The organism is Dyella kyungheensis, from assembly GCF_016905005.1.
In the GTDB taxonomy this organism is placed as follows: Bacteria; Pseudomonadota; Gammaproteobacteria; order Xanthomonadales; family Rhodanobacteraceae; genus Dyella; species Dyella kyungheensis.
Genome location: NZ_JADIKC010000011.1, coordinates 1 through 57,671, shown reverse-complemented (window position 1 = coordinate 57,671; position 57,671 = coordinate 1). Strand labels below are relative to the sequence as shown.

47 protein-coding genes (1 of these 47 running past the window's edge) are annotated in these 57,671 nt (G+C 63.7%); 23 read left to right on the top strand and 24 right to left on the bottom strand.

The window, feature by feature from the left end; genetic code table 11:
• The 6 genes from ISP20_RS19740 to ISP20_RS19715 form a co-directional block, all read right to left on the bottom strand.
• Nucleotides 1-1,918: the 5' portion of a glycoside hydrolase family 3 C-terminal domain-containing protein gene (locus ISP20_RS19740; protein ID WP_239536203.1), read on the bottom strand. Its footprint begins 530 nt before the window's first position; 1,918 of the gene's 2,448 nt are visible here — the first part of the coding sequence; it begins with the start codon at nucleotides 1,916-1,918; the stop codon falls past the left edge of the window.
• 131 nt (nucleotides 1,919-2,049) lie between these two features.
• A complete protein-coding gene (locus ISP20_RS19735; RefSeq protein WP_204637854.1) occupies nucleotides 2,050-4,359 on the bottom strand; it encodes a family 20 glycosylhydrolase in 2,310 nt (769 codons plus the stop codon).
• The gene (locus ISP20_RS19730; protein ID WP_204637853.1) at nucleotides 4,346-5,404 is read right to left on the bottom strand and encodes a glycosyl hydrolase family 18 protein; all 1,059 of its coding nucleotides are present in this window, start codon (nucleotides 5,402-5,404) and stop codon (nucleotides 4,346-4,348) included. The genes ISP20_RS19735 and ISP20_RS19730 overlap by 14 nt, the downstream gene beginning before the upstream one ends.
• Nucleotides 5,401-7,026, bottom strand: a complete 1,626-nt coding sequence (locus ISP20_RS19725; protein ID WP_239536201.1) for an alpha-L-fucosidase — start codon at nucleotides 7,024-7,026, stop codon at nucleotides 5,401-5,403. The genes ISP20_RS19730 and ISP20_RS19725 overlap by 4 nt, the downstream gene beginning before the upstream one ends.
• Nucleotides 7,026-9,167 (bottom strand): glycoside hydrolase family 2 protein, encoded by a 2,142-nt coding sequence (locus ISP20_RS19720; RefSeq protein ID WP_204637851.1) that lies wholly within the window; start codon nucleotides 9,165-9,167, stop codon nucleotides 7,026-7,028. The genes ISP20_RS19725 and ISP20_RS19720 overlap by 1 nt, the downstream gene beginning before the upstream one ends.
• Before the next feature lie 47 nt (nucleotides 9,168-9,214).
• Nucleotides 9,215-10,219, bottom strand: coding sequence for a glucokinase (locus ISP20_RS19715; protein ID WP_204637850.1), 1,005 nt, complete (start codon nucleotides 10,217-10,219; stop codon nucleotides 9,215-9,217).
• A 316-nt stretch (nucleotides 10,220-10,535) separates the two neighbouring features.
• Here ISP20_RS19715 and ISP20_RS19710 point away from each other — a divergent pair, with 316 nt between their 5' ends.
• From ISP20_RS19710 to ISP20_RS19685, 6 genes are read left to right on the top strand one after another with little or no spacing between them, the layout of a single operon-like run.
• Complete coding sequence (locus tag ISP20_RS19710; protein WP_204637849.1) at nucleotides 10,536-11,561, top strand: aldo/keto reductase; 1,026 nt, start codon at nucleotides 10,536-10,538, stop codon at nucleotides 11,559-11,561.
• Nucleotides 11,558-12,412, top strand: a complete 855-nt coding sequence (locus ISP20_RS19705) for an amidohydrolase family protein (protein WP_204637848.1) — start codon at nucleotides 11,558-11,560, stop codon at nucleotides 12,410-12,412. Before ISP20_RS19710 ends, ISP20_RS19705 begins: the two co-directional genes overlap by 4 nt.
• 46 nt (nucleotides 12,413-12,458) lie before the next feature.
• Nucleotides 12,459-13,205: an SDR family oxidoreductase gene (locus ISP20_RS19700; RefSeq protein WP_204637847.1), complete on the top strand. Its 747-nt coding sequence runs from the start codon at nucleotides 12,459-12,461 to the stop codon at nucleotides 13,203-13,205.
• Between the two features lie 13 nt (nucleotides 13,206-13,218).
• Entirely contained in the window at nucleotides 13,219-14,076 is an 858-nt protein-coding gene (locus tag ISP20_RS19695) for a fumarylacetoacetate hydrolase family protein (protein WP_204637846.1), read from the top strand.
• 50 nt (nucleotides 14,077-14,126) lie between these two features.
• Nucleotides 14,127-15,446 carry an enolase C-terminal domain-like protein gene (locus ISP20_RS19690; protein ID WP_204637845.1) on the top strand — a complete coding sequence of 440 codons (1,320 nt, stop codon included), beginning with the start codon at nucleotides 14,127-14,129 and terminating at the stop codon, nucleotides 15,444-15,446.
• A 3-nt stretch (nucleotides 15,447-15,449) separates the two neighbouring features.
• Nucleotides 15,450-16,595 carry an alpha-hydroxy acid oxidase gene (locus ISP20_RS19685; protein WP_204637844.1) on the top strand — a complete coding sequence of 382 codons (1,146 nt, stop codon included), beginning with the start codon at nucleotides 15,450-15,452 and terminating at the stop codon, nucleotides 16,593-16,595.
• On the opposite strand, the gene ISP20_RS19680 is transcribed toward ISP20_RS19685, so the two are convergent.
• Both ISP20_RS19680 and fucP read right to left on the bottom strand, forming a co-directional pair.
• Entirely contained in the window at nucleotides 16,596-16,946 is a 351-nt protein-coding gene (locus ISP20_RS19680; protein WP_204637843.1) for an L-rhamnose mutarotase, read from the bottom strand.
• Nucleotides 16,943-18,244 carry an L-fucose:H+ symporter permease gene (gene fucP / locus ISP20_RS19675; RefSeq protein WP_204637842.1) on the bottom strand — a complete coding sequence of 434 codons (1,302 nt, stop codon included), beginning with the start codon at nucleotides 18,242-18,244 and terminating at the stop codon, nucleotides 16,943-16,945. Before fucP ends, ISP20_RS19680 begins: the two co-directional genes overlap by 4 nt.
• 188 nt (nucleotides 18,245-18,432) lie before the next feature.
• On the opposite strand from fucP, the gene ISP20_RS19670 reads away from it, so the two are divergent.
• From ISP20_RS19670 to ISP20_RS19660, 3 genes are all read left to right on the top strand, one after another.
• Nucleotides 18,433-19,212 (top strand): IclR family transcriptional regulator, encoded by a 780-nt coding sequence (locus tag ISP20_RS19670; RefSeq protein ID WP_204637841.1) that lies wholly within the window; start codon nucleotides 18,433-18,435, stop codon nucleotides 19,210-19,212.
• 78 nt (nucleotides 19,213-19,290) lie between these two features.
• A complete protein-coding gene (locus tag ISP20_RS19665) occupies nucleotides 19,291-19,716 on the top strand; it encodes a YeeE/YedE family protein (RefSeq protein WP_204637840.1) in 426 nt (141 codons plus the stop codon).
• Nucleotides 19,713-20,129, top strand: coding sequence for a DUF6691 family protein (locus tag ISP20_RS19660; protein ID WP_204637839.1), 417 nt, complete (start codon nucleotides 19,713-19,715; stop codon nucleotides 20,127-20,129). Before ISP20_RS19665 ends, ISP20_RS19660 begins: the two co-directional genes overlap by 4 nt.
• 55 nt (nucleotides 20,130-20,184) lie before the next feature.
• Here the strand turns inward: ISP20_RS19660 and ISP20_RS19655 are convergent, their stop codons facing one another.
• Both ISP20_RS19655 and ISP20_RS19650 read right to left on the bottom strand, forming a co-directional pair.
• Nucleotides 20,185-22,425 (bottom strand): pentapeptide repeat-containing protein, encoded by a 2,241-nt coding sequence (locus ISP20_RS19655; protein WP_204637838.1) that lies wholly within the window; start codon nucleotides 22,423-22,425, stop codon nucleotides 20,185-20,187.
• Nucleotides 22,377-25,976 (bottom strand): NHL repeat-containing protein, encoded by a 3,600-nt coding sequence (locus tag ISP20_RS19650; protein ID WP_204637837.1) that lies wholly within the window; start codon nucleotides 25,974-25,976, stop codon nucleotides 22,377-22,379. Before ISP20_RS19650 ends, ISP20_RS19655 begins: the two co-directional genes overlap by 49 nt.
• Before the next feature lie 552 nt (nucleotides 25,977-26,528).
• On the opposite strand from ISP20_RS19650, the gene ISP20_RS19645 reads away from it, so the two are divergent.
• Nucleotides 26,529-27,116 (top strand): hypothetical protein, encoded by a 588-nt coding sequence (locus ISP20_RS19645; protein ID WP_338031036.1) that lies wholly within the window; start codon nucleotides 26,529-26,531, stop codon nucleotides 27,114-27,116.
• 81 nt (nucleotides 27,117-27,197) lie between these two features.
• Nucleotides 27,198-27,479, top strand: coding sequence for a R body protein (locus ISP20_RS21670; protein WP_239536191.1), 282 nt, complete (start codon nucleotides 27,198-27,200; stop codon nucleotides 27,477-27,479).
• A 75-nt stretch (nucleotides 27,480-27,554) separates the two neighbouring features.
• Here the strand turns inward: ISP20_RS21670 and ISP20_RS19635 are convergent, their stop codons facing one another.
• The 6 genes from ISP20_RS19635 to ISP20_RS19610 all read right to left on the bottom strand — a co-directional run bounded on the left by ISP20_RS19635 (nucleotide 27,555) and on the right by ISP20_RS19610 (nucleotide 38,292).
• On the bottom strand, nucleotides 27,555-29,420 hold the full coding sequence (locus tag ISP20_RS19635; protein ID WP_204637836.1) for a glycoside hydrolase family 2 protein: 1,866 nt from the start codon (nucleotides 29,418-29,420) through the stop codon (nucleotides 27,555-27,557).
• Between the two features lie 44 nt (nucleotides 29,421-29,464).
• The gene (locus tag ISP20_RS19630; protein ID WP_204637835.1) at nucleotides 29,465-31,849 is read right to left on the bottom strand and encodes a GH92 family glycosyl hydrolase; all 2,385 of its coding nucleotides are present in this window, start codon (nucleotides 31,847-31,849) and stop codon (nucleotides 29,465-29,467) included.
• Between the two features lie 142 nt (nucleotides 31,850-31,991).
• Nucleotides 31,992-35,165 carry a TonB-dependent receptor gene (locus ISP20_RS19625; protein ID WP_204637834.1) on the bottom strand — a complete coding sequence of 1,058 codons (3,174 nt, stop codon included), beginning with the start codon at nucleotides 35,163-35,165 and terminating at the stop codon, nucleotides 31,992-31,994.
• A gap of 765 nt (nucleotides 35,166-35,930) precedes the next feature.
• Nucleotides 35,931-36,629, bottom strand: a complete 699-nt coding sequence (locus tag ISP20_RS19620) for an antibiotic biosynthesis monooxygenase family protein (protein WP_204637833.1) — start codon at nucleotides 36,627-36,629, stop codon at nucleotides 35,931-35,933.
• A gap of 51 nt (nucleotides 36,630-36,680) precedes the next feature.
• A complete protein-coding gene (locus ISP20_RS19615; protein ID WP_204637832.1) occupies nucleotides 36,681-37,682 on the bottom strand; it encodes an alpha/beta fold hydrolase in 1,002 nt (333 codons plus the stop codon).
• 148 nt (nucleotides 37,683-37,830) lie between these two features.
• Nucleotides 37,831-38,292: a DUF1579 family protein gene (locus tag ISP20_RS19610; protein ID WP_204637831.1), complete on the bottom strand. Its 462-nt coding sequence runs from the start codon at nucleotides 38,290-38,292 to the stop codon at nucleotides 37,831-37,833.
• Between the two features lie 98 nt (nucleotides 38,293-38,390).
• Between ISP20_RS19610 and ISP20_RS19605 the strand changes: the two genes are divergently transcribed.
• The 4 genes from ISP20_RS19605 (at nucleotide 38,391) to ISP20_RS19590 (ending at nucleotide 41,614) form a co-directional block, all read left to right on the top strand.
• Nucleotides 38,391-39,056, top strand: coding sequence for a glutathione S-transferase family protein (locus ISP20_RS19605; protein ID WP_204637830.1), 666 nt, complete (start codon nucleotides 38,391-38,393; stop codon nucleotides 39,054-39,056).
• A gap of 246 nt (nucleotides 39,057-39,302) precedes the next feature.
• Complete coding sequence (locus ISP20_RS19600) at nucleotides 39,303-39,722, top strand: hypothetical protein (RefSeq protein WP_204637829.1); 420 nt, start codon at nucleotides 39,303-39,305, stop codon at nucleotides 39,720-39,722.
• Between the two features lie 79 nt (nucleotides 39,723-39,801).
• A complete protein-coding gene (locus ISP20_RS19595) occupies nucleotides 39,802-41,247 on the top strand; it encodes a DUF1254 domain-containing protein (RefSeq protein ID WP_338031035.1) in 1,446 nt (481 codons plus the stop codon).
• Between the two features lie 97 nt (nucleotides 41,248-41,344).
• On the top strand, nucleotides 41,345-41,614 hold the full coding sequence (locus ISP20_RS19590) for a hypothetical protein (RefSeq protein ID WP_204637828.1): 270 nt from the start codon (nucleotides 41,345-41,347) through the stop codon (nucleotides 41,612-41,614).
• 33 nt (nucleotides 41,615-41,647) lie between these two features.
• Here the strand turns inward: ISP20_RS19590 and ISP20_RS19585 are convergent, their stop codons facing one another.
• The 4 genes from ISP20_RS19585 to ISP20_RS19570 form a co-directional block, all read right to left on the bottom strand.
• Nucleotides 41,648-41,848: a hypothetical protein gene (locus tag ISP20_RS19585; protein ID WP_204637827.1), complete on the bottom strand. Its 201-nt coding sequence runs from the start codon at nucleotides 41,846-41,848 to the stop codon at nucleotides 41,648-41,650.
• A 66-nt stretch (nucleotides 41,849-41,914) separates the two neighbouring features.
• A complete protein-coding gene (locus ISP20_RS19580) occupies nucleotides 41,915-44,152 on the bottom strand; it encodes a xanthine dehydrogenase family protein molybdopterin-binding subunit (RefSeq protein WP_204637826.1) in 2,238 nt (745 codons plus the stop codon).
• A gap of 14 nt (nucleotides 44,153-44,166) precedes the next feature.
• On the bottom strand, nucleotides 44,167-45,171 hold the full coding sequence (locus ISP20_RS19575; RefSeq protein WP_204637880.1) for an FAD binding domain-containing protein: 1,005 nt from the start codon (nucleotides 45,169-45,171) through the stop codon (nucleotides 44,167-44,169).
• Between the two features lie 8 nt (nucleotides 45,172-45,179).
• Nucleotides 45,180-45,803 carry a 2Fe-2S iron-sulfur cluster-binding protein gene (locus ISP20_RS19570; protein WP_204637825.1) on the bottom strand — a complete coding sequence of 208 codons (624 nt, stop codon included), beginning with the start codon at nucleotides 45,801-45,803 and terminating at the stop codon, nucleotides 45,180-45,182.
• A gap of 223 nt (nucleotides 45,804-46,026) precedes the next feature.
• Between ISP20_RS19570 and ISP20_RS19565 the strand changes: the two genes are divergently transcribed.
• A complete protein-coding gene (locus ISP20_RS19565; protein WP_204637824.1) occupies nucleotides 46,027-46,215 on the top strand; it encodes a hypothetical protein in 189 nt (62 codons plus the stop codon).
• Between the two features lie 48 nt (nucleotides 46,216-46,263).
• On the opposite strand, the gene ISP20_RS19560 is transcribed toward ISP20_RS19565, so the two are convergent.
• Together ISP20_RS19560 and ISP20_RS19555 are read right to left on the bottom strand one after the other, a co-directional pair.
• Nucleotides 46,264-46,782 (bottom strand): hypothetical protein, encoded by a 519-nt coding sequence (locus ISP20_RS19560; RefSeq protein ID WP_204637823.1) that lies wholly within the window; start codon nucleotides 46,780-46,782, stop codon nucleotides 46,264-46,266.
• An 18-nt stretch (nucleotides 46,783-46,800) separates the two neighbouring features.
• Nucleotides 46,801-47,178, bottom strand: a complete 378-nt coding sequence (locus ISP20_RS19555) for a BON domain-containing protein (protein ID WP_204637822.1) — start codon at nucleotides 47,176-47,178, stop codon at nucleotides 46,801-46,803.
• Nucleotides 47,179-47,584: 406 nt separating this feature from the next.
• Between ISP20_RS19555 and ISP20_RS19550 the strand changes: the two genes are divergently transcribed.
• Nucleotides 47,585-48,316 carry a response regulator transcription factor gene (locus tag ISP20_RS19550; RefSeq protein WP_204637821.1) on the top strand — a complete coding sequence of 244 codons (732 nt, stop codon included), beginning with the start codon at nucleotides 47,585-47,587 and terminating at the stop codon, nucleotides 48,314-48,316.
• Between the two features lie 39 nt (nucleotides 48,317-48,355).
• Nucleotides 48,356-48,508, top strand: a complete 153-nt coding sequence (locus tag ISP20_RS19545) for a hypothetical protein (protein WP_204637820.1) — start codon at nucleotides 48,356-48,358, stop codon at nucleotides 48,506-48,508.
• 16 nt (nucleotides 48,509-48,524) lie between these two features.
• On the opposite strand, the gene ISP20_RS19540 is transcribed toward ISP20_RS19545, so the two are convergent.
• Nucleotides 48,525-49,310, bottom strand: coding sequence for a GAF domain-containing protein (locus ISP20_RS19540; protein ID WP_204637819.1), 786 nt, complete (start codon nucleotides 49,308-49,310; stop codon nucleotides 48,525-48,527).
• On the opposite strand from ISP20_RS19540, the gene ISP20_RS19535 reads away from it, so the two are divergent.
• The 5 genes from ISP20_RS19535 to ISP20_RS19515 all read left to right on the top strand — a co-directional run bounded on the left by ISP20_RS19535 (nucleotide 49,309) and on the right by ISP20_RS19515 (nucleotide 56,880).
• Nucleotides 49,309-49,788: a hypothetical protein gene (locus tag ISP20_RS19535; RefSeq protein ID WP_204637818.1), complete on the top strand. Its 480-nt coding sequence runs from the start codon at nucleotides 49,309-49,311 to the stop codon at nucleotides 49,786-49,788. The genes ISP20_RS19540 and ISP20_RS19535 overlap by 2 nt on opposite strands.
• Before the next feature lie 8 nt (nucleotides 49,789-49,796).
• Nucleotides 49,797-50,216, top strand: coding sequence for a hypothetical protein (locus tag ISP20_RS19530; protein ID WP_204637817.1), 420 nt, complete (start codon nucleotides 49,797-49,799; stop codon nucleotides 50,214-50,216).
• 104 nt (nucleotides 50,217-50,320) lie between these two features.
• Entirely contained in the window at nucleotides 50,321-52,966 is a 2,646-nt protein-coding gene (locus ISP20_RS19525) for a beta-mannosidase (RefSeq protein WP_239536189.1), read from the top strand.
• Between the two features lie 29 nt (nucleotides 52,967-52,995).
• On the top strand, nucleotides 52,996-54,399 hold the full coding sequence (locus tag ISP20_RS19520; protein WP_239536195.1) for a glycoside hydrolase family 125 protein: 1,404 nt from the start codon (nucleotides 52,996-52,998) through the stop codon (nucleotides 54,397-54,399).
• A gap of 63 nt (nucleotides 54,400-54,462) precedes the next feature.
• A complete protein-coding gene (locus ISP20_RS19515) occupies nucleotides 54,463-56,880 on the top strand; it encodes a GH92 family glycosyl hydrolase (protein ID WP_204637816.1) in 2,418 nt (805 codons plus the stop codon).
• Between the two features lie 329 nt (nucleotides 56,881-57,209).
• On the opposite strand, the gene ISP20_RS19510 is transcribed toward ISP20_RS19515, so the two are convergent.
• Nucleotides 57,210-57,671 (bottom strand): formylglycine-generating enzyme family protein (locus tag ISP20_RS19510; protein ID WP_204637815.1); only part of this gene is annotated, 462 nt, incomplete at its 5' end.

Below are 57,671 nucleotides of genomic sequence, written 5' to 3'. Positions count from 1 at the left end.
CAAGCGTCTGCGCCACTGCCAAGCCGCCCTGTTCGCCCGGATACCACGCCACCAGGATGGCGTCCGCATGCTCGCGGGCCCAATTCAGGGCCACGGCGCTGCCGCTCATCAGGACGACCACCAGCGGCTTCTTGCTGGCGGCCACCGTTTCCAACAGTTTCCGTTGCGAAGACGGCAATCCGATATCGGTCCGGTCGCCTCCCATGAAGCCCGGCACGTCGACTTTCAGTTCCTCGCCCTCGACGCCCGGTGACAAGCCCACGAAGGCGACCACGGCGTCGGCATCCGCGGTCGCTTTTGCTGCCTCCGCGAGTTGCGCATCCGCAGGGGCCATCCATTCCAGGTGGATGCCCTGGTCCTCGCCGCTGTGCTCCCACTCCAGGCGGAGATCGTGGGGATGCGTGTCGTCGAAATGAACTGTCGCCGACAGGGTCTCATCGCCGCCCGCGCTGCCGGTGATCAGATGGCCGTCCAGATAGAGGCGCACGGGATCGTGCCCGCGGCAGTCGAAGCATCGATCCATGCGCACGACCAAGGTGTAATCGCCCGCGCCGGGCGGCAATAGCTGCGCCGTCCAGCGCACGGCATAGCCGGAAGCATCAAGCACGCTCGCGGGCGGTGTGTGATCCGTATCCAGATCGATCTTGCTGTCGAAACGCGTCATCGCCGGCTTGCCGGTCAAACGGGCATCTCGAAAATACTCACCCTTGAGACCAGCCAGTGCCGTCGAGGGAATCGGCACGGTCACGCCATCGGCAAGTGTGGCGCCCTGGGCGTAGCGCACATTCTTCTCGCCCCATAACGCACGCAGGCCATCGAGCGGCGTCACCGGCTTTCGTGCGGTGCCGTGGTAGTTGGCTTCCAGGACGGACAAGGCATCGGCGTTGGGTCCCACCACGGCGATGCGGTCGCCAGGCTTCAGTGGCAGCGTATTGGCACGGTTCTTCAGCAACACCATCGATTCGCCGGCCGCGCGGAGCGCCAGCGCTCGATTCGCGTCGGGATTGTCGCGCGGTGTTGGCGCGGATGCGTCGAACATGCCGAGGCGATAGCGCGCAGCAAACAGCCGTGTCGCGGCCACGTCGAGGTCGTGCTCGCCGATCCTGCCATCCGCCAACGCGTCACCAAGACCCGCATAGGCCGAACCGCAATCGAGATCCGTGCCTGCGCGCAAAGCACTGGCCGACGAGCCGGCGTTGTCTTTCCGGTAGTGGTGGAACATTGTCATGTCGTCCACCGCATCGCAGTCGGATACGACGAAGCCCTGGAACCCCCAGTCGTTGCGCAGGCGTTCGCCCAACAACCACGGCAATGCGCATACGGGAACGCCGTGGATGGCGTTGTAGGCGCACATGATCGATCCCGCATGACCTTCTACGATGGCCGCCCGGAACGCAGGCAGGTAGGTGTCTTCGAGATCGTGCGCGGACACGTCCACGTCGAAACCATGACGGCCCGGCTCCGGGCCGCTGTGCACGGCGAAGTGCTTGGGCGTGGCGATTACCGTGGGGTGTGCGGGATCGCTGCCTTGCAGGCCTTGGATGAAGGCTACGGCCAGCGTTGCCGTCAGGCGTGGATCCTCGCCATAGGTTTCCTGGCCTCGCCCCCAACGAGGGTCGCGAAAGATATTGATGTTGGGAGACCAGATGGTCAGGCCGTTGAAGCGCCCATGATCGTTGTGCAGGCCGGTGGCGAGGAACTGGCTGCGCGCCTGCGCGGCGACCACGCCGCCTACCGCGTGAAGCAATGACGGGTCCCAGCTGGCCGCAAGACCGATGGCCTGCGGGAATACGGTTGCCTCGCCATGCCGCGCGAAACCGTGCAGGCCTTCGCTCCACCAATCGTATGCGGGAATCCCAAGACGCGGGATCGCCGGGGCACTGCTCTGCAACTGCCCGATCTTCTCTGCTGGCGTCATGCGCGCCACCAGACGGGCTGCCCGCACCGTCGCCTCGTCGGCCGCAGCGGATGTTGCCAGCGATACGCCGAGCAGCAGCACCGCCAGCATGCCGATCTGCTGTAACCGTCTCATGTGCGCGCCCCGACAGGTCACGGCGTTGCGCGACGCGACGCAGACGAGTTGAACGATACGCGGCTGACGCCCGACAACGATCCACGCACCGGCGCCGTCGACAGGATGCACAGATCGTGCGTACCTCCGTGCGCCGCCAAGGGAGCCGTCACCCGGTAGGTCCTGCCGGGCAATGCATCCGTGGGCAGCGGCATGCTGGCCGCCAATGGGCCACTGCATGTATCGAGATGAACCTCGAACTCGCCGGCGGGCGTGCGCGATGCTCGCACCTTCACCTTCGATGCGTCATGCGCCAGGCCGTAATTGCGGGCCAGCCACGCGCCATCGATCACCATGGTGACGGCACCGTCCAGCGGCACATTCGTCACGCGCCAGCAACTGTTCATCAGGTCCACGTTGTAGACCGGCGCGGGCGAAGTGGCGTCGGGCAGCAAGGGCACACGCAGGCCGAGGTCGCCTTTCGGGCAGGCCTGGAGTGCATTGCCGTCGTAGCTGGCAAGCGTCTGCGCATCGAAGCGCTGCGTGCGGACGCGCGCAAGAGGCGATCCATCGCCGGCAAAGCTCGTCGCGCTGATGGTAACCGGCAGCGCAGCCTCGATCGGTTTGCCATAGATGGGCGAACTCGCCACCGGCAAGGTTCCGTCCGTGGTGTAGCGGATGATGGCGGAGGATTCCTGCGCGGCAAGCGTCACGGTGACTTTGCCGTCGGTTCTTTGCCCACGCATGTCGACCGCGAACGCGCTGTCGGCATAGTCGATGCCCATTTTCTGGTAACGATCGAATTGCGCAGGAAGCCGCGCGATGAAGTCGTCGAAGTGACGCTCGTTCGCGGGTGTCCAGGCCGCTTCGGCGAGGGCGTCCAGGCGCGGAAAGGCCGCATGCTGGATCTGCCAGGGTGCGGTGAGGTACTCGGTCCAGATGTTGGCCTGCGCACCAAGCACATGTTTCGCCTGCTCGGAAGTCAGCTCCGACGATACGGCTTCGAACTTGTAAACGGTGGCAAGCGTCTGCACGCCCAATCGCCCGGTGGGCTCGTCGTCGCCATGGCTTTGCAGGTTGTCGAAGTACAGCGTCGGTGCGGGCGACAACACCACGTCGTGACCCAGCCGCGCCGCATCGATGGCGCCTTGCGTACCGCGCCAGGACATCACCGAGGCAGACGGCGGCACGCCGCCTTCGAGGATCTCGTCCCAGCCGATCAGGCGGCGTCCATGCTGCGCCAGGTATTGCCCCATGCGTTCGATGAACCAGCTCTGCAGCGCCTTCTCGTCCTTGATGCCCAGCGCGTGCATGCGCGCCTGCACCGCGGCCGATGCCTGCCACTGGTCCTTGATCGCTTCGTCGCCGCCCACGTGGATGAAGGTCGACGGAAACAGTTCCATCACCTCGTCCAGCACGTTGTGCAGGAAGTCGATGGTGTGGTCGTCGACGTTGAACAGGTAGGGATTGACGCCCCAGTCGATCGACACAGGCGGTTGCGCGCCGGTGACGCCGATATCCGGATAGGCAGCCACGGCGGCTTGCGCATGGCCCGGCATGTCGATTTCCGGCACCACGGTAATGTGGCGGGCGGTGGCGTAGGCAACGATGTCCTTCACCTCCGCCTGCGTGTAGTAACCGCCGTACTTCGTGTCGCCATCGCCCGGCGGCCGGCGCCATGCGCCGATCTGCGTGAGCTTGGGATAGCGACGGATTTCCAGGCGCCATCCCTGGTCATCGGTGAGATGCCAATGGAAGACGTTGAGCTTGTGCTGCGCCATCGCGTCGAGCAGTTGCTTGATCTCTGCCGGTTGCTGGAAATGCCGCGCCGAGTCGAGCATCAGGCCTCGCCAGCCGAATCTCGGCCAGTCGGCGATGTGCATCGATGGCACCGAGACGGCGCCCTTGGCCGCATCGGGTGTCATCAGCTGCCACGCGCTGACCGCACCGTAGAACAGTCCTGCCGCATCCCGTGCAGCGATGCGCATGCCCTTTGCGTCGACATCGAGCACGTAGCCTTCCGGCTGCGCGACACTGGCCGCCGCATCACTGCAGATGACGATGCCGTCGCGGCTCGTGGCCGTTGCATCCTCGATCACCGGCAGCGAAAGCCCGCGCGTTCGCACCAGCAGGTCCGCCAGGTAATGGGCAGCATCGGAAGCCGCGCGATCGCCCGGCGCGACATGGATGACGGCGGCGGCACTGACGGCATAACTTCCCTGCGCCATGCTGACCTGCGCGGGGAGCGGAATGATCGGCGGCGTGTCCATCGCATGCGCGTCGACCGCAAGCCCCAACAGGCACGCCAGGGCGATCGGCGTCTTCAACCCGCGCTTAGCGCACCGCATCGGGCAGCCCCTCCCAGATCTTGGGATCTTCCGCACCGATCACCCAGGCGCAGAAGCCCTCCAGACCATATTGCTTGACCACGTCGTAGCGATCACGGAACGCATGCGCATCGGGCAGGAACACCCATTCGCGCATCTGGTCGCGATAGAAGTAGAACCACGATTCATGCTCCACCGGATCCCACTGCATGGTGGCATTGAACTGCTTGGCCAGCGGGAACGATTCATCCGCGTCGATGTACTGCGCGGAAATGTTCGAACTCTCCTTGCCGTCCGCGCCCACCGGATCGCCGGCAAACCAGTGGTAGCCGTACAGGCCGATGCCCAGCGAGAGCTTCTCCTTCGGCACCACCTTCAAGGCGTATTCCAGGTTTGCCATCACCCATGGCATGCCCGCCACCGGGCCCGGCGTGGTCCAGCGGGTGTGCTGGTCGTACGTCATCAGGCAGACCAGATCCAGCGCCTGTCCCAGCGCCTTGAGATCGTACGCACCTTTCCAGTATTCCCAGATCCATTTGGCGAAGGGGCCGCGGCCCGCGTAACCCGGCGCGTTCGGCACCACCGCCATGGACAGCTTCAGGCCATGCTTGTGCAGCGCCGTGGCGGTCTGCTGGGTCAGCAAGGTGAGTGCGTCGCGGTCGGTCCAGGCAATGTTCTCGAAATCGAACTGGAAGCCGACGAACCCGTAAAGTTTCGCCTGCTCGAGCATGCCCTCGATCATCGCCTTCTTGGCGGTTTCGTTGACCAGCAGATCGTGGAACTTCTTGCGGTCGCCGCCGGCGGAGATGATCGGCATCACCGGCACGCGATGCGCCTTGGCCAGTTTGAGCACGTAGAGATTGGGCGAACCGGACACCAGGCCGTTCCCGTCCACGCCGAACCAGGTGGGCACCAGCAGGTCGACCTTGTCGACGTGCGCCTCGAACGAGTTGATCGATTTCTGTATTTCGATCATGTAGAACAGCGCGGTGGGTGCTTTCGCAAACGCGCCGGTCGACGCACAAGCAAGACACAGCGAAACGGCCAGGGACAACCATCGTTTCATGGCGCAGCCTTAAGTGAGTTGGGGGTGGAGAAGGTGATCCGATAGGCGTAGGCATCGCTGCCTATCGGTCGGGGAGGAAGGCGAAGATGCAGGCCGCCAGCATCCTGGGAGAACGGGATGGTGCGGTTGTCGGCCACGGACTCGACGCGGATGACCTTGTCTTCCGGCTTGATCGCATGGATGGTGGCCTGGGCGTTGCCCGGCCAGTCCAGCTCGATCGCGTAGAGCTTGCCGTGGCCGGTGGTGAAGCGGAAATCATCGGCGGTATAGGGCTTGGTCTTGGTGTCCTGGAACGTGCCGCTGACCACGTCGGTGGGGCCTTCGCCAAAGGTGCGCCATGGCTTGCTGCCATAGATCGCCTCGCCGTTCGCCTTCAGCCAGCGGCCGATGCTGCGCAGCGTGTCCTGCGCGCCATCAGGAATGGTGCCATCGGCCCGCGGCCCGACATTGAGCATCAGGTTGCCGTTCTTGCTGACCACATCCACCAGCAAATGGATGATGAAGGTGGGCGACTTGTACGTGTCGTGCTCGATGTAGCCCCAGGAATCGTTGCTGATTGAGGTGTCGGTTTGCCAATGCGCGGCGTGAATGCCCTTCAGCTGTCCGCGCTCGATATCCAGCGTGCCGGCACCATCGGCGAAATCGCCCAGCTTGTAATTCACCACCACGCCGTCGCGTTTTGCGCCTTCGTTGTAGTAGTACGACAGCAGCGTCGGCAGCGTGGTGCGGAAGCTCGGGTGGCCGATCCACCAGTCGAAGTAGATCAGGTCCGGATGGTATCTGTCGGCCAGCTCGGCGGTGCGCGCGAGCCAGTCGTCCAGCCAGGCCTGGGAGACGTAGGTCCAGTCCTGGGCCAGGTTCTCGTCTTCCTTGCTGAGATGCGCAACGGCCGGGCCATACAGTTCCGCATTGCGCGGATCGTTGACGTCCGAATCGAAAGCGCGGCCGCCGTCGAAGAACCAATCGTGCTCGGCGCGATGCGACGACACGCCAAAGCGCATGCCCTCCCCTCGCACGGCGTGTTCCAGCTCGCCGATCACGTCGCGCTTCGGGCCCTTCTTGACCGCCGTCCAGTCCGACAGTGCCGAGTCGTACATGGCGAAGCCATCGTGGTGTTCCGCTACCGGCACCACGTAACGCGCGCCGGCTTCATGGAACAACTGCGCCCAGGCCTTCGGGTCGAAGTGCTCGGCCTTGAACATCGGCACGAAATCCTTGTAGCCGAACGTCGACTGCGGCCCGTACGTGGCCACGTGGTGGGCGAACTCCTTCGTCCCCTGCTGGTACATGTTGCGCGAGTACCACTCGCTGCCGAATGCGGGCACCGAATAGACACCCCAGTGGATGAAGATGCCGAACTTGGCATCGTCGTACCAGGCGGGCGAGCGGTATGTCTGTAGCGAAGCCCAGTCGCTGCGGAACGGCCCCTCGCCTGCGGCCTTGGCCACGCGATCGAGGATCGCCTTTCGTTGCGGCGCGAACTTGGCGCTGGCCTGCTGCCATGCCTGATCCTGCGCCGCGGGCGACAAGGTATCCGCGGTAGGCGCCGTGGGCGATTGCGCCCACGCAGAGGCGCATAGCAGCCAGCCCGCGGCGAGCGCACCATGCGCGACCGGTTTCATCATGGTTGCTCGTCCTTGTTCGGAAGGAAGGGGTCGCTGCCGATATTCAACGGGTGATAATCGCTGACCACGCCACCGGCTCGCACACCGTCGGGCCGGGTCACATCCACGGCAAGATGCACGGCGGCGCCCTTGCCTGCGGCCTGCCACGCGCCCTCGAAGCGGATAGGTTGCGACAGGTCGCGCAGCGCTTCGTCACCGTGGGCAAGTTCCTGGCCACGGTCATCGATGGCGCGCCAGTGCGCCACATAGCCAAGCATCGGATAGGAAGGCAGATGGGTGGCCGGATAGCCGCTCACCGTGGCCTGGAATCCGCGCAGTCCGCCTGCATCGACCCGCCATTGCGTCGTTACCGACAACGCCTGGTTGCGTGCTTCGTAGATGCCGTACGACGGCCTGCGCTGGCGGTTCTCGTCGACCAGGCCATGATCGACATAGCCTTCGGTCTGGCCAGGCCACAGATTGCGATGGGACTTGTAGTCCTGATACGTCCAGAAGATCGCGCCGGCAATGAAGCTCCGCTTCTGGAACGCGTCCATCTGCTGGAGCAGGTTGTCGGAACGCGCCTTGTCGGCAGACACGCTGTCATGCGAGAAAACGCCGGGATAGCCGAACTCGGAAATGATCACCATCTTGTCGGGATAGGTGCGGTCGACAAAATCCAGCCACGCTTCCACGTCGTTGCCCGAGCCGCTCCACGAACCGAAATAGGCGTTGGCCATGATGAAGTCGACGTCGTGCATCACCGGCGCCTCTTTCCATGGCTTGCTGCTGATATCGGCATCGGCATAGGTCACATAGCGGCCCGGGTCGATATCGCGGATAAGCGCCGCCATGGCGTCCACATAAGCACGGCCGCCGGGCAAGGAGGCATCGCTCTCGTTGCACACGCTCCAGGCGAAGATGCTGGCGTGATTGCCGTCCTGCTCGATCATCTCGCGCATCATGTGCTTGGCCAGCGCGAGCAACCTGGGGTTCTTCAGTTGCGCCTCGCTGAACTGCCAGACCGGGATTTCCGGTACCAGCAGGATGCCGTGGCGGTCGGCGAAATCGAGCACCTCATCGTTCTGCGGATAGTGCACAGGCCGCGTCAGTGTCGTATGCAGGGCCGCCATGTCGGACCAGTCGCGGCGTATCGTTCCCGCCGATTCCGCCAATCCTTCCCACGGCGAATCCTCGTGACGGCTGACGCCGCTCAGCCGCACCGGTTTGCCGTTGACGTAAAGGCGGCGGTCGCGAATGGCGATGTCGCGCAGCCCGAACGTATCGCTGCGCGAGTCGAGCACGCTGCCGTCGGCGGCATGCAGCTCCGTCACCCATTGATACAGCCGTGCGTCGCCGACGTTCCACAATTGGGGATGCGGCAGCGTCACCGCCAGCGTCGCCGTGGCGGCTTGTCCTGCCTTGGCCGAGACGTTCTGCTGCGCCTGCGCCACCGTCTTGCCGTCGGGATCGACGATGCTCGCGGTCACGCTATAGCTGCCGTCGGCGCCATCGACGTTCTCGACGAACACCTGGCTGCTGACGCTGGCCGCATCGCCGCCAAGCTTGCTGGCGATGCGTTGCCGCCGGATCAGCGCGTGGTCCGAGACGGTGAGCCACACGTCGCGCACGATGCCGCCGTAATGCCACCAGTCGTACCAGACGCTGCCGCTGGCCAGCTGCCGCATCGCGTAGCCGGGAATGGTGGCCTCGCCGGGACGGTTGTCCAGGCGCACGGCGATGCGGTTTTCCCCGGCGCGAAGTTGCCGGCCGATATCCAGGGCGTAAGCCGTATGTCCGCCTTCGTGCCCGCCGACTTCGGTACCGTTGACCCAGACGCGGCTGCGGTAGAAGGTGGCGCCGAAATGCAATTCGACATGGGACGCCAGCATCGACGCCGGCACCGTGAAGCTTTTGAAATACCAGGCGACGCCTTCGTAGTCGTCGTCCTTGCCGATGTTCCAGGTGTGCGGCACGTCGACCAGTCGCGTTTCCGCCGGCGTGGCTCGGGGCCAGTCGGCCGCGATGCCTGCGTCGGTCGCATCGGTGCGGAAGCGCCAGTCGTGATCCATGTCGATGCGCACCTGCGCATGGCCTGCCATCGACCACAGCAACATCGACGACAGCAGCGCTAGCGCGTGACGCAACGTCAACTTCATTCCCTGCCCCTGCTACACCGGCATGAACCCGGCGGAAGAAACCCGTGTCAGCGAGCCAGTCGCCAGTTCGCGGCGCCCTGCACGCCCAATTGCCCATGCTCGACCACGAACACGGGCGTACTGTTCAAGAACGAACGCATCACGCCCTTGTCCAGGAAGCGCTCGGTAAATGGACCGGAGCGCAGGATGCTGGTGATGCGCGCGAGAAAACCGCCTGCCAGGCAAACGCCGCCGCTCGCATTGAAGGCAATCGCCACATCGCCGCAGAACGCGCCCAGCCAGCGGCAGAATTGATCGACCGTCTGCGTGGCGAGCGCGTCCATGCCGGCCAATGCCATGGCGGTGATCTCGCCGGGATCGGCAAACGTCGCAGGCACACCCTGCACGGCGGCGAGCGCGCGATAGAGACGCAGCAGGCCAGGTCCGCTGAGTACGCGGTCGTAAGGCACGTAGCCGTCGACCGGTCCCAACTGCGCGCGGATGGTCTGCTCGATGCCGGGGCGTGCGGCCAGCTCCATATGTCCTGCTTCGGTATGCAGCACGCGAGCCGGCCGGCCCGGCAGCCAGAGTGCGGCGCCGAGACCGGTGCCGGGACCGACCACGGCCACCGGGCCGTCGGGATTGGCGACACCATCCACGATGAGAGTGCTGTTCTCCTCGCCGAAATGGCCGACGGCGTGCGCGAATGCCTCGAAGTCGTTGAGTACGTCGATGGAAGCAAAGCCGCCTTCGATGCGCAGGCGGTCGAGCAACACTGGCCAGGCCAGGCTCTCGTTGATCACCACGCCATGCTCGACGAATCCTGCGCACGCCAGCACCAGCGCGTCGGGATGCACGCTGTGATCGCGACAGAAGCTGCAAAGAATCTCCGCCAGCGAGGCGTGCTCGGCGCAGCGATAGACCTTGTAGAAGACGATGTCCGGCTGGCCCGTGGCGACGTCGGGCACGACCAGCCCGATGCGTGCATGCGTGCCGCCGACGTCCGCGGCCAGGAAGGGCGACACCGGGCGGGATTGCCTGCCCAGGGTGCCGGCGATGATCGGCGCGCCCATGTCCTGCAGGCGATCCCTATGCGGGGGTTCGATCCCCTTATCCGATAACGGCGCCATCACCTACCCCGATGCTGTGCATGCACTACCACCAACCTTCGTTGGCGAACGCGGCGAACGGCTATCTGCTCGATGGAAGGCCAAACGCGACGCTCAGCGCGTCGGCTTGGCGTAAGCCAGCCCGCCCTCCGCTCACATATAAACCTAGTTTTTATCTGTGCACAAGTAGTAAGATGCCCAAAAGGCGCCGCCACCCGGGTGGCCGGCGCCCGGTGGCGCAGCGTTCCGGCCTTGCAGGAGGCGGGTTTTGGGGGTTTTGATGCCGGCTCAGCACGAACAGCAGATCTCACCCGTCCAGCCCGGCGGGAGCGATGCCCGGCTGGCCTCGCTCGCCTTCGGCGGCGCGCCGGCGGGCAATCTGTATGCGGGCGTGGGTGACGAGGCGGCGCGGGAGGCGATCGCGCACGCCTGGCATCATGGCATCCGGCATTTCGACACCGCGCCCTATTACGGCTACGGCCTCAGCGAGACGCGCATCGGCGATGCGCTGCAAGGCATCGAGCGCTCCAGCTATACGCTGTCCACCAAGGTCGGCCGGCTCATCGATATCGACGAGGACCGCAAGGACCGCAGCGACGGCTTCGCCGTCGACGGTCGCCGCGCCTATTTCAATTACACCCGCGACGGCATCCTGCGCAGCCTGGAGAGCAGCATCCGGCGGCTGCGCACCGGCCGCATCGACCTGCTGTTGCTGCACGACATCGGCGAGTTGACCCATGGCGCGCGTCACCCGCAGGTCTTGAAGCAGGCGCTCGACGAAGCGCTGCCGGCCATGGCCGAATTGCGCGATCAGGGCGTGGTCGGCGGCATCGGTCTGGGCGTGAACGAAGAGGCCGTCTGCCTGGAAGTGATGGATCGTTTTCCCCTGGACGCGATCATGCTGGCCGGCCGCTACACACTGTTCGAACAGGCGCGCAGCAAAACCGTCATGGCGAGGGCCGAAGCGGACGGCGTGGCTGTACTGATCGCCGGCCCCTATAACTCCGGCCTGCTTGGCGCGGACGCTGGACCGGGCGACACCTATGACTACGCTCCGGCATCGCCGGCGATCAAGGAGCGCGCGCAACAGTTATACGACTTGTGTGCACAAGCCGGCACGAGCGTCGGCGCGGCCGCATTGCAGTTTCCGCTCGCGCACCCGGCGGTGACGAAAGTCGTGTGCGGGCTTCGTTCCGTGTCCGAGGTCGACGACGCCATGGCGCGCATGCGTGCCACGGTTCCCGCTGCGACCTGGGCGTCGCTGATTGAACAAGGCCTGCTCGACACGAGCGTGCCGACGCCATGATCATCGACGCGCACCGCCACTACTGGGATCCCTCGCGCCTGGACTATGGCTGGCTGGAACACGCTCCGGCCACGCTGCAACGCGCGTTTCTTCCCTCCGATCTTGAAGCGGCGACGGATGCCTGCCTCCTCGTGCAGGCCGCACCGGACGAGCGCGAGACGCTGTTCCTGTTCGACATCGCCCGGCATACCGACGGCGTGCTAGGCGTCGTCGGCTGGGTCGACATGGAGGCGGACGATGCCACGCAACGCATCGCCGCCCTCGTCGAACAAGGACAAGGCCTGCTGCGCGGCATCCGCCCCATGGTGCAGGACATTCCCGATACGGAATGGCTCGCCCGTCCCTCGCTCGATCGCGCGTTCGACTGCCTGCGCGACCATGGCCTGGTGTTCGACGCGCTGGTGGACAACCGGCATCTGCGCGCGCTTTCCCAGCGCCTGGCCCGGCACTCGGGCTTGGTCACCGTGGTCGACCACGGCGCGAAACCGAACATCGCCGACGGGCAATTCGCCTCATGGGCCGGCGCGATCGCCCGCGTTGCCCAGGTGCCGGATGTTGCGTGCAAATTGTCGGGACTGCTGACGCAGGCCGATCTCAACAACGGCATGGCGGCCATCGAGCCTTACGTGGCGCACCTCTTCGAAAGCTTCGGCGGGCAACGCGTGCTATGGGGCAGCGACTGGCCCGTGCTCACCACGCATGCCACCTACGAACAATGGAAAGCCTGCGCGCAGAAACTGACGCGGCGGTTTGCCCGTCGCCACGAGACGGCCGTGTTTGGCGGCAACGCCACGACGATCTATTCACTCGCCGGTCGCGTGCCGGCGGCGGCATCGGGAGCAACATCATGAAAACCGGGTTCACGCATCGCATCGACACCCGCGCGGAGTGCCGTGCATGAGCGGCCGCCTGTCCGGCAAGCACGCGCTCGTCACCGCCGCGGGAGCAGGCATCGGTCGCGCCACCGCGCTCGCCTTCGCCGAGGCCGGTGCCACCGTGCTTGCCACCGACATCCACGAGGGCAACCTCGCATCGCTTGCGGCGAGCCATCCCTCAATCCGCACGCATGTGCTCGATGTCACCGACGACCCGGCGATCCAGGCGCTGGCCTCGTCCACGGAGCGCATCGACGTGCTGTTCAACTGCGCCGGCTACGTGCACGCGGGCACCATTCTCGACACCGATGACGCCAGTTGGCGACGCTCGTTCGCCATCAACGTGGACAGCATGTTCCATCTGTGCCGCGCTGTGCTACCCGGCATGCTGAGCCGCGGCGCGGGCAGCATCGTCAACATGTCGTCGGTCGCTTCGAGCATCAAGGGCGTGCCCAATCGTTTCGCCTATGGTGCGACCAAGGCGGCCGTGATCGGCCTGACGCGCTCCATCGCCGCCGATTACGTATCGGCTGGCATCCGTTGCAACGCGATCTGCCCGGGCACGGTCAAGACGCCGTCACTCGGCGAACGCGTGCGCGCCCTCGGCGGCGACGAGCAGGCCGCCTGGCAGAGCTTTACCGCGCGTCAACCGATGGGACGACTTGGCACGCCCGAGGAAATTGCCACGCTCGCCGTGTATCTCGCCTCCGACGAATCGTCCTTTACCACCGGCACCATCCATGTCGTGGATGGCGGCTGGTCGAACTGATGGAAGCCACTGCATGAAACTTTGCCGTTATGGAGAACGCGGCGCGGAGAAGCCGGGCCTGATCGATGGCGACGGCGCCCTGCGCGATCTGTCGGGCGTGATCGACGACATCGGCGCAAGCGTGCTCGCCCGCGACGGCCTGCGCCGCCTGAAGGCGATCGATCCGTCCACCCTGCCCCGTGTCGATGGCACGCCGCGTTTTGGCGCGCCAGTGGCGCACGTCGGCAAGATGCTCTGCGTGGGCATGAACTACGCCGACCACGCCGCCGAAACGAACGCGCCGGTGCCCGAGCAGCCGGTGCTCTTCATGAAGGCCACCACGGCCATCGGCGGCGCCAATGATGCCGTCGTCATTCCACGCGGCTCGGTGAAGACCGACTGGGAAGTGGAGCTTGGCGTGATCATCGGCGAGGTCACCCGCTATGTCGACGTCAACCAGGCGCTCGACCATGTCGCCGGCTATGCGGTGATCAACGACCTGTCCGAGCGCGAATTCCAGTTGGAACACGGCGGCCAATGGGTGAAAGGCAAAAGCTGCGACACCTTCGGGCCGATCGGCCCGTGGCTGGTCACCAAGGATGAGATTCCCGATCCGCAGAAGCTCAACCTGTGGCTCGAAGTGAACGGCCACCGCTACCAGAACGGCAACACGCGCACGATGGTGTTCGGCGTGGCGCAACTGGTGAGCTACATCAGCCGTTACATGACGCTGATGCCGGGCGACGTGATCAGCACGGGGACGCCGGCCGGCGTCGGCCTGGGCCTGCATCCGCCCACCTATCTGAAGCCGGGCGACGTGATCGAACTGGGTATCGATGGACTGGGCCGGCAGCGACAGGACGTACTCGCCTATCCCGCATCGTTCGCCTGAACGCCGCCCGTTTTTTCTTATTGAATCCCCGGCACCGGAGGCCGGCCACGATGGTGAAGATTACCGCCCTGGAAACGTTCGACGTGCGCTTTCCGACGTCGCTGGCGCATGACGGCTCGGATGCCATGAATCCCGATCCCGATTACTCCGCCGCCTACGTCGTGCTCAAGACCAATGCACCCGATGGCCTGGCCGGTTACGGGCTGGTGTTCACCATCGGGCGCGGCAACGACGTCCAGACCACCGCGCTGGCGGCACTCCGTCCCATGGTGGTCGGTCGTGCGGTCGACGATATCGTCAACGATCTCGGCGCATTCGCGAGGCAGCTCACCGGCGATTCCCAGCTGCGCTGGCTCGGCCCCGAGAAGGGCGTGATGCACATGGCGATCGGCGCAGTCATCAATGCCGCATGGGACTTGGCCGCGCGCATGGCGCACAAGCCGGTCTGGCGTTTCATTGCGGACATGACGCCCGAACAACTGGTCGCCCAGATCGACTTCCGCTATCTCACGGATGCGCTGACGCCCGCCCGGGCACTCGAGATGCTTCGAGCGGCCGAACCGCACAAGCAGGATCGCATCGCCCAGCTGGAGAGCGAAGGCTACCCTGCCTATACCACCTCGCCCGGCTGGCTCGGCTATTCGGACGAAAAGATGCAGCGCCTGGCCAAAAAAGCCGTGGCGGACGGTTTTCGCACCATCAAGCTCAAGGTCGGCCTGCGCATGGAGGACGACCTGCGGCGCTGCCGTCTCGCGCGCGAGGCGGTGGGTCCGGACATCGCCATCGCGGTGGACGCCAACCAGCGTTGGGACGTCCAGACGGCTATCGAATGGCTCAAGCCGCTGAAGGACATCGGCCTGGCCTGGGTCGAGGAACCGACCAACCCCGACGACGTGCTGGGCCACGCGGCGATCCGGCAAGGCATTTCGCCCATCCCCATCTCCACCGGCGAGCACGGCCAGAACCGGGTCCTGTTCAAGCAGCTGCTGCAGGCGCAGGCGGTCGACCTGATCCAGATCGATGCGGCGCGCGTGGGTGGCGTGAACGAGAACCTGGCCATCCTGCTGCTGGCCGCCCACTTCGGTGTACGCGTCTTTCCCCACGCAGGCGGCGTGGGGCTGTGCGAGCTGGTGCAGCACCTGGCCATGGCCGATTTCGTGGCCATCACGGGCAAGAAGGAGGATCGTGCGATCGAATTCGTCGATCATCTGCACGAGCATTTCGTGGAACCGGTAGCGATCGCGGAAGGGCGCTACCTGGCGCCCACCGCACCGGGGTTCTCCGTGCGCATGCACGACGCCTCGATCCGCGACCATCTGTTTCCCGGCGGAATCGTGTGGAAGAACGCTCCCAAGACAGCGGTGGGATAAGCCATGAAGACGCCCGTGACAAATATCGCCGACCTTCGCGAGATCGCTCGCCGGCGGGTGCCCCGGGCCTTCTTCGAGTACGCCGACCGCGGCTCGTACGATGAAACGACACTGCGCGAAAACCGGCGCGCCTTCGATCGCCTGCAGCTGCGCCAGCGCGTCATGCAGAACGTGGATCATCGCTCACTGGGAACCACCATCCTCGGCGCGCCGGTCAGCATGCCGCTCGCCATCGCGCCGACCGGACTGACCGGACTGCAGCACGGCAGCGGCGAGATCCTCGGTGCGCGCGCCGCGGCCGAAGCGGGTATTCCGTTTTGCCTCAGCACCGTATCGATCTGCTCGATCGAGCAGGTGCGTGCCGCCTGCGATACGCCGTTCTGGTTCCAGGTCTACGTGATGCGCGACCGCGGCTTTACCCGCGAGCTGATCCGCCGCGCCCGCGCCGCGCAATGCTCCGCCTTGATGCTGACGGCCGATCTCACCGTGCAGGGCCAGCGCCATCGCGAAATCAAGAACGGCCTTTCGGTGCCGCCCAAGGTGACGCTGCGCAACCTGTTCGACATCATGAGCAAGCCGCGCTGGGTCTGGAACGTGCTCAAGGCGCCGAGCCGTTCGTTCGGCAATCTGGATGGACGCATTCAAGGGGCCGACAGCCTGACTACGCTGGCGCAATGGATCGCCAACCAGTTCGATCCCACGCTGAACTGGAATGACCTCGCCTGGATACGCGAGGAATGGCCGGGCAAGCTGATCATCAAGGGCATCCTGGATCCGCAGGATGCGCACCTGGCCGTCGAACACGGCGTCGATGCCATCGTGGTTTCCAATCACGGCGGCCGGCAGCTGGATGGTGCGCCCGCCACCATCGATGTGCTCCCTTCGATCGTCGATGCCGTCGCGGGCCGCACCGAAGTGCTGTTCGACAGCGGCATCACCAGCGGCCAGGATCTGATCAAGGCGTTGGCACTGGGCGCGCGCGCCGGCCTTATCGGCAAAGCCTTCCTCTACGGACTCGGTGCCCACGGACAGCAAGGCGTGACGCAGGCGATCGAGCTGATCCGGCGCGAGCTGAGCGTCACCATGGCCTTGACCGGGCAGCGCGACGCCACCCGCATCTCACGTGACATCCTGTGGCGTAACGGCTGATCAGTCGGCGCATTCGGCCAGATCGAAGATCCGCTGCATCGGCACCCACTTCTGCCCTGCGCCGGACCACGGCAGCGGTTGCTGGAACTTTGACATAAGGTTTTCCCAGGCCTGCACGCGCTCGCTGGCGGCATCGGCGCGAGCCTTCGCGTCGGCATCGAAATCCGGCGCCACTCGCATCAGCATGACTAGCCGGGTACCCGTGCGGAAGATCTGCATGTCCTCGATGCCGGCCTGGCGAATCGACGCCACGATGTCCGGCCAGATGTTCTCGCGGCGATGCCAGTGTTCGTATTCGGCGATGAGCGCGGGATCGTCGCGCAGGTCCAGTGCCAGGCATTGCCAGCTCATGCCGGCACCCTCGCCGGCGCCCGCTGCCATGCCTGTTGTGCGAACAGGAAGATCGCCACGAAACACAGCGCGGGAACCAGCATCGCGTGCGCGATGCCGACGCGATCCGACACCACACCCATCACGGCGGTGAGCACGGCGCCGCCGACGATCGACATCACCAGCAGGGCCGCGCCGAACTTCCGCTCGTCGTCGCTCCTGCCTTCCACGCCCAGCGCGAAGATGGTCGGATACATCACCGACATGAAGAAACTCGATGCAACCAGCGCATAGACGCCCTCACGCCCCGGCGCAAGCGCAGCCATGGCCATCAGCAGCACGTTGATCAGCGCGAACCACGCCAGCACGCGCGACGCCTTCAGGCGCTTCATCAACGCCGCGCCGGCAAAACGCCCCACCATGAAGCAGACCAGCCCGGCCGTGACGAAACCGGCCGCCGACTTGTCCGCCGTGCCCGGCAGGGTCGCCTCCGCATAGCGGATCATGTGACTGAAGATCGCCACTTGCGCGCCCACATAGAAGAACTGCGCCGCGACGGCGCCCAGCAGCCGGCCATCGCGCAACAAGCGCCTCAGCACGCCCCGTTCGAGCGGCACCCCTTCCTCGCGGACGCCCACCGACGGGAATCGCGTCAGCACGATCACCACCGCCCAGAAGATTACCGCCAGGCCGATGATCAGGTAAGGCAACTGCACGGCGGCGGCCTCACTCTTCATGAAAGCCTCGCGCGCACCTGCACTCATGGCGGCGAGTTCCGCAGGCGTATGCGTCACGCCATCGAAAATGAATTGCTGCCCGATCAGCACGCCAGCGATCGAGCCCAGCGGATTGAATGCCTGCGCCAGATTGAGCCGCGCCGCAGCCGATGATGCCGGACCCAGCAGCGTCACATAGGGGTTGGCCGAGGTCTCGAGGAAGGCCAGTCCACACGCGATGACAAACAATGCGGCGAGGAACATGCCGTAGGTTGCAAACACCGCCGCCGGCCAGAACAGGAGTGCCCCCGCGCCATACAGGCACAATCCCAGCACGACCGCCGACTTGTAACCGTATCGCCGCATATAGGCGCCGGCGGGCAGCGCGACGACGAAATACCCAAGATAGAACGCGCTCTGTACCAGCGCGGCCTGGAAATCGGACAGCGTGAAGGTTTTCTTGAATTGCGCTACCAGCACGTCATTGAGGTTGTTCGCCACGCCCCAGAGGAAAAAAAGACTTACGATCAGGGCAAGGGGCAACAGCGGAACTTTGTTGCGAAGGCGACCGCCCGCCGTGATCGGCGCGGCTTGTGGGTGCATGAATATCATCCTCCGGCCATTGGCGAGCGCCCGCCCATCTGCACGGGGCGCAACATTTGTGCAAATATGAACTTATAGTTTATATGTACCACAAGCTGCGGCGCAGCATGGCAGGGGCGAGACCGCGGTTTTCCTCGGATGGTCCGCCCATGGGCTGCATGACGAGCCACTCAAAATCACGGACGCTTATGACTGCTGAGTCTCCCAAATACCGCGCTCCCGCCCTCGACAAGGGATTGGACATCCTTGAACTGCTGGCCCGCGCTGTCGCACCGCTGACCATTGCGGAGATCTCCGAAGGCGTCGGCCGTTCGCGCGGCGAAATCTTCCGCATGCTGCAGGTGCTGGAAGAACGCGATTACATCAGCCGTCCGGATGGCGAAGGCCGTTACTCGATCACACCGCGACTGTTCCGGCTGGGCATGGAACAGCCGCCAGTCAAGAGCCTGGTCGAAACCGCCCTGCCCATCATGCACCGGCTTGCGGAGGACATCGACCAGTCGTGCCATCTGGTCGTTCCGTCACAGGAGCAGATCGTGGTGATCGCGCGCGTCGATCCGCCGGGCGAAATCGGCCTGGTCGTGCGCGTGGGCCATCGCCGCCCGATCTCCCATTCCGCGTCGGGCTATGTGTTGCTGGCGTGGCAGGACGACGCCACGCGCGAACGCTGGTTCAGCATGATGATCGCGCACGAGCCGCAGTTGCAGCGCCCACCGATCGAGACGGCGATCCGCGACATCCGCACGGCCGGCGTCGCCACCATTGCGAGCCAGGTGGTCGATGGCGTCACCGACATTTCCGCGCCGGTGATGCAACACGACCGGGCCATCTGCGCGATCACCATTCCCTTCATCGAACGGCGAGGCTCCGGCATGACCATGGCGAGCACCACCAGGTTGCTGGTCGACGCGGCGAACGAAGTATCCGGGGCGCTGGATCATCGTTCCACCTCGTCGCTGGACAACTGAGGCCATAGCGAACGCTGGTATTCCGGCGATGGCGGGGCCTATATTCGCTGCATCGCACAGACGAATAGGCATGCCGGCATGCATCCCTGGATCTCGTCCCTGATGGGCGGCGTCATGATCGGGCTCTCCGCGGTCTGGCTGATGGCGGCGCTGGGTCGCATTGCCGGTATCAGCGGCATTGCCAGCGGCCTGTTGGCCGGCGCGGGCGATCGCGAATGGCGCATCGCTTTCCTGATCGGCGTCGTTGCGGCGCCATGGCTGCTACTTCTCTTGCGCGGCGAGAGCGTCATCGGCGCCCCGGTGGTTTCCTTGCCCTGGATGGCGGCAGCGGGCGTGCTGGTCGGTTTTGGCACGCGGCTCGGCGGTGGCTGCACCAGTGGCCATGGCGTGTGCGGCGTCGCCCGCCTGTCACGACGCTCGCTGCTGGCCACGGCGCTTTTCGTGGCCGCTGCCATGGCCACTGTGTTCGTCATTCGACATCTGCTGGGAGGACTCGGCACATGAAGATGGTGACTGCGTTGCTGGCTGGCCTGCTGTTCGGCTTGGGTCTGAGCCTGGCGGGCATGACCGATCCTGCCGTCGTGCTCGGTTTTCTGGATGTCGCCGGTGCCTGGAACCCTCGCCTTCTGTTCGTGATGGCGGGTGCCGTGCTGACCACGGCCATCGGTTACCGCTGGGTGTGGCGCGGTTCGAGACCGTGGTTCGACGACAGCTTCCGCGTGCCCGATGCAACGCGCATCGACCCACGTTTGGTGTTTGGCGCGTTGCTGTTCGGCGTCGGCTGGGGCGTCGCCGGCTATTGCCCCGGCCCCGCATTCGCGTCCTTGAGCGGTGGCTACTCGTCGGTGTTCGTGCTTGTGGCAAGCATGGCTCTGGGCTGGTGGCTCGGAGCGCGCGTACCCGCACGCTCCGCCTGATCAAGCGTGTGCCGCTCGCTCTCGTCGAGCCAGGAGCGTCGAGGCGCTGCCCTGCTCAGTACCTCCACTCCTTCGGCACCGGCCTCACGTAGAGCTGGTCGATACGGCATTGGCCAAGATGTCCGTCCGGACACGTGGTGGTGACGCCGGTCGTGTTGGTGTCCAGCTTGGTCTTCTCGTAAAAGAACGATTCACTCGCGCCAGTCTTGTTGTCGATGACCTTGATCTCGCCATCGCCGGAGGACAATTGCGCGCTGCTGAGAATCGCGTCCGCCAGCGAGGCCTGCGAAAAATCGGCGCCGGCAAGACAGGCCGAGGAGAAATCCGTGCGCACGTCTCGCGACCGGGACGTGCTGACGTTGGCGAAGGTCGCGCCCACCAGGAAGGCGGTGGAGAACGTCACGCCGGCCAGGTTGCGGCCCTGCACGCTCTTGAAATCGACCGCGGCGAGCATCGCGTTGGAGAAGTTCGCATCCGTCAGCGCCGCTCCGTCGAATTTCGCCGACGCCAGCCAGGCTTTGGTAAAGAGCGCGCTTACCAGTACCGCTTTGTCGAACGACACCGAGTCCAGCTTCGCCTCGGTGAAGTCGGCGCCTTCCAGGACGGCTTCATTGAACTTGGCCTCGTTGAGAATGCAATTGCTGAACATCGAGCGCTTCAACTGGGCGTGGCTGAAATCAGCCTTGGGAAGATTGAGGTTGGCAAAACTGACCTGCGGGAGGATGGCGTAGGTGGCGTTGAACCCCTTGACCTCCCCCGGCAGTTCGACGGTGATGGTCGCATCCGTTGCATCGACGTAGGACCAATCGGTGCCGAGGAAGCCCGATTTGAACGTCGCCTTGACCAGGCGCGTGCGCTCGCCGAGTGATCGACCCAAACGGGGCTTGCGCGCGTGAGTGACCTTGCCAGCCAGGTTGACGCGGGAGAAATCGGCGCCCCGCAGGCTGGTGTTGTCGAAATCGACGTTGTTCAGCACCGCCGGCCCGGACGCCAGGCAGAAGGAGACGCCGTCCATCTCCGCCTCCTGAAACGACACGTCGTTGAGCGTGGATTCGCCAAACACCGTTCGTGGCAGCCGACCGCCCTTGAACGAAACCTTGCTCAGGCGAGCGCCTGCGAATACCGCCTCCGACGCGGTCACGCCTTCGAAGTTCACGTCGGCTATGTGCGCCGCCGCCAACTTGCCGAGCGGCCCGAAGTTCGCCTTGGCGAGATCCGCGCCTTTGAACGAATTGTCCTTGAGCGTGCTGCCATTGAACGCGGCGCCCGCGAGCTTCGCCGCGTTGAAACTCGCCCCGGTAAGATTGGCACCGACGAACAGCGCTCCCGGCGCCACGATGTTGTCGAAGTTCACCGCGCGCATGCTCGGCGCGGGATAGGGGTCGATCGCACCGAAAGCCGATCCAGTGAGGTCGGACTGCTTAAACGACGCGTTGTCGAGTTTCGAACCGGTATAGGCGGATTGCGCAAGTTTCGCTGCGACAAAGCTCGCGCGGGAAAGATCGCATGCGCCGAAGATGGCGTGTCCGGCCGCGCCGTCGAAAACCGTATCCTCCATGGGCAACTGAAGGAAGAAGGTTCCATCGACCTTTGAGTTCTTGAACGAGGCCCTGGGCAGCTTGCAGTCGATGAACTGCGTGCCGTCCAATACGGCATTGTCGAATACCGTTGCGGTGAGGTCGAGCCCGCGCCATTCCTGCCCGACGATTCGCGCGCCGTCGAGGCGGACGCCCTTCAGCTGGCTACCGACGAAACGGCAGCCTTCGAACGTCGCGCCCTTGAAGTTCGTGTTCGTCACGATGGCCTTGGAGAAATCTGCCTCCTTGAAGCGAACGCCGGCGAAATCCACGCCGGAGAAATCGATCGTCACGCCGCCGAAGGGGGCGAAATCCGATTTGCCGCAGGAGCCGGCTGCCTTGATCGAGCTGATGCCCGTCGCCACCGATTCGAACGCAGGCATGGCACCGAGCTGCACCGAATCGCCGACGATGCCCTGGAACAACGACGCACCCGCGGTGAGTCGGCCTCCTTGCGGATCGTTCATACCTGCCAGCAATCCGTCCGTGGCGCGCAGATTCGGCCGCGGCATGAGATCCATGAACTCCTGGAAACTGAGTTCCTTCATCAAGCCGACTTGGGTGTAGACGCGCATGCGCTTCGCCTCCGCGTCGACCATGAACATGAAGCGGACCGTGTTCTGGGGCTGGCCCCACGGATAAATGCCGAAGATGCCTTCAAAAATGTACATCACTGCTTCCCCTTGCCGGCGCGCATCTTTGGCGGCGGCGGTAGCCACATGCTGACCGAAGGCTCCGTACGTCCGTCGGCACCGATCCAGGTTTCCCAATTGAGCGTGTACAGGCTGCGCGCCAGGTCGACCGCGATGCGCGCAGCCGCCACCCGTGGCGTGCTGACCAGGAAGCTGCCGTCGGGTTCGTAGATATCGACGCGGTACTGCTCGGGCGTCGAACCGTTCTCGTCGCATGCCAGCACGAACACGTAGCCCTTCGCCTCGACCGCGAGATCGAGATAGCGGGTCGACTGCGCCGCCGTGGCGCGTAGCGACAGGATCGCCGATTTCTCGCTGCTGCCGGCCTGCTTGAAGTACGGCACCGGATTGCCCGAGATGTCGAAGCACTGGATACGCCGGTTGCCTTCTTCGAGCACCAGCAGACGTCCGTCCAGCGCCACCGCCACGGCGCGGGGCAGTTTCATCAGGCCAACGCGTTCCCCTTCCCCGCTGTACATGCTCGCCATGGTGGCGCGGGTGTTCTCGCCGCCCTGCCTGGGCAACGACAGGATGTACAGCTTGGACGTGTCGGCACTGACGGCAACGGCATAGCCCTGCGGATGAACCAGGAAGCCGTCGACCGCGCGCGGAAAACGTCCCCAGCTTTGCTTCGAACCCGGTTCGAAGCGCGGCTTGGCGCCAAGCGACAGTGCGATACGCCGGATGTGATAGCCGCCCGCCAGGTTCTCTTTGGCATCGAACTCGCCCAGCGAGGGATCCAGATAATAATTCGCACCGCTGCCATCCTCGGACGAGCCGATGTCATAGGCGACGCCACAGGGCAAGGTGAAACCGATCGGCGTGACTGCGCAACCGGCCTCGGGATCTTCCAGCAGCGAGATGTTCTGCATCGCGAACATGGCTTCGTCGCTCGGTGCACCGGGCCGGTCGCGCGGCAGATTCAAGCCCGTCGCCTGCCAGGAATAGGCGAGCATGCCCGGACGTTGCGCCACGGTGATGCCACCCAGGGACAACAGGCGATGCCCCGCGTCGGGAGATACCGTGGTGATCGTCGTGGTGGGCGCCGGCCCGTGCTTCCAGCGGTGCTTGCCACCTTCATAGGCGAGCGCCTGGCGGTGCTGGTACACCGAGTCTTTCGACAGCGGGATCAACGCGTTCTTCACCGTCACATCGATATCGAGTGTCGCGCTGCCGTTCGCTCCCTTCGCGTCGATCCAGGAGGTCGCACCCAGCGCCGACTGCCAGCCGTTGGCGGCATAGAAGATCACGATGACCTTGATGCGACCGCCGGCCGCGATATTGAGAAACTCGAACGGCAACGGCTTGGACAGGGTTTCCGCTGGCAGGCGTTGCTCCTGCACCGGCAGTGCATTGCCCGCGTCGTAGAGCACCTGCACGACCATCCGGTCGTGGTGATCGGGGAACTTGTTGAAGGCCGGATCGGGAAGCACGCGGCCGCGCAGGTCGAAGGTGCGGGTCAGTTTCGTCGTGTAGTAGAACGGCGACTGCACCACGGCGGCGATGGTCTGGCCGAGTTGGAGCAAGGTCACCGCGGTATCGAACGCGAGGAAGGCCAGCCCGATCAGCGGAATGGAGCGCTTGGCCACGCCCTCGGCGGCCTTCTCCGCGAGGTAGATCGAAAGCTTCTTGAGCCCGAGCTTGGCCAGCGCAGGCAACAGCTTCGTGGCCACTGTGCCGGCGGCCTTGCCGGGGTCCTGCGACACCCCGATATAGCCCCCGGCGCCGCCGCCGATCAGGGCTACGCCCAGGGAGTAGATACCGTAACGGACTTTCGGATCCTTCATCATGTTGTTGATGAATTTCGAGTCGGTCAGCGACGAACCCTGGATCAGCATGATCACGGGAAGCGCCAGTTCCAGCACCGCCGTGCAGGTGATGCCGCAGGCGCAAACGGTGTCGTCGTACTCGCCGGTACCCAGGCCACCCCAATAAAGCTTCACCGAGGCGGCTTCAGCCGGCACCGGGATGTCGAGCGTGGTGGTCATCGGCCCCAGCGGAATGCCGAACACGTTGTCCACGGGCGCGAGGACATCGATGTATTTCTTGGTCGCGTGCTTGTCGAAATCCGGCGCGATGTTCAGCGGCATCTTCGACGACCACCCGGCCGGCGTGATGAGCTTCTCGGCGGCGTCGTAGAACTCGGCGTACGCACCCAGATGGCGCATCCATTCATTGATGACATCGACGCGCAGGTTGCCGTACTGGCCTTTGATCGAGGGCCGCGCACTCCACACCTTGCGCTCGAGCCCGCCGGGCTCGCGGATGAAAAGGTTGACGCTGGTCAACGCATCCGTCGTCGACTTCGAGGTCACCTTCAGGTCGACCGTCAGATCCAGGCGCAAGGCATCGAGCGAGAGAGCCACCGTGGCGAAATCGGCCCCGGATCGATTGCTCTGGTGCTTCGCCGCGAAGGTGGCCGTCTCGTCGTCCTTCAGTATTTGTGCCGCAAACGTGCCGGTCCACGCGCCTTCATGCGCCGCGGTATCCACGCGGGCGAACATGCGCCCCTCGGCCAGCGCCGCAACCGTTTCCGCATTCATCGGCACGGCGTCGTCGGACGACCAGATCTCCTTGATCGTCCAACCCCCTTCGCGAGGCGGCTGGAAACTCACCGAGCCGGTGCTCACACCGTTCATGCGGCTGAGCGCCTTCAGCGTCCAGCGCGACTGGTCGGCGCGAAGCACGGGACGCGTGGCGATCGCGGCCGCCTTGAGCGGTTTGTGCTCGTCGACGGTCTTGCCGTACTGCACGCGCCAGGTCTGCCCTTCGAGCTCCTGCAGCTGCTGCGAATACTTCAGCGCGAGTCCCATCGGTTCGGACATGAAGCGACGAACGCGTTCGTGCACCTCGATGGAGAAGACCGTCCCTTCCTTGTCGGTGACGACCTTGCCGTCATCGAGCAGCGGGACGCGCCGGGACCATTCCGGACCAAGATCGCGTATGGCGTTGAGCAGGTTGCGACCCCTGAACCGAAGCGCGCGACCGACGCACTGCTCCAGGATGATGGCCGGAATCTGGCCACCGTTGTCGCTGCTGAGGTTGATCAGCCCGGGATGCTGAAACAGCAGCGACGTGGCGGTTTCGAAAGGATCGATCAGATCGTGCAGGCTTTCCGGATCGAAGCGTCCGGGGCGAAGCAACGAACGCAACAACGTGCCGTCCACCGCGTCGTCGCCCAGCAGCCACGCCAGCTTCGGGTGGATATCGTCCATGCCGGCAGAAAGCAGGCCACGCCTCGCCACGCTCTCCTGCCGTCCCGTGCGCGGCACATGGACGGCCAGCGACAGGAAATCCTCCGTGGGCGAACCGTCGACCTCGGTGCCGCAGGCCAGGTAGGTCATCATCACCGAGTCCGAAGGCAGATCGACTTCGAGGTAATGACTGAACTGCGCATCGGGCAGTTTCTGCAACAGTGGATTGCCGACGCGTGCATCGGCCAGCGTCGAGCGCGTATGCGCATGCACCCGATGCGGTGTCATGCCAGCGTAATAAGTGAGAACCCGATCGCCCCGCTTGTCCTTCGATGCGTCGAAGTGCAGCAGATGGCGTTCCACAGCCGTGCGCGTCCGTTCCATGCCAGTCCCTGATTGCGCGCAAGCCGGCCCGATGCTGTACGCGCTTGCGTAAAGCAGCCTGAGCCAAACGATGATCTGCCCGCGCGAGCCCCCCTTCGGGCTACCTGCGATTGATGCGGCCGTCGCCCCTGTGCGATCGACCTGCTCGGCGTATGTACAGCCTTTGCCTTGGCATGTAAAGATTATTGAAGAGCGCATTCTTGCGAATGCGGTCTCGATTTTCAGCAGCGATGCGGCGTACTGCCGAGTCGCTGCATCAATTTGGGAATCAAAGGCGCCGCCCTAGCGCATGGCGACCTTCTCGGCACTACAACTTTTGGCCGATCATTCGCGGCGTATTGCCGTGCCGACCGATACCTATCGTCCAAATGTGGCTCGATACTTGTCGCATTTTATTCGGCTGCCAGATAATCAAGTCTTCGCGAACAACGTCGATAGCCTTTGCTTGAACGCCAGCCGCACAAAGGCATGTGGCGTTGTCCAACAAACGAGTGGTCTATGCCTTGCGCTATCGACAGATGAAACGACCATCAAACCAAGAAGGGGCCTTGAGTGAAGCGATACCTGATCGAACCCGAATCCCTGTCGATCAACGAACCGGATTCAACAGCTTCACCCAGCGGCGAGAACGCGGCACCCGGCCACAAGATCCTCTATCGAATCATCGATACGACCACCCGGCAGATCCTTCCGCCCGAGAGCGAGGACATTGATGTCGTTGCGAGCGCATGCGCGCAGCTCAATGAGGCTTACGAGAAAGCCGTACAGGAAGCACCCGAAGGCGGCGAACAAGCATCCAGCCTCACCTCCGACGCCCTTCCGGCCGACATCGTGCAGGCCATCGCGATCAGCAATGCCAAATCGATCGGCGAGCAACCCGCCATCCTCGCGAACCTTGCCTTGTCGCAGCAGATATTCAACCAGAACCTGCAACAGCAGAACGCGGTCAGCCATCAGCAGGCCTTGAACCAGATCAAGCTCGCGGTGGTCGCAAAATACATCGCCATGATCGACAGCGTCGGCTTTGGCGATGAGGCGGCCATCGAGAAGATGGGGGCGGAGATCGAAAAGTTGGTCCATCAATTGGAGCGCATCCTCGAAGGAAAGGCCGGCAAGAGCCACGCCGAGCAAGCGAACTGACGCGCCAAGTGGATGTGACGAAAATGCCCGGCCTGTTTCGTCGACCAGGCTGGGCTACCCCATACTTTAAGGAGAACCACCGTGGCTAGTATTCCCGAAGATGTCCTCAGCGCCGTCGCTGTCGCCAACGTCAAGGCGATTGCCGGACAGCCCGCCATGCTGTCCAATCTGGCCTATTCGAACGTGGTGGCCAATACCAACCTGTCGCAGCAGAACACCGTGGCCAACCAGCAGGCCATGAACGAACTCGGTATCACGGTGCTTGCCCGTGCCGCCACCACCATCGGCAACCTCGGTCCGGATCCACTGGTCGTGTATACGGTGAACGCCGCCAACGACAAGGCCGAGCAGACGCCGACCTGACCGCCGCCCGATCCGTCAATGCAAGTGGCGCGCCCTGGGAGCGCGAGGAACGGAGTGTGACCGGCGCGGAAATCCTCAGGGTTTTCCGCCGGCACGTATCGCCGCCTCATTGATCGCACGCACTTGGGCCTCGTCCACCTTTTCGATCTTGCGGTCGTAGGTGAACAAGCCGTTGTGCTCGCCCTCGACGTCGGTGATCTGCGTGTAGACGCTGCCGGACATGCCCTTGGCCACTCCCTTGTCACGCAGCACCGCGGTGTTGGCGACGTAGCCGGCGTTGAGCGCTTCGCGATCTTTCACCGCGCCGTAGGGATTGATCGGCGTGTTCGGCCATACGTGATCAGCCACGCCGAGCGTAAGACCGCCATGCTCACCGTCGATGGCAGCACGCTGGGCATCGGGACTGGGCAGGCCGGGGCCCTGGTAGTCGTGCACATCGATCACGTCGCCCACATGCGGATCGCCCTTGGTATCGCAACAATTGGCTCCGCTGCGCGCATCGACCAGGCGCGTGGGATCGAGCTGCTTGATCTGCGTGGCAAGTTCAGCGGCGGCCGGAATGCTCCATTGGCCCCAGCCTTCGTTGAAGGGAATCCAGCCGATGATCGACGTCTCGCCCTTGAGTTGCTCGACGATCGCGGCGACATCCTTGCGGAAGTGCGCCTTGTCGCCATCGCTGAGCTTGTCGTTGCGGCCGTTCGGCATCGCCGGCATGTCCTGCCACACCATCAGGCCGATGTGATCGGCCCAATAGAACCAGCGCGCCGGTTCCACCTTGATGTGCTTGCGGATGGTGTTGAAGCCCAGATCCTTGGTTTTCTGGATATCGAACTTCAGCGCCGCATCGGTAGGCGCGGTGTAGATGCCGTCGGGCCAATAGCCTTGATCCAGCGTGGCCAGCAAAAAGGTCGGCTTGCCGTTGAGCACGATGCGGTTCTGGCCGCCCACCTTGGCGATGGCGATGCGGCGCAGACCGGCATAGCTGGTCACTTCATCGTGCTGATCGCCTTGGCTGAGCGTGGCCTTGAAGGTGTACAGGAAAGGATCCTGTGGACTCCACAGGTGCGGATGCGCGATAGCCAGGTGCAACGCCTGGCCTGCGGGACCGCTCGCCTCGCCCACCGGTTTGCCATCGGCATAGGCCACCACATGCAGCGTGGCGCCCGCGCCGGAGCCATCGATCTTCGAGGTGACCGTAAATGCATCCAGGCTTTTCGCCGCCGTGAAATGCAGTTGCGCCAGACTCGTGGCCGGCACCGGCTCGAGCCACACCGACTGCCAGATGCCTGAGGCCGCGGTGTAGAAAATACCCTCAGGTTTCAGGCGCTGTTTGCCCACCATCACGTTGACGCTGTCCACCGGCGCATGCACGGCGACCACGATTTCCTGCGCGCCGTGGCCGCGCAATGCCGAGGTGATGTCGGCACTGAACGAGGTATAGCCTCCCTCATGCTTCGCCACCTGCGTGCCGTTGACGTACACGATGGCGTCCTGCGCCACCGCGCCGAAATTCAACCGCACGTGTTTGCCACCCGCGGTGAAATCGGCGGGAACCTCCACCGTGCGCCGATAGAACATGAAATCCGCATGCTGCTGCACGCCTGACAGCACGGACTCGATCGGGTAAGGCACCAGCACCTGCTGCTTCAAGGTCTGGCCGAACGGCGGCGCACCCTGCCCATCGCTAGTCACGTATTGCCATAGGCCGTTCAAGCTCATCCAGCTTGGGTGATCCAGCGACGGGCGCGCCAGTTGCGGACGCGGGTACTCGGGCAACGCGTTGCTTGGCGATACCTCGCTCGTCCAGGGCGTGGGCAGCGGCGCCACCTTGCCATTCCACACCGTGCCCTGCTCCGCCGCCATCGCGGTGGATGCGGCACTGATCGCGATGGCGCAGCTCATCAAGCGGCGAACGAAGCGTGCCCTGCTGTTTTCCGTCATTCCTGCTTCCTCATCAGACTGTGCGCTCGCGCTGTTGCGTTGCGTTACTGCGCTGCCGACATCGACGGCGGCGCATCGTGTGGATCGGCACCCCAGGCTTTGTTGGGCGCGGGCCCCATGGTGAGTTCGAGCGTGGCGCCGTTGGCGATATCGGCATGACTGAACCAGGATTTGTTCCACGGTTTGCCGTTGAGTGTGGCCGACTGGATGTAGATGTTCTGTGCCGAGTTGTTGCGTGCCACGACCTCGAACACCTTGCCGTTGCCCATCTGCAGGCGGACGCGGTCGAAGATCGGGCTGCCGATGATGTAGTCGGGCGTGGAGGGATCGACCGGATAGAAGCCCATCGCGCTCAGCACGTACCACGACGAGGTCGAGCCCTGGTCGTCCATGCCGGGATAGCCGTAGCCGCTGGCGTCGCTGCCATACATGTCGGCGAGGATACGGCGGGTCAATGCCTGCGTCTTCCACGGCTGACCGCCCCAGGCGTAGAGATAGGCCGCCTGTTGATCGGGCTGATTGCCTTGCACGTACTCGCCGATCAGGCCGGTGCAATCGCGGCAGATGCCCTTGGCGGTATACGGCGTGGAGAAGAACTTGTCGAGCTTGGCGTTGAACGCATCGCGCCCACCGAGCAGGTTCGCCAGGCCCTGCACATCGTGCGGCACCAGCCAGAGCGTGGACCAGCCCGACGCCTCCTTCATCATGAAGTTGTAGTACGGCTCGCCCGGATCGAACGGCGAAATCCACTTGCCGTCTTCCGTGCGGCCGCGCACGAAACCAACCGACGGGTCGAACACGTTGCGGTAGTTCGCCGCGCGTTGCGTGAACATCTTCGCATCGTCGGTCTTGCCGAGGCGCCGCGCGACATCCGCCAGGGCATGATCGTCCCACGCATATTCCAGCGTGGTGGCGGCACCGGCCTTGCCGCCCGCATAAGGCGGACTCGGATTGCCCGGCGGCACGATGTCCGAGATCCAGCCGTTCTTCATGTATTCGGCGAGATAGCCGCGCGGACCCTTGGGGTCGGTGGCGTTCTTGCGCAGATACTCATAGGCGGCGGCGTAATCGAACTCGATGCCGCGTTGCCACGCGCCGTCATAGAGGAACACCGCATGATCGCCGTGGAACGAGGTGTGCATGTAGCCGCGTTCGCGTGCGCGATCCAGTTCGGACCGCATGATGTCCTGGATCACCTTCGGTTCCAGCAACATCAGCAGGGTGATCTGGTTGCGCCCGGTATCCCAGAACGGCACCGGGCCGTAGCGGTCGTAACTGGCGACCTGGACCTTGCCGTCCGCACCGGCGAAGTGATCGCCCTTGCGCGCGACCAGGCGCGGGCTGGCGAACGAGTGATACAGCGTCGAGTAGAAAAGCATGCGCTGCTTGGGCGTGCCGCCGGTCACTTCGACACGGTCGAACAGCTTGGCCCACGCGGCGCGTGCCTGTGCGTGCACGCGATCGAAATTACCGTCCGCATCTTCGTCGCGCAGCCGTTGTTGGGCTTCCTCGGCGCTGTGGCCATGGGCGATCTTCACCAGCACCTGTTCGCCGGCCTTGGTGTCGAAGGTGACATAGGCGCCTGCGTAGCTGCCGGAAATGGTGCGACGCGCGGCCTGCACGTCGGCATCGCCAATGCCGTAGCCTTCGTGCTCATGATCCGCGTGGAAAGTGCCGAACGCGGTGAACGGTCGCGAGAATTCGGCCACGAACCACGGGCCCTCCGATTCCTCATCCTGACGCCCGCTGCCAGTGGTGACACCGCGAATGGTGCGGTCGCCGACCACTTCGACATCGCCGCCCCGCCGACGCAAGTTGACGATCACGTTCGAGCGATGGCTGGCCGGGAAGGTGAAGCGCATCAGGCTGGTGCGCTGGGTGGCGGTCAGTTCGACGCGCGTGTGGAAGGTCGCCAGATCCACCGAGTAAAAGCCCGGCGAGGCCTTCTCACTGGCCTTGTCGTAATAGGACTGCGAGTAATCCGGCGGCACCGTCCAGTCGCCGACCACCGGCATGATCATCGGTGCGGCGCGGCCGCCGTAGGTCGAGCCGCCACCGGTGAAACCGATCATGGTGGGATTGGTGTAGTAGTACGACATGCCGACGCCCGCGGGATAGCTGAGGTCGACATTGAGATTCACTGGTGTCGCTTCGGTCGCGCTTTGCGGCAGGGTCGCGCCGGGCGACGTCATGCCGGAGTACAGCGGCTCACCCGGCGGCGGCGAGTTGCCGATCAGTTCCTGCCGATCCAGCGGCGCGGTACCAACCAGGGGATTGGCTTCGTCCAAGGAAGAAGCAGGCTTGCCGCTTTGCGCATGACCTGCGCCGGTGCAGCCGATGGCAAACACCGAGACCGCCATGGCGGCGACGGCGTAGCGTTGAACGATCGCCGAAGCGCGACGACGAAGACCTGCGAGAGACAGCTTCATAGTGGATTCCCGAGCGCTGGGGAGGCGCATCCATGTCGAGTCAGGCAACTGCCCTTCCGCTTCGCCCGCAAGGAGAAGCGGAAGGGCCGTGGATAATGCGGTCGCGAGGCCGGGCACGCGGCCCGGCCTCGCCATGACACGATCAACCGCCGTCGCCGAACTTGTAGGTCAGGCCAACGTAGTACTGGCGGCCGGCATATTCGAGCTGATATAGGCGCGCCGTGGTATCGCCACCCAGGTACTGGCGGGGCGTGGACTTGGTCAGATTGATGATCGACGCCGTCACCATCAGGTGCTTGGTGAACTCGTAGTCGCCGTTCAAGTCGATCTGGTTGTACGGCTCCGTGTAGATCGGCAGGCCGGACGACAGACCCTGCATGGTGCGGCCCGTCCAGTTGCTGGTGGCACGCAGCAGCAGGCCGTTCTTTTCATAGAACAGCGAGATGTTCGCCGCGTACTTGGCGCTGCCGATCAGCTCTGACTTGCCCACCTGCGTATCGCCCAGCGAGACCGGCGTTTCGTTGGTCTTGTTGAGCGTGTAATTGGCGATATAGCCAAAGCCCATGTCGAACGTATGTTGCGTGTACAACTCCACGCCCTTGGAGGTGCCGGAGCGGCCGTTGGCGTTGGTGCTGTACTGCATGAACGGCGTCGGCGTGCCGTTGACGTCCACCGTCATGTTGTTGACGGTCACCGGCACGACGAAGTTCTTCACCTTCTTCTGGAACAGATCGACGCCCACCACCGATTCGGGCGCGTAGTACCACTCGCCTGCCAGGTCGAACTGGGTCGCCGTGAACGGCTTCAGGTCCGGATTCGCGCCGCTGCCGTACCAGCCCGGAAGCGGTGCACCGAACTGCTTGCGGTCGTTGTAATACTCCTGCGTGTTGTTGGTGAGGCTGCCCAGCTGGGCTAGGTCGGTGTAGTTGGCGCGGGCCAGCGCCTGCGAGCCCGCGGCGCGCAGCACGAAGTTGTCCGCCACGGTCCAGGCCACGTTGAAGCTCGGCAGCAACTTGTTGTACTGCTTGTGCGACGAGGCGTTGGAGAACGTCTCGATCACCGACTGCTCGCGCGGCAGATACTGGAAGTCGCCCGGTGCGCACGGGCCGCCAGCAACGTTCAAACCCGTCGCCGGACAGATCAGGATATTGCCGCCGCCATCGTGGTAGTACACCGCGTTGTTGGTGGTGATCTCATCGGCGACGGTGAGGTCCTGCTTGGTGCTGACGAAGCGCAGACCCACGTTGCCGCGCAGCGAGCCGGTGTCGAAGTTCGCCTGCACGTACGCTGCCGAGATCTTTTCCTGGATCGACGACTTGTCTTCCGGATGGTTGAACAGCACCCGGTCATAGGTGTTGTTGAGGTAGTTGTAGTAGGCCGGGAAATTGATCGCCGGGAAGATGCTGTCGTTATACGCCTCGGTGTTGCCGTCCATCGAGCCGGGCTGCAGGAAGCCCGCCGGCAACTGGCCGGCATTGGGATCGCAGGTCTGGAACTGCAGCTGCGTGCCCTTGCAGTACCAGCGCAGTTCGTTGTTCTGCTGCTCGGCGTGGTTGTCGCGGTACTTCACGCCGAACTGCAGCGACTGCATCCAGCTGTCTTCGAAGGCCCAGGTGAAATCGGCCTGCGCGAAGTTCTGCGAGGTGCTGGTGTTGACCATGTTCGACCCGGTCGAGCCCAGATCGACCTGGCCCTCGCCTGCCAGCATGTTGCGCAGCACGTCGGGCGAGGCGTTGAGCGTCGGCTTGCCGTTCAAAGTCCACGACGCGCCGTTGCTGCCATCCACCCACTGGCCGTTGACGAAATTGCGCGGCTTGGCGGCCATGCCCAATTCCACCGACGGACCACCGGTGGCCCAGGTGCGGCCCACGTTGAACGAACCGCTGAGCGCGCCGCCGTTATCCCAGTCGCCTTCCAGGTTGATGGTCTGCGAGGTGGCTTTCTCGACCGAGTAATTGCCGGTGGTCCACGGAATTTCGGTGGAGCACACGTCGACGGGCTGGCGTGCCGCGCCAGTGACGGGATTGGTCAGCGAATTGCAACCGGTGCCGGCCGGCGGCAGCACATAGTTGGCGCCGGTGACGACGGTATGCGACGGATCGAAGGTCAAACCATTGGGCGCGAGCAGACGGCCCTGCTGATTGGCGTAGGTGTCGGTGGGCAGGCCCCATTCCGGCACTTCCAGCGTATTGGTGATCTGCGTCTGCTGGCGCTGGAAGCGGAAGTAGTTGCCGGTCATCAGGAAATGATCGGTGGGCTTGAACTGCATGGTGGCCTGCGCACCCTTGGTGGTCAGGTCCAGCTGGTTGCGGCTGGTCGCGAACTGCTGCGGCATCCAGTAGCCCGAATAGCTCTTGCCGCTCTGGTCGGTGACGCCGCCGCCGGGCCACAGCGCCAGATTGGGCGCGACGTCCGCGCCGTATTGATGCCCGTGCACATCGGTCGGTTGCGCGGTGCACGTCGTGTAATCGGTACAGTCGTTCGACCACCAGTGCCAGCTCGACGCATTGGCCATGTAGTCGACGTCGCGGCGCTTCTGGTACGAGCCGGCGACCAGCACGCCAAAGGTCTCGTCCTTGTTCTTCCACGACCACAAGGCCGAGCCCTGCGGGGTGACCTTGCCGCTGTTGTCCGAGCCTGCCGCGTTGAGCGACACGAAGCCATCGTTCGCCTTCATTTCCAGCGGGCGGCGAGTGCGCAGATCGACATTGCCGCCAATGCCGCCTTCATCCAGGCGCGCTTCGAGACTCTTGTACAGCTTGATGTCGGAGAACATGTTGGCCGGCATCAGCGTGTAGTTGAACGAACGCGAGAGTCCGGCCGACGTATCGGCCGAGGCCACGTAGTTGCCGTTCAATTCGGTGAGCGTCAGCTCGGGCGCCAGGCCGCGAATACTCACCGTCTTGCCTTCGCCCGATTCGCGCGTAATCACCACGCCCGGCACATGCGCCAGCGCGTCGGCGATGTTCTTCGCCGGAAACTGCGCGATGTTCTGCGCGTTGATCACCTCGACGATGGAATTGGAATCGCGCTTGTCCTGCATGTTCTGGTCGACCGACTGGCGGAAGCTGGTGACGACGACCGCATCGAGGGTCTTGGCGTCTCCGCTTTTCTCCTTGTCGGTTTTCTTGTTCTGGTCGTCCTTGGTCGCCGCTGAGCCATTGGCCGCCTGCGCGGGCGGCGGCGTTGCGGTCGGCGCCGCTGTCTGCGCGAACGCAGGCATGGATAGTCCAAGGCTGCCGCCCAACGACAAGGTCGCCATGGCGAGTGCGGCATACAACGGCTTGCGCGTGAACACGTGTGGCAGGTAAGTCATCTTTGTCGATTCCCCTACTTGATATGCGCCCTCAAGGAGTTGGCGCGGTGATCCCCCGTTTGATCACTGCTGCAAATGCGCGATCGATCGCGCAGGCGTGCTCTCCCTCTCTTGAATTGAATCGATCCAAAATTCCCGAAACAGACAGGCCATCGGCCCGTCAACAGCGAATGCTGCTAAGCCTCTTTGCGTTCCTGGAAAACTTCGGCGGTGTCCGCGCTAAAGCAGCACATGCTCGACGAGGAGACTGCGGCGGCTGCGGGACAAGCGCGGTCGTGGGTTCCCGCCGGCGCGGGCACATAAACGACACAGGAATTCGTGGGCACGGAAATGCGGGCGGTATGTGATGCCATGAGACGGCTTCTCTCCCTCAATCGGTTGGTGGGAGGTAGCGGCATGCCGGAACGCCCCTGAAGCGCGCCAGCCACCCCTCTCCTCCCAGCCCAAGCCCAAGTCCGCCAGTTCCTTCGCTTCCGCGAGATCACCAGTATCACTCGAGGCTTGGATCGATCTAATCCCCTGTGCGCCGCATTAAGACGCTGAACCCGCAAGCTGTCACGCTGCGGCGCAAAAAAAAGCAGGGCGAAGGCGATGCGGTTCGTGTGCCAGACCTGGCGGACGGAGAGCAATTACGTCGGTCGAGCCATACAAAAGCGGCCACGGTCGGCCCAATCTTTTGTAGGCGCGCCGGAAATTGAGCGTGGCCAACCCAGTCGCGCGGCTCCCTGGCGTCCAACGCCGCATCAACTTGTCTCGCGCGGACTTTTAGCGCGGCGGATAAAACTGCGGCGCCTCGCGTCGATCGTGCAGGCTGTAATCCCTGAAGACGCGCACGGCATAGATCCCGGCGCCCGTGCCCCACTGCGACCGGGCAGCGACGGCAAAGGCATCTGCCTCCTCCTGGGTGCGCCAGGCGTTCACGATGGCGACGCGCCCGTGGGTGCCGATGTGGTCGAACACCTCGTGCTCGACTGCATGGGGAGTGCCGCGGTAGTGATCCGGCAGCGTTGTGTCCGGCGCATCTCGTGTGTCGACAATGGTCAGCGCCTGGCATTCGCCGATCCGCGTGGCGTCGTGGCGCATCCAGCCGACCTGGCGGTCGGCGAACCGGCCGGAAACCACGGTGACCTCGCCGACGCGGATGTGGTAATCGTCGAGCACGCCCTGCCGCCCTTCGCGTTGCGCGTCATGGTGCTTTTCCACGGTTCTCCAGCGGACGAGTGCCTTTTCGTCGTCCCATAGCGACAGCGAGAGCAACCAACCCGGTCGCGAACGGCTGCGGAATCGCTCGTTCTCCAGAAAGCCAGGCATCGTCACGAGACGGGGACGGAGGCCGCCGGCAATGCTCAGGTAATCGTCGCCGCGCTCATCGTCCGGCCTGACTTCGAACACGACCGCGAACAACGAGCGACTGTCTTCCTTTCGCTCAAACTGGTTAGGCGGAGTTACGTCATTGGGGTTCATGAGCTACACGCCATGTCGTGGGAGTCGGGGAGTTTCCTTGCCGAAGGCACCTCAGTGCCCCATGGATTCCGCAGCCTGCACAAAGGCGTTGACGCTCTCGTAGAGCGAGCGTCGAGCCTTCTCCAGATGCATCACGTGCGTGCCGTCGTCGATATGAAGTTGCCATCGCAGTGGGCTATGCACGAAGCGACTCAGGAACGGCGCGGCTGTTTGGTCGTTGACGATGTTGTCGTAGCTTCCGTACACCACGAACACCGGCACGCGCACGTCGGCAGCCCGGTACGGGTAGATGCCCAATCGCGCATCGTGAATATCCGCCGACGGCCCGGAGGGAATACGCAGGACACCCGCCGCGTCGGTCGGTGCGTGAGGTGCGGATTTACTGAATGCCGCAGCCCAGTTCTGCTCGACGGCCGGCTCCAGCAGATGCAGATCAGGCGGCAGCATGCTCTTGTAATGCAGTTGCTCCAGCCGCTCCGGCGCCGTGATGCTCCACCACGCGCCATAGTCGTCCTGCTCTTTGGACGCACTCGCAATGGGCACGATCGGGCCGAACAGGGTGAGCGAGACCAACTCGCCGGAATGCATGGCTGCGAAACGCGCGGCCGGCACGGTTCCCCAGGAGTGGGCAACCACGTGAAGCGTGCTGATGTTTCTCTCGGCATGCAGATAGTCCACCGCCAAGGCGATTTGCTCGGCAGCCTGCGTCCCACGCATTACCGGCGGCGCGTCGTTACGATCGCCCTGCATGGCGCGAGGCCGGCTTGAATCGCCGAACCCGAGGAAATCGAGGCCGCAGGCCAAATAGCCGTGCCGCGCGGCAGCATGCAGCCAGGAGTCGCCCGGTGCGAATTCAAAGCCACTGGCCAGGCGCGTTGGAAAACTAGCGCCATGGATAAACAGGATGGCCTTGCCCGATCCCTTTTCAGGCGATACGCAATGCAACGCCAGAAGCTCACCTCGAGTCCCCGGGATGTCCAGCAACGTGGTTTCGAGCGCGGCCGGCTGTGGATTTGCCGAAGCCGCGAGGGTCAAAAGCATCGATACCAGCATGGCGTAAGGCCTGTTCTGAGTGAGCACCCATCGTAGCGATGGGATGCTCGCGTCATTTCGCTGTCGAACGAAATGTGCAACAGCGACAGACACGAAATTCAGTCAGATGAATGGCTCTGCATCACCACCGTGCAAAGAGGCCACGGCTTTACACGCGCCGGAGCGTCGACCTGGCGACCACCATTGGCTCGTTGGCACCCGGCGGCGTGAAATCCACCGTGTAAACCAGCCCCTGCTCGCTCAATTCGAGTTGCGTGCGACCTACTCCGCGAGGCGTCGACTTGACCAGTTCGAGGCAACCGTCTTTCCAGCCGCCTCGGGCGGGATCGACCGGCGGAAATCCGTAGTCGTCGAACAGGAACCACACGATCGACCCCGTCGACGGATCGACACTTATCACCCCGTGGGCTTCGAATCGGAACGACCCATCGCGAACCTCACGATAGTCATGAATCATGTGAAACCCGCTGTGGGCCATCCTGAACTTCCACGCACATTGCGTCGGCCCGGACGGACCCCATGGGTTCGGATAAACCTCGCCCTCGCCCGTCCAGTCGCCTTCCAGCGGACGCAGGCTGTCATGCAATTCGGTGGGCATGTTTTGAGGCATGCAGGCTGTCTCTTGTGTGGTCGGGGACGGACAAGGTATCCATATCCCCGTGCGCGAGTCCTGTGTCGATTGGCACACCATGCGATGGAAGAGCAGTCATGATTCTCTACTCCGGCACCAAGAACGCATCCAGTTGGTCGTTCCGCGCCTGGCTCGCGCTCAAGGAGGCGGGCCTGCGCTTCGACCTCAAGAGCGTCGATCTCACCGAACCCGCCAGGGGGGATGCCCTCGCGGCGGTCGCCCGCTTCTCGCCATCGGCATCCGTCCCCGCACTGATGGTTGATGACGTGGTCATCTTCGATTCGATGGCGATCATGGAATACGCCAATGATCGGGTCGGTGGAGACCTTCTTCCCAAGGAGAGCAAGGCCAGAGCGGTGGCCCGCTCCCTGCTCGCATGGCAGCACAGCGGAGTCACGGGCCTGTGCCCAGCACTTTCTTTTGAAAGCGTCTTCTATGAGAACAAGCGGGATCCCACGGCCGAAGAAACAGCCGACGCCAAGCGTCTTCTTGCCGCATGGTGCGACTGCCTGCGTCGCTCGGGCGGTCCTTACCTGATGGGCTCGCTTTCTCTCGCGGATCTGGCCTTCGTGCCTACGATCATGCGCATATTCAGCCATGTCGCGGTTCCCACGCGCTGGGCCGAAGCGGCCACCTGGATGGACCTGCTTCTTCAACGAACGTCGGTCGTCGAATGGATGGAGGATGCCAGACGGCTGGATCCGGTCTACTTGCCTGATTACCGGGATGGCGGGAGAGTTTGATCGTGTGCCGCCAGCCCTGGGTGCCGAACCATTAACGCCACGAACCGACGGTTTACACACGCCCCTGACAGCTCATCGGAAACTATGCGGCTGCGACTCGGCCGAAAGTCCGTTCTACCCAGGCTGGATTCTCCGACCGGGCAAGGGCATCGACGTCAGTCGCAGCGGGGCAGCGGCCGTACTCCCATTCGGACTCACTGCCCCGCTTCATGTGTGCCGAACCTCCCTCTCCCTCAGGACCATCACATGCGACGCAAGCAGAAGAGCGCCTTCAACGGAACCAATCCGATGATGGTGTGGTGGAACCTGGCTGCTCGCTCGGCGGAGATGCTGACCGCATCGGCCGAAGTGGTGGCTCGACGAAGCGTCCAGATGAGCCGCATGGGCCATTCGCCTTCCGCCAGGGATCGAAGCGAACTGGTCGGCATGGTCACGGAGAAGGTAGCGGCGACTCAGCAATCGGCCACCGCCATGTTCTTCACCGCAAGTTCGACCGCCGCACATGCCTGGTTGACCCCGTGGTGGCTCTACAACGGTCGAGGAAGCCGAAAAAGCGCTGCCGCCGTCACCGATTCGGCCGCCAGGATTCTCACCGCGGGAATGCAGCCGTATCGGCAGCGTGCGATCAGCAACGCCAAGCGATTGCGGAAACGTAAAACTACTTAGTACCGCCGCGTGATTCTTCGGATGCGCAGGCCATTTCCCCAGAACATCCTTTGGCTATCGCATGCAAAGGAGATCGCCTGTGAAAGCACGTCAAACCGCCATTTCCATGGCCGTTGCGCTCGCTGCGTGCCTGTCGCTCAGTCCTTCGCGTGCCGCCGATTCCCCTGATTCCCGCGGCAATAGCAGCCAGCAGGAACTGATCCAGCGAAACATCGAGCGCCGGTCCGTCGACGCCTTCGTATGGGGCATGCCTGCCGTCAATTTCCAGCTGATGCTCGATGCGTTCGAAAAGCTGGGCGGCGGAGGCAACCAGGTCATTTATTGGTCCAGGCCGCTCAACTGGAAGAACCAGACGCTCACGCCCAATCCCGACACCATTTACTTCACGCCGTTCTACGACACGCGCAATGGGCCGGTCGTGCTGGAGATTCCCGCTGCCGGCGAGGGGTCGATTACCGGAAGCATTGACGATGGATGGCAAAATCCATTGGAGGACGTCGGCCCTGCCGGCCTGGACAAGGGCAGCGGCGGCAAGTACCTGATCCTGCCTCCCGGTTTCAAGGACAAGGTGCCGGATGGCTATTTCGCCCTGCGCTCGCCCACCTATCGCGGCTTTGCAATCCTGCGTTCCAACCTGAGCAGCGGCAGCGATGCCGACATCGCCAAAGCCGTGGCATACGGGAAACGCATTCGCTTCTATCCCCTTCCGCACGAAAGCTCGTCGGCCGCAGGAGAAACGCATTTCGTGGATGCGTTCGACAAGCCGTACGACTCGACCATTCCCTACGATTCGCGCTTCTTCGACGCACTCAATCGCTTCGTGCAGATCGAACCATGGCTCGAACGCGACAAGGCCATGATCGATCCGCTGGCTTCGCTGGGCATCGCCAAAGGCAAGCAGGACGGAGCGCTGGCGGCCAACAAGGCCAGCTTCGATCGCTTGGGTCCGGAGGCGAGGCGTTTGATTCAACTTTGGACGGAGCAAGCCTTCGTGCCTCCCTTCAACGAAGGCATGCACTGGGCACTGCCCGTGCCGGCCAGTTTTCCGGGCGACATGGCCGACCATTTTGCCAACCCGAACCGGTATCCCATCGATAGTCGAGCCGTTGCCTATGCCCTCGCCTACTTTTCCGCGAAACATCTGGGTGCGGGTCAGTTCTACCTGGTGACCATCAACGACAAGAACGGCAACCCACTGAATGGCGCAATGGCCTATCGCCTGCACGTGCCGGCCAACCCGCCCGTCAAGCTCTACTGGTCGGTCACGGCTTACGATCACGATACGCATGCACTTATCAAGGACATGCGCTGGCCAAGCCGGGGGTCGAACACGCCCGGCTTGCAGAAGAATGCCGATGGATCGATCGATATCTACTTTGCGCCGGCTGCGCCTTCGGGCAAGGAAAGCAACTGGGTGCCGACCGATCCGCACGGGGAGTTCGAGCTGTTGTTCCGTCTCTATGGCCCGGAGAAATCGTTCTTCGACAAATCATGGAAGCTGCCGGATCTGGAGCTGATCAAATAGAGCGCAACCCCATCGAAATGATCCGAAGCCCCGTTTGGGCAGCAGCCAGCTCCGCGCTCATACGCTAAGGGCACTGCCATGACTTGAGGTGTCGCTCATGACTGCGGATGCGAAGACCCCGCTCGAACACGTTCAGGACACGCTGGCGCAACTCAAGGAGATACGCCACTACGCGAAGAACAACGTGGAGAATCTCACGGCCCAGTGGCTGCTGTTCGATGGTGAGCTGAAGAAGCTCAAGCAGGCCGCGCCGATCGAGGCGCTGATGACGCGCCAGAGCGAATTGCACGACGCGCTCAACGAGCAGATCGACGCGCTCGAGGAGCTGGTCGTGGAGCTGCAGCCTCCGCCCGAAGACGCGCCCTAGGTTTTCGGCACGCTTCGACCGATGCGCGCAACGTCAGCCCGTCGGCTCGCCGACGCTGGCGTTGAGCGCGGAGGCGATAGCCGCGTCGCCGCTGGCAAGATCCTTCCAGAGAAGCTCCACGCCGTTTCGATGCCCACGAGGCGTCAGCTTGAGACCCGTCGAATCGAGCACCAGCGTGTACGACTTGCCATCGATGGTGACTTCCCGGCGTAGCGGTTTGTCGAGCGGCGTCATGAGTGACTCCTTCAGTGGGTGATGGGGAACTGTCCGGCGACCTCGCCATGGATACCGGCATGCGCTTCAGCCGTTACGGCTTTCGCTCAGGAGATCCTCGATGCGGATCGGCAGGTCGCGCACGCGCACGCCGGTGGCATGGTAGGCGGCGTTCGCGATGGCGGCGGCAATGCCGGCCAGGCCGATCTCGCCGATGCCACGCACGCCCATGGCGTTGACCTTGGTATCGGGATAGTCGAGAAAGATCACCTGCATGTCCGGCGGCATATCCGCATGGCTGGTCATGATGTAGTCGGCCAGGTTGCTGTTCACCGCCATGCCAGTACGCGGCTCGTAATGGGTTTCTTCGAACATCGCCATGCCGATGCCCATGACCACGGCACCCTCGATCTGGTTCTGGCCGGTGAGCGGATTGACGATGCGCCCCGCATCGATCACGGTCAGCACGCGTTGAACGCGCAGCCGTGCAAGCTCGGGCTGCCACTTCACTTCCACGAAATGGGCGCCGAACGAATGGGTGGAATGGGTTTTCTTCTTCTGCCCGAAGGTGCCTTCCGCCTTGCCGTGACCCTCGACGTGGCCCGTCTTCGCCTCTTGCAGGAGCTCGGAGAAAGAGACGCCGGATGACGGATCCTGATCACGGCGGTGGATGCGGCCCCGGGTAAACGCAAGCTGGTCAGCCTTGGCGCCATTGAACCGCTTGCCCTCCTCCGCGGCGATCTGCACCAGCTGTCCGCCCGCTTGTTCGATGGCCTGGATAAGCACGGGAACCATCGAACCGGTCGCCATCGACCCGCCCGACCACGGCCCCGGCGGCAGGCTGCTGTCGCCAATGACGACCTTGACCTTCTCGACGTCCACACCTGCCAGTCCCGCTGCCATTTGCGCAATGACGGTATAGGTGCCCGTGCCGATATCCTGCGTCGCACTGGCCACGCGCACGGAACCATCGGCTTGCAGCGTAACGGCCACCTCCGCGGCGAATCGCTCGGCGATCCAGCTGCAGGCGGCGACACCCCAGCCGAGAATCGCATCGCCGTCGCGCATCGAGCCCACTTTCGCTTGACGGCGCGACCAGCCGAAAACTTCCGCACCTCGGGTGAGGCATTCCTTGAGGTGCCGCGAGGAGAACGGGATGTTTTCCTTCTCGTCGATCTGCGGCTCGTTGTGCAGTCGCAACGCAATCGGATCCATGTTCAACGCCACCGCGAGTTCGTCCATGGCCGATTCCAGCGCGTACAAGCCGGGCACGGCGCCCGGTCCGCGCATGGACGTGGCCGGGCCCACCGAGCGCTCCGCATAGGCGCTGGTGACACGCAGATCAGGAGTGCTGTACATGAAGCCCGTGGCCTCGCCGCAGTCCTCCTTGTACTCGGCCAGTGACGCGCGCTGATAGAGATAGTCCTGTCGCAGCGAGGTCAACTTGCCGGAGGCGTCGGCGCCCAGCCGAATGCGCTGCTGGGTGCTCGGGCGATGCCCGACGTTGTGGAACATCATCTGCCGATCCACCACCAGCTTGACCGGGCGCTTCAGGTCGCGCGCCGCGGCGGCAGCCAGCAATGCCTGTGTCCACGGCCACAGCTTGCCGCCGAAACCGGAGCCGAGATATTCGGTGATGACCCGCACGCTGTCGGTCGGCACGCCAAGCATCTGCGCCATGACAGCACGAAAATTCATCACCGCCTGCGTGGTTTCGTAGAGCGTGAACCGCGTGCCATCCCACAACGCCACGCTGGCATGCAACTCGATGGGATTATGTGTTTCGACGGGCGTGCTGTAGGTATGGTCGACCTTGACGGCAGCCTTCTCGTAAGAAGCATCGGGATCGCCGCGCTCGGTTTCCGTTTCCGGCGGCTTGTCGCTGTCGAGACGGGCGGACACCAGTGGCGCCTGAACGTTGGTGTAGCGGACCTGCACGGCACGAGCCGCCGCCGTGGCCTGTTCGAACGTGTCGGCAATCACCAGCGCCACGTATTGGCCGTAGTAGCGCACTTCATCGTCGTCCAGGGGCGGCCTGGCTTCATCGATCTTCGCCTTGCTTGCCTTGGACACCCGGTAGAACTTGCCGATGTTCTGCCGCGTATAGATCTTGCGCACGCCCGCCATCGCTTCCGCGGCCGCCGTATCGATGGCCGCAATGTGCGCCCTCGCCACGGTGGCGCATACCGGCACGGCGTAGACCATCTCAGGAAAGGAGAAATCCGAGGCATATCGTGCGGAGCCACTGACCTTGAGCGGCCCATCGATACGGCGAAGCGGCTTGCCGACGACCGGAAGATCCACGTAGCTGCTGGCTTCATTCATTTCGGCCCATCCCATCATGCGGTCGTGGTGACATCGCCCAGTGCCTTGAGCAGGCAACGTCGCGCGAGCTCCAGCTTGAATTGATTGCCGGGATGCGGCTTTGCATCCGCAAGGAATGCCTGGGCGGCCTTCTGAAACACAGCCGGTCCCGGAGCGCTGTCCCGCAATACCTGTTCCGCCGCGGCCGATCGCCATGGCCGCGTTCCCACGCCGCCCATGGCGATCGCGGCGTCACGGATGCGCCCTCCTTCGAGCCCCACCACAATGGCGACCGAGGCCAGGGCAAATTCGTAGGAAGCGCGATCCCGCAGCTTCAGATACAACGACTTTGCCTGAGGCTGCGCGCGGGCAAGGCGGACGTGGGTAATGAGATCGCCGGGCTCCATCACCGTTTCCCGTTGGGGCGTGTCGCCAGGCAACAGGAAGAAATCGGCCAGCGGCACGTCGCGCTTGCCTTTGGGGCCCTGGATGGCGACGGTGGCGCCCAGGGCCATCAGCGCCACATTCATGTCGGAAGGATTGGTGGCGATGCAATGCTCGCTGCCACCCAGAATGGCGAGATTGCGGTGGTAACCCTCCAGCGCGGCGCATCCGCTGCCCGGCGAACGTTTGTTGCAGGCGCTGTGCACGTCGCGAAAATAGACGCAGCGCGTGCGCTGAAGCAGATTGCCGCTGGTGGTGGCCATATTGCGCAACTGACCGGAGGCACCCGACAGCAACGCCTGCGACAGCACCGGATACGCCTGGCGGATCTGCGGATGATTGGCCAGATCGGCATTGCGCACCAGCGCGCCGATCCGGTAGCCGCCGTCCGCATCGCGCTCGATGGTCGACAGCGGAAGCCGGTTGATGTCGATCACCTGCACGGGACGTTCGACATCGAGCTTCATCAGGTCGATCAGGGTCGTGCCGCCGGCGACGAAACGGATCTCGGCGCCCTGCTGCGCCGTCGATGCCCGCGCGCTGGTTTCGATGGCGTGGTCAATGCTTTTTGCGCGTGTATAAGTGAATGCCTGCATGCGGATACCTAGGCCGACTTGACCTGTTTGATGGCTGCCAGGATGTTCTTGTACGCGCCACAGCGGCAGATGTTTCCGCTCATGGCTTCGCGGATGCTGGCGTCGTCGCCACCCCAGGGTTCTTTCAATACGGCAACGGCGGACATGATCTGGCCCGACGTGCAATAACCGCATTGATAACCGTCGTGATCGACGAAGGCCTGCTGCATGGGATGCAAGGCACCCGGCTGACCCAGGCCCTCGATGGTGGTGATCGTGTCGCCATCGTGCATCGCCGCCAGGCTCAAACAGACGTTGACGCGGCGACCGTTGACGTGAACCGTGCAGGCGCCGCATTGCCCATGGTCGCAGCCCTTCTTGGTGCCGGTCAGCTGAAGGTGATCGCGCAACGCATCCAGCAGCGTTGTCCGGTTATCGACGGACAAGGTTTTCTGCTGGCCGTTCACCAGCATACTGACCGATGTCTGGGCGGCCCCACGCGACCCCGCCGCAGCCGACGGTCCGGGGCCGGTGGCAGCATGCAAGTGAAACGAGGCCAGGCCCGATGACACACCCGCGACACTGATCATCTGCAGGAAGTTTCGCCGGGTGAATGGCACGCCGGCAAATCGTTTTGTCGTGTCATCGGTCATGCGTACGCCGCCTGCGAGGTGTCCCTCGCGCATTGCAAGCCATGAGAGGTTAGTGTCGCGTACACAGAGGGCGAAGACGGCGTCTGGTCGAGGTCACGCCGGTCATTGACAAGCAGGCGTGTCGACACATCCGTCACAAGCGGCATAACACAAGGCGTGCACCTGCATCACCTGACCGGGCGGAGCATGAACCTACGACCTCCCGCCCAAACGAGCACGCGCCATGTCCAGCAAAGACCGCAAAGACCTTCCTCATCCGCACGATGCGCAGACCGAGCAGACGGAAACCGCAGCCGAACGGGAAGCTCGCAAGCAGAAGGAATCGGACAATCATCAGGAGGCACTGGAGGAAACCTTTCCCGCCAGCGACCCCGTCTCGCCGTTCATTCCGGCCAAGGCACCGAAGGATTGACATGCCGTGCGACCACCCGGCCCTGGCCAGGTGGTCGCACTCCCGACATCAGGCCGGCTTGGCCTCGGAGGCGCTGGAAATATCCTTGGCGTCGTGGTGCTTGAAAATGTCCTTGGCCAGCGTGCGCTGCTCGGACGTCTCGACATGTACCGAGATAAGGATATTGCCCTCGCGGATTTTCGCGTCGTAACGCTTGGCCTCGTATTCGGGCATGCCCAATCCTACCAGGCCGCCGATGACACCACCGGCCGCACCGCCAACCGCGGCGCCGCTCAACGCGGCCATGATGGGACCCGCGGCGATGAACGGCCCAAGCCCGGGAATCGCCAGGGCGCCAATGCCCGCCAACCATCCCAGCGCAGCACCGACACCGAGACCGGCAACGCCGCCCGTGGCGGCACCTTCTGGCGCCTTGGTGTTGTGCTCATGGGCGAAATCCTTGCTGCCGCGCTTGTCGGGCAGCAGCGCCGAAATCGCATCGCTGGTGAAGCCCTGTTGCTTCAGGTTGAGCACGATGCTTTCGGCCTGATCGACGGTCGTGGCAATGCAGTAAACGGAATCTTTCATGACAGCCTCCGCAGGCGTTTAGGGTTTGATCTCAAGTTCGTTCGTCACCTGGGAAACGCCGGCCACGGAACGGGCAATGGATTCCACTCGCGATTTTTCGTCCTCGCTCTTGACGGGCCCGCGCAGCGTCACCGAACCGCCGCTCGCCATCAGCTTGACATTGTGAGCGAGCGTCGACAGCGATGAATCCTTGGTAAGCGCGCGCCGCACCGCCGCCGCCAGCTTGACGTCGCTGGCATCGTTGGATTGCGATGAACTGGTTGGCGTATCGCCGGACCGATCACGCGCATTGACCGCCGTATTGTCGGCCGCGTGCCCCGTTGAAGTCGCCGCAGGCGGCGTGGCTTGCGGCGCAGCCATCGCTGCCAGCGGCAGTGCCGCCATGACGGCGATCAAGGTCGTACATGCTGAAGATTTCACGGGACACCTCGCCATTCGGTTTCGTCGAACGGATGCTAGGCCGATGCCGTGAACCACCTGTGCAACCGATGCCTGACTCGCATGAAGACAGGCACCGCGTTACGTCGCGCTTCAGGGGCCGGGTCCAGTGAAGCGTCTGCAACGCAGCGCAAGCGCCGAGGTGTAAAACGAAACGCGGGCCAGTGCGCATCAGGGCGCCATACATTTGACGGTCTCCATGTCATCGCCAGCCGCAGTAACGCGTCAGCGCGCGACCACGGGTTGCCCATGGGCCTGAATTTCCCGCCCCGATAGCCCTAGGCTTGGTCGCCTTAGGAAATATTTCACACGGAGGTCATAGTGATTGGCGCACTTAGTGTCTGCTCGTACGAACAAGGCAACCATGTCTCCTGACCGGCCCAAGATACGCAACGCAGGCTTCGTCCTGATCGTTGAAGACAACGTCGAACTCGCGCAGTCCGTCGGGATCTATCTCGACCAGCGTGGCTATGCGGTGGACTACGCGCACGACGGCATGACCGGGTTGCGACTGGCCGCCGACCAGAAATACGACGTCGTCATTCTCGACAAGGGCTTGCCCGGGCTGGATGGAATGACGGTCTGCCGCCGCTTGCGCACGGAACACCGAAGCACCACGCCGATCGTCATGCTCACGGGCCATACCAGCCTGGAAGACAAGCTTCAGGCCCTCGATGGCGGCGCAGACGATTACATCTGCAAGCCGTTCGATCTGCGCGAGCTTGGCGCCCGGCTCAGCGTGCTGATTCGCCGCGATCAAGGCAAGACCGTGCAAGGCATTCTCGCCGTGGGCGACCTGACCTTCGATACCGGCACGCTGGAAGTCACCCGCGCGGGCCAGCCGATCGAGATCGGCCCGGTTCCGTTGCGGATACTCGAGTTCCTGATGCGGGAGTCGCCCAAGGTGGTGTCGCGGGAGCGCATTGAACGGCAGGTGTGGGGCGAGTCGCTGCCGGATTCGGACACCTTGCGTTCGCATCTGTACATTCTGCGCCGGGCGATCGACAAACCTTTTGCCTACCCGTTGCTGCATACGCTGCCCTATGTCGGCTACCGGCTGGTCGACATGCGCGCGGTCGAGGCCGAGGTCACCTGATCCCGTGCCGTTGTCGCACACCGCGAGATGCCAGAGCCCATGAACCTATCGCGCCGAGCCGCCTTGATCGCCTTCATCGTCGCGCTCCTGCTCATCCTTGCCGTGGGCGGCTATCGCGCTGCCACGCATCAAGAAGTGCGACCGGATACGGGCCCTGCGCCGTCGGCGTCGACGTCGACGCCGCCGCGCTGAGCCGAACAGGCATGGCTTACTCGCTGTACGAAGCGCCTGCCATCCGCGCATCGATTTCCGCAGCGATGGCGCGGGCGAAATTCTCGACGATGGCGACCGTGGCTTGGTCCAGGTATCTCGGCTGGGGATCGACCGCGCACAGGGTTCCGAAAAATTGCCCGTTTGCCCGGTAGATCGGCACCGAGATGTAGCTCTCGAAACCGTACAACGCCGGCGTCGGGTGTTTCGAAAATTGCGGATGCGCGCTCGCGTGACTGAATGTCACGGTGCGGCCATGCTCGCGAATCTCGTTGCAGATGGTCGTCTCCAGTACCAGGTCCTGTCCGGCGCGCAGTCCGAAATGGATCGTGTCGTGGACCGCGCATGCCGTCCATCGCGTATCGGAAACCCGTGCCACGGTGGCGAAGCGCATGCCGGTTTCGCGCGACACGGCTTCGAGGATGGCCGCCACGCCCGGCAGGTGGGCCACCAGGTTGACGTCGCGCGTGGCCGCTGCATGCTCGGCGGCCGTCGAGGTAAAGCCCGGCGCGAAGCGTTCCAGCACGCGCCGCTGCAGGCTGATGCGCGACACGCGATGCACGAAATCGCGCAGGTCGGCGGTCACGCTGCGCAACTGCGACGCGTCGCCGGTGACCACCAGTTGCCGCGCATCGATACGCACGTCGAGCAAACCGTGCCGCGCCTTGAAATCCGACACTTCGGCGGCGAACGCTTCAATCCAGTAGTGGTCCGGTGGTCCGCTGAGGAAAGCGATCATCAGCGGACCTGCCCCGCTATCGCCGCCTGGCAACGGCGAGGGCATGTCGAATCCCGACACGGAAGGCGGCCACACATACTCGGAAGTGGTGCTGTCGGAGTGCATGAATTTTCGATTCCCCGGGCGCATCGCGCGCTTGGAGTATGCGCCAAGTCAAACGAGAGGAAACACCTTGCCCAACGGCTGCGCGCCTGAGCGAATCCACGCCGTCGCCGTGCACGCCGAGGCAAGTGTGTCAAAGACGCAACAGTCGCCGGTGCGTTGCAGCAATGCGTTTCCTTGGCTCAACGACGGCGCCATGGATACCTCGTGTGTCACGAAACCCCAGTCCCCGCTTGAGCTGTCGCTCGCGCCTGGCTCGCAGGCGCGCCCACCCTCTCCTTTAAATCGATTCAAGTCGAGCACTCGTATATTGCACTGCAATATTTTTGATCGATATTTTCCTGATGAAAATCAGCATATTAAGCTTGCCGGGAATTTTTTAGATCGTGAGAAATTTCCTGTTGACAAGGCCGTCAACTGACTTCAAGAATGAAGACCATTGGCGCCGCCTCAGGCGCTGCCAACTCACTGGCTCCGCGCCCCGTTGATGGCGACGAACCAGACCGCAGTCGCGAGGCAGCGCTGCTCGTTTCGGCCCGAAAGAGTCGATGGAAGGTGCGCGTGCTCACGTCAGCCCGCCTTCTGCGGCACGTTGGACCGATTGTTGTTGCAGGGGAGAATGGTTTGACCCATCGCGAAAGCGCACTTCGGACGGGCATGGCCTGGGCGCTGAAGCGCCGGTTGCCAGATGGCCACGCGGCGGCCTGTCGCTGGCATTCGCCGCACGTCGCCCGGTTCGCGCCACTGGCGTCCTCGCGGATCGCCGGCATCTTCCGCCAGCGTGATGCGTCTCTCGGTTATCGGTTCCACGGTCGCAGTTACATGCTCACCCTGAGCTTCACGTTGTAAGACCCTCCCACTTCCGGGCGCTCTCGTAGCGCCCGTTTTTTTGGAGGCTTTTCTTCTTTATTTCGCCCTGGGCGAAAAAGGTTCTTCAGCACGATGCGGAGCGTATGGCCTTGTCATCCCTGACCCGTCTTTCCGTTGGCCTGCTGGCCGCCGTCGCCTTCGCGCCTGCGTCCGTCCTGGCCGCCGCCACGGCGACGCCGCTCGATAATGGCTGGCAGTTCCGCCTGCTGCCCGAGTCGGCGCAGGCCTCGCAGCATGCGGACCTCACCAGCTGGACTCCCGCTCACGTGCCCGGCAGCGTGCAGACCGATCTGCTGACCACCGGCAACATCGGCGATCCGTTCTACCGCGACAACGAAGCGCAACTGCAGTGGATCGGCCTGGCCGATTGGGATTACCAGCTGACCTTCAACGTCGACGCCGGCACGCTGAAACAGGATCACGTCGACCTGGTATTCGACGGCGTGGACACGTTCGCCGACATCGTCGTCAACGACAAGCCGCTGCTGAAGACCGGCAACATGTTCCGCCGCTGGCGCATCCCGGTGAAGCATGTGCTGCACGCCGGCAACAATACGCTGCTGGTGCGCCTGCACTCGCCCATCGCCAAGCTGCAGCCCTGGCTGTTGATGCAATCGTATGCCCTGCCCGGCGAGTTCGACTCGGCGTTCGGCGACGAGCCCAAGGGCAAGCAAACCTCCAACTACGTACGCAAGGCCAACTACCAGTACGGCTGGGACTGGGGTCCGCGCTTCGTCACCATCGGCATCTGGCAACCGGTGCGGCTGGAAAGCTGGACCGACGCGCGACTGGACGATTTCCACATCGCCCAGCCGCACGTGGATGCCGATCGCGCCGAACTGGCCGCCGAAGTGTCGCTGCAGGCAGGCAAGGCCGGTGCCGCGCAGGTCATGCTGACGTGGACAGGTCCCGATGGCAGCAACGGCCAGATGGCGAAAGATGTCTCGCTCACCGCGGGCAACAACACCCTGCAGCTGCCGTTGCTGATCGACCATCCGCAGCGTTGGTGGCCGGTAGGCTACGGCCAGCAAAATCTTTACCGCTTCCACGTCGAGGTGAAGCGCGGCAACGATCTACTCGTCAGCGCCGACCGCAACACCGGCCTGCGCAGCGTTCAATTGAACCGCGACAAGGATCCCTGGGGTCGCAGCTTTGCCTTCGTGGTGAACGGCGTGCCGATCTTCGCCAAGGGCGCGGATCTGATTCCCACCGACAGCTTTCCCGAGCGCACCACGCCCGAACAGCTGAAGCAACTGCTCACCTCCACCCGCGACGCCAACATGAACATGCTGCGCATGTGGGGCGGCGGTTATTACCAGAGCGATGCGTTCTACGACCTGGCCGACCAGCTGGGCATCATGATCTGGCAGGACTTCATGTTCGGCGGCGCGATCACGCCGTACGACTCGGCTTTCCTCGGCAATTCGCGCGTCGAGGCCGAGGAGCAGGTGCGCCGCTTGCGCAACCATCCGAGCATCGTGCTGTGGTGCGGCAACAACGAAGTGCAGACCGGCTGGGAATCCTGGCCGGATCGCATCGACTTCCAGAAGTCGATCGCCGCCGACGAACGCCAGCGCATCGAGACCGGCATGCGCGAGTTGTTCAACAACACGCTGCGCAAGGTGGTGAAGGAGAACGATTCCGACGTGCCCTACTGGGCCAGCTCGCCCAGCACGGATTTCGACGGCGAAGCCAACGTGCTCAACGACGGCGACTATCACTACTGGAAGGTGTGGTCGGGCTCCGAGCCGATCGATCACTACCTGGACGTGACGCCGCGCTTCCAGTCCGAATACGGCCTGCAGTCGTTCCCGGTGATGTCGACCATCGAACGCTTCGCCGCGCCCAGCGACATGACGCCGAACTCGCCGGTGATGCGCGCGCACCAGAAGTTCGCCAATGGCAACGGCAACGATCGCCTGCTGCTCTACATCCGTGCGAATTATGGCGAGCCGAAGGATTTCGCTTCGTTCGTGTATCTCAGCCAGCTGATGCAGGCCGAAGGCATCGAACTGGCCGCCGAGCATCTGCGCAGCGCGCGGCCGCAAAGCATGGGCTCGCTGTATTGGCAGCTCAACGATGTGTGGCCGGGGCCGTCGTGGTCCAGCCTCGACTACTTCGGCCGCTGGAAGGCCTTGCAGTACCACGCCAAGCGCTTCTATGCGCCGGTGGATATCGTGCCGATCCGCCGTGACGGACGCACCAGCCTCTATCTCGTCTCCGACCGCACCACGCCGTTCAAGGCCACCGTTCGAACGCACATCATGGACATGGCCGGCAAGTCGCTGAGCGAGACCAGCCAGACGGTCGACGCGACAGCGCAGGCCAGCACCAAGCTCGGCGAGTACACGGATGCCGCGCTGCTGCATGGTGGCCGTGCCGCCAATACCGTGGCTTCGTTCGACGTGATCGAGGACGGCCGTGTCGTCGCGCATCACCTGCTCTACTTCGGCGTCGCCAAGACCCTGGCGCTGCCCCGTCAGCCCGGGCTGCATGCCGAGTGGCGCGATGAGGGCAAGACACTGCGCATCAGCAGCAAGCAGCTCGCGCGCGGCGTGTGGATCGACTTCGGCAAGCTCGACGCCAACCTGTCCGGCAACGCGTTCGACATGCTGCCCGGCGAACACATCGATATTGCGGTCGACAGCACGGCCGACCTGGCAAGCCTCAAGGCCGCGTTGAAGCTGACCTCGCTGGTCGACACGGTACAAGCGGAGACCGCCAAGTGATCACCACCCGCCGCAACCTGCTCAAATGGATGGCGTTGGCCCCGGCCGCCGCCCTGCTTTCCGATGGCGTCATCGCTGCTCCCGGCAAGACCTTCATCAGCCAGCGGCCACCCGTCGGCAAGCGCAAATTCACCAGCGCCGCCGTGGAGAAACTGCTGGCGCAGACCAAGGCGCGGATCGCCGATCCCGAACTGGCCTGGATGTTCGAGAACTGCTTCCCGAACACGCCGGATACCACGGTCAACGTCGGCACTCTGGGCGGCAAGCCCGACACGTTCATCGTCACCGGCGACATCGATGCGATGTGGATGCGCGATTCGTCCGCGCAGGTCTGGCCGTACGTGCAGCTGGCCAAACAGGACAAGGCGCTGCAGCAGCTGTTTCGCGGCCTGATCCATCGGCATGCGCGATGCATCCGCATCGATCCCTACGCGAACGCCTTCATGCCCGATCCCACGGCCAAGTCCAACCTGGACTGGGCCCAGCATGACATTACCGACATGAAGCCCGGCGTGGCCGAGCGGAAATGGGAGATCGATTCGCTGTGCTATCCGATCCGCCTCGCGCACGGCTATTGGAAGGCGACCGGCGACACCACGGCATTCGATGACGACTGGCACGAAGCGATGCGCATCGTGCTCAAGACCTTCCGCGAACAGCAGCGCAAGGATGGCCCGGGCCCCTATCAGTTCCAGCGCACCTCGCCCCGGCCCACCGAATCGCAGTTCCTGCTCGGTTACGGCAATCCGACCAAGCCGGTGGGCATGATCCACGCGATGTTCCGGCCGTCGGACGATGCCACGGTCTATCCGTTCAATATCCCGGGCAACCTGTTTGCAGTGACCAGCCTGCGCCAGTTGGCGGAGATGCTGCGCGCCATTCGGCATGACGAAGCCACGGCAAGCGATTGCGTGGCGTTGGCCGATGAGATCCAGCGCGCTGTCCATGCGCATGGCGTGATCCATGGCGATGCCGGCGACTATTGGGCCTATGAAGTGGATGGCTACGGCAATCAGCTGTTCATGGACGACGCCAACGTCCCCAGCCTGCTCGCCCTGCCTTACCTGGGTGCCTGCACGCAGGACGATGCCCGTTACCAGCGCACGCGCGCACAGGTGTGGAGCGTGCGCAATCCTTATTTCTTCAAGGGCAGCGCGGGCGAAGGCATCGGCGGACCGCACGAGGGCCTGCGCATGATCTGGCCGATGTCGATCATGATGCGCGCCTTCACCACCGGCAACGCCAGCGAGATCGCGCAGTGCCTGGCATGGCTCAAGAGCACGCATGCCGGCACCGGTTTCATGCACGAAGCATTCGACCAGGACGATCCGGCCAAGTACACGCGCGCCTGGTTCGCCTGGGCCAACACCTTGTTCGGTGAACTCATCGTCGAGCTGGCCGATCGTCATCCGGACGTGCTGCGCAAGGCGTAGCACCTTTTCCCCATCGTGATGGCCACCATCGGCGGCCACGTTTCGTTTTCGAAGGAGTCAGACATGGTTACGCGCCGCCGCTTCCTGCAAGGCATGGCCGCACTCAGTGTTCTAGGCAGCGGTGCCCATGCGCTTCCGGCGTTTGCCCGGCCCGTGAAGAAGACCGCGCTGGCGGACGCCGTATCGCGCCATGTCGATGTCTTCGTCGGCACCGGCGGTCACGGCCATACCTATCCCGGTCCCAGCATGCCCTTCGGCATGATGCAGCTGGGCCCGGACACCAACGACTCGCAATGGGACGGCAGCTCCGGCTACCACCAGGGCGATGGCTCGATCATGGGTTTCTCGCACACGCACCTGTCCGGCACCGGCGCCGCCGACATGCTGGACGTGCTGGTCGTTCCCGCCATGGGACCGGTGTTGCTGCAACCGGGCGATCGCGACTACGACGGCGTGAACTATCACTCGCGCTACGACGGCGTGCGTCCCGGCAAGGGCGCCGAGCCGAAGGGCTACAAGACCGGCGTCAAGGGCTATCGCTCGCATTACACCGGCGAGCAGGCACGGCCGGGCTATTACCGCGTGCAGCTCACCGACAGCCACGTGCTCGCCGAGCTCACCGCGACCGAACGCGCCGGCATCCATCGCTACACCTTCCAGCAATCGGGCGAAGCCCACCTGCTGGTCGATTTCGCGCACGGCTTCCATGACGATCCGAAGAAGCCCGCCAAGGTCACCGATGCGCAACTGCAGCTGGTCGGCAACGACACGCTGGTCGGTGGCCGTCGCGTGCACCAGTGGGCCGACGGACGCCATATCTACTTCGCGCTCAAGGTGTCGCGTCCGTTCAAGCGCGCCACGCTGTATTCGGACGACGCCCCGCTGGCCGACGGCGAGACCCAGGCCAAAGGCATCAACCTCAAGGCCGCGCTCCACTACGACAGGCTCAACGATGCGCCGCTGCTGGTGAAGGTGGGCATCTCCGGCGTGGATGTGGAAGGCGCGCTGCGCAATCTCACCACCGAAATTCCCGCATGGGATTTCGACGGCGTGCAGGCCGCGGCCGAAGCGGCGTGGGAAAGCGAACTCAGCCGCATCCGCATCGAATCCTCGTCGGACGACATCAAGCGCACTTTCTACAGCGCGCTCTATCACACCATGCTCGCACCCACCCTGTTCAGCGACGTGGACGGCCGCTATCGCGGCATGGACATGAAGCTGCACCAGCTGCCGCAGGGACAGCACAACTACAGCACCTACTCGCTGTGGGATACCTATCGCGCCGAGCACCCGCTGTTCACGCTGTACCAGAGTGAGCGCGTGCCGGACCTGGTCAACGGCCTCGTGCGCATGGCGCAGGAGAGTCCGGCCGGCCCGCCGGTATGGCCGCTGCAGGGCATCGAAACGGTGTGCATGATCGGCTACCACTCCGCCGTGGTGATTGCCGAAGCCCAGGCCAAGGGCTTCACCGGCATCGACTATGCGGCAGCGTGGCCGGTGTTCCGCCGGCGCGCGATGGAAGACGATTATTTCGGCCTACCCGAATACCGCAAGCGCGGTTACATCCCCAGCGATGTCGAAAGCGAAGCGGTCAGCAAGACGCTCGAATACGCCTATGACGACTGGGTGATGGCGCACTACGCCGAGAACCTCGGCCAGGACGACGATGCCGCCGCGCTGAAGGCGCGTTCGCAGAACTACCGCAACGTGTTCGACAAGAACGTGAACTTCGCGCGCCCGCGTGCCAGCGACGGCTCATGGTTGGAGCCGTTCGATCCGCGTGCCATCGGCCATTCCAAGAAGTGGCGCGACTTCACCGAGTCCAATGCCTGGCAGGCGACCTTCCTCAACCAGCACGACGTGTATACGTACATGATGTTGTTCGGCGGCAGCGACAAGTTCGAGCAGAAGTTGGATCAGCTCTTCACCACCGATTCCGAACTGCCGGCCGATGCGCCGCCGGATATCGCCGGCATGGTCGGCCAGTTTGCGTTCGGCAACGAGCCGGGCCATCACATGCCCTATCTCTACGCCTACACCGGCGCGCATCACAAGACGCAGGCGCGCGTGCGCATGCTGCTGGAAACCATGTACCTGCCCGAACCCGACGGCCTGCCCGGCAACGAGGATTGCGGCCAGATGAGCGCCTGGTACGTGATGAGCGCGCTAGGCCTGTACGCGGTGGATCCGGTGAGCACCAACTACGTGTTCGGCAGCCCGCTGCTGGATCGCGCCGAAGTCCAGCTGGCCGGCGGCAAGCGCCTGGTGGTGCAGACGCAGGGCAACGGCAAGGGCCGCCCGTATATCCAGTCGGTCAGCTGGAACGGCCAGCCGTGGACGAAGAGCTGGATCAGCCACGCCGAGCTGACCGCCGGCGGCACGTTGCTGTTCCAGATGAGCGACAAACCCAACCCGGCGTTCGGCAAGGAACTGGCCGACCGTCCGCCCAGTTTCGGCAAAGCTGCCAGCGAGCAGGCTTGATTTGCCGACCGTCGTCCCATTGGAACCGCCAAGCGGCGCAGGCAATCGCTACCCTGCGATTACTTAGCCGGTGAAGCGCCCCATCCTCCGGCGTGGCTCGATAACGACGCCACGCCTTGGATTATCGGTTGCTGATCCGGTTGATGCGCGCGCGATCAGGGCATCCATGATATGCACGAGTGTTCGTGAACGCTGAACGCCGAGCATGCCCCCGATGACACGCCAAGCAAAGCTTTCATGCATGCCATGGTGAGCCGTGGACAGGCACTGCCCAAACGCGGTCGGTGAGGATGCGCAGCGCATCCTCAATAGTTGGTGGTCTAGCTGCGTCAGCGCCTCAAGGACGTGCTTTGTTGGATGGAGCAGCGGTAGCTGTTGGTGGAGTAGTAGTCCTTACGAACGGGTTGATCGTGATAGCGTTCCGCGGTGTGAGCAGTGCTGGGTGTAGAGCCGGCGGTACTACCCCGAAACACTTTCTCTGAACCTGTCGCAGGGCCTTGGGGATCGTCTATCGGCGAATGCTGGTAATACTCCGGGTCATACCAGTCGTTGACCCACGACACCGCATTGCCACCCATGTCGTACAACCCCAACGGATTGGGCGGGTACCGATCCACCGCATAGGTGTCACCAACGTCTTCGCCACGATAATTGCGACCGCGCTCGATATAACCGTTGTCGGTGGCATACAGCACATGCTTGCCGCGAGAGCGGGCGGCGTACTCGTATTGCGCTTCGGTGGGCAGGTCCACTGGCAAGCCGCTGAGTTCACCAAGCCATACGCAATAGTC

Coding starts and splice junctions, on each gene's coding strand:
- ISP20_RS19715 (WP_204637850.1), bottom strand. CDS start 10,219: ATGGGCGCGCCGATCATCGCCGGCACCCTGGGCAGGCAATCCCGCCCG.
- ISP20_RS19525 (WP_239536189.1), top strand. CDS start 50,321: ATGGCCTTGTCATCCCTGACCCGTCTTTCCGTTGGCCTGCTGGCCGCC.
- ISP20_RS19515 (WP_204637816.1), top strand. CDS start 54,463: ATGGTTACGCGCCGCCGCTTCCTGCAAGGCATGGCCGCACTCAGTGTT.
- ISP20_RS19665 (WP_204637840.1), top strand. CDS start 19,291: ATGCATCCCTGGATCTCGTCCCTGATGGGCGGCGTCATGATCGGGCTC.
- ISP20_RS19610 (WP_204637831.1), bottom strand. CDS start 38,292: ATGCCTCAAAACATGCCCACCGAATTGCATGACAGCCTGCGTCCGCTG.
- ISP20_RS19550 (WP_204637821.1), top strand. CDS start 47,585: ATGTCTCCTGACCGGCCCAAGATACGCAACGCAGGCTTCGTCCTGATC.
- ISP20_RS19560 (WP_204637823.1), bottom strand. CDS start 46,782: ATGAAAGATTCCGTTTACTGCATTGCCACGACCGTCGATCAGGCCGAA.
- ISP20_RS19520 (WP_239536195.1), top strand. CDS start 52,996: ATGGCGTTGGCCCCGGCCGCCGCCCTGCTTTCCGATGGCGTCATCGCT.
- ISP20_RS19575 (WP_204637880.1), bottom strand. CDS start 45,171: ATGCAGGCATTCACTTATACACGCGCAAAAAGCATTGACCACGCCATC.
- ISP20_RS19650 (WP_204637837.1), bottom strand. CDS start 25,976: ATGGAACGGACGCGCACGGCTGTGGAACGCCATCTGCTGCACTTCGAC.
- ISP20_RS19685 (WP_204637844.1), top strand. CDS start 15,450: ATGAAGACGCCCGTGACAAATATCGCCGACCTTCGCGAGATCGCTCGC.
- ISP20_RS19690 (WP_204637845.1), top strand. CDS start 14,127: ATGGTGAAGATTACCGCCCTGGAAACGTTCGACGTGCGCTTTCCGACG.
- ISP20_RS19620 (WP_204637833.1), bottom strand. CDS start 36,629: ATGAACCCCAATGACGTAACTCCGCCTAACCAGTTTGAGCGAAAGGAA.
- ISP20_RS19635 (WP_204637836.1), bottom strand. CDS start 29,420: ATGACGGAAAACAGCAGGGCACGCTTCGTTCGCCGCTTGATGAGCTGC.
- ISP20_RS19565 (WP_204637824.1), top strand. CDS start 46,027: ATGTCCAGCAAAGACCGCAAAGACCTTCCTCATCCGCACGATGCGCAG.
- ISP20_RS19710 (WP_204637849.1), top strand. CDS start 10,536: ATGCCGGCTCAGCACGAACAGCAGATCTCACCCGTCCAGCCCGGCGGG.
- ISP20_RS19535 (WP_204637818.1), top strand. CDS start 49,309: ATGTCGAATCCCGACACGGAAGGCGGCCACACATACTCGGAAGTGGTG.
- ISP20_RS19530 (WP_204637817.1), top strand. CDS start 49,797: ATGAAGACCATTGGCGCCGCCTCAGGCGCTGCCAACTCACTGGCTCCG.
- ISP20_RS19580 (WP_204637826.1), bottom strand. CDS start 44,152: ATGAATGAAGCCAGCAGCTACGTGGATCTTCCGGTCGTCGGCAAGCCG.
- ISP20_RS19585 (WP_204637827.1), bottom strand. CDS start 41,848: ATGACGCCGCTCGACAAACCGCTACGCCGGGAAGTCACCATCGATGGC.
- ISP20_RS19615 (WP_204637832.1), bottom strand. CDS start 37,682: ATGCTGGTATCGATGCTTTTGACCCTCGCGGCTTCGGCAAATCCACAG.
- ISP20_RS19700 (WP_204637847.1), top strand. CDS start 12,459: ATGAGCGGCCGCCTGTCCGGCAAGCACGCGCTCGTCACCGCCGCGGGA.
- ISP20_RS19680 (WP_204637843.1), bottom strand. CDS start 16,946: ATGAGCTGGCAATGCCTGGCACTGGACCTGCGCGACGATCCCGCGCTC.
- ISP20_RS19545 (WP_204637820.1), top strand. CDS start 48,356: ATGAACCTATCGCGCCGAGCCGCCTTGATCGCCTTCATCGTCGCGCTC.
- ISP20_RS19630 (WP_204637835.1), bottom strand. CDS start 31,849: ATGAAGCTGTCTCTCGCAGGTCTTCGTCGTCGCGCTTCGGCGATCGTT.
- ISP20_RS19695 (WP_204637846.1), top strand. CDS start 13,219: ATGAAACTTTGCCGTTATGGAGAACGCGGCGCGGAGAAGCCGGGCCTG.
- ISP20_RS19570 (WP_204637825.1), bottom strand. CDS start 45,803: ATGACCGATGACACGACAAAACGATTTGCCGGCGTGCCATTCACCCGG.
- ISP20_RS19660 (WP_204637839.1), top strand. CDS start 19,713: ATGAAGATGGTGACTGCGTTGCTGGCTGGCCTGCTGTTCGGCTTGGGT.
- ISP20_RS19590 (WP_204637828.1), top strand. CDS start 41,345: ATGACTGCGGATGCGAAGACCCCGCTCGAACACGTTCAGGACACGCTG.
- ISP20_RS19705 (WP_204637848.1), top strand. CDS start 11,558: ATGATCATCGACGCGCACCGCCACTACTGGGATCCCTCGCGCCTGGAC.
- ISP20_RS19725 (WP_239536201.1), bottom strand. CDS start 7,026: ATGAAACCGGTCGCGCATGGTGCGCTCGCCGCGGGCTGGCTGCTATGC.
- ISP20_RS19625 (WP_204637834.1), bottom strand. CDS start 35,165: ATGACTTACCTGCCACACGTGTTCACGCGCAAGCCGTTGTATGCCGCA.
- ISP20_RS19540 (WP_204637819.1), bottom strand. CDS start 49,310: ATGCCCTCGCCGTTGCCAGGCGGCGATAGCGGGGCAGGTCCGCTGATG.
- ISP20_RS19730 (WP_204637853.1), bottom strand. CDS start 5,404: ATGAAACGATGGTTGTCCCTGGCCGTTTCGCTGTGTCTTGCTTGTGCG.
- ISP20_RS19735 (WP_204637854.1), bottom strand. CDS start 4,359: ATGCGGTGCGCTAAGCGCGGGTTGAAGACGCCGATCGCCCTGGCGTGC.
- ISP20_RS19600 (WP_204637829.1), top strand. CDS start 39,303: ATGCGACGCAAGCAGAAGAGCGCCTTCAACGGAACCAATCCGATGATG.
- ISP20_RS19670 (WP_204637841.1), top strand. CDS start 18,433: ATGACTGCTGAGTCTCCCAAATACCGCGCTCCCGCCCTCGACAAGGGA.
- ISP20_RS19720 (WP_204637851.1), bottom strand. CDS start 9,167: ATGAAGTTGACGTTGCGTCACGCGCTAGCGCTGCTGTCGTCGATGTTG.
- ISP20_RS19605 (WP_204637830.1), top strand. CDS start 38,391: ATGATTCTCTACTCCGGCACCAAGAACGCATCCAGTTGGTCGTTCCGC.
- fucP (WP_204637842.1), bottom strand. CDS start 18,244: ATGCACCCACAAGCCGCGCCGATCACGGCGGGCGGTCGCCTTCGCAAC.